The 57,671-nt window shown below is 41.2% G+C and carries 57 protein-coding genes, 1 tRNA gene, 2 pseudogenes and 1 riboswitch (1 of these 61 running past the window's edge); of the genes and pseudogenes, 29 read left to right on the top strand and 31 right to left on the bottom strand.

Going from position 1 to position 57,671, the window contains the following annotated elements; translation table 11 throughout:
- The first annotated feature begins 111 nt into the window (after positions 1–111).
- The 7 genes and pseudogenes from CFY87_RS10525 (at position 112) to rplT (ending at position 3,753) form a co-directional block, all read left to right on the top strand.
- Entirely contained in the window at positions 112–693 is a 582-nt protein-coding gene (locus CFY87_RS10525; protein WP_094947575.1) for a LemA family protein, read from the top strand.
- A gap of 13 nt (positions 694–706) precedes the next feature.
- Positions 707–1,153, top strand: coding sequence for a TPM domain-containing protein (locus CFY87_RS10530; protein WP_094947578.1), 447 nt, complete (start codon positions 707–709; stop codon positions 1,151–1,153).
- Positions 1,146–1,922, top strand: coding sequence for a TPM domain-containing protein (locus CFY87_RS10535; protein WP_094947581.1), 777 nt, complete (start codon positions 1,146–1,148; stop codon positions 1,920–1,922). Before CFY87_RS10530 ends, CFY87_RS10535 begins: the two co-directional genes overlap by 8 nt.
- Positions 1,923–2,010: 88 nt before the next feature.
- Positions 2,011–2,339 (top strand): annotated as a pseudogene (gene grxD, locus CFY87_RS10540) (Grx4 family monothiol glutaredoxin).
- A gap of 196 nt (positions 2,340–2,535) precedes the next feature.
- Positions 2,536–3,033, top strand: a complete 498-nt coding sequence (infC, locus tag CFY87_RS10545; protein ID WP_425320780.1) for a translation initiation factor IF-3 — start codon at positions 2,536–2,538, stop codon at positions 3,031–3,033.
- Positions 3,034–3,144: 111 nt separating this feature from the next.
- Positions 3,145–3,342, top strand: a complete 198-nt coding sequence (gene rpmI, locus CFY87_RS10550; RefSeq protein WP_005596065.1) for a 50S ribosomal protein L35 — start codon at positions 3,145–3,147, stop codon at positions 3,340–3,342.
- Between the two features lie 57 nt (positions 3,343–3,399).
- The gene (gene rplT, locus CFY87_RS10555; RefSeq protein ID WP_094947587.1) at positions 3,400–3,753 is read left to right on the top strand and encodes a 50S ribosomal protein L20; all 354 of its coding nucleotides are present in this window, start codon (positions 3,400–3,402) and stop codon (positions 3,751–3,753) included.
- A 53-nt stretch (positions 3,754–3,806) separates the two neighbouring features.
- Here rplT and ppnN read toward each other — a convergent pair whose 3' ends face one another.
- From ppnN to CFY87_RS12365, 4 genes are read right to left on the bottom strand one after another with little or no spacing between them, the layout of a single operon-like run.
- Positions 3,807–5,171, bottom strand: coding sequence for a nucleotide 5'-monophosphate nucleosidase PpnN (gene ppnN, locus CFY87_RS10560; protein ID WP_094947590.1), 1,365 nt, complete (start codon positions 5,169–5,171; stop codon positions 3,807–3,809).
- A 9-nt stretch (positions 5,172–5,180) separates the two neighbouring features.
- Complete coding sequence (gene queF / locus CFY87_RS10565; protein WP_094947593.1) at positions 5,181–6,020, bottom strand: NADPH-dependent 7-cyano-7-deazaguanine reductase QueF; 840 nt, start codon at positions 6,018–6,020, stop codon at positions 5,181–5,183.
- 9 nt (positions 6,021–6,029) lie between these two features.
- Positions 6,030–6,383, bottom strand: a complete 354-nt coding sequence (locus CFY87_RS12360) for a LysR substrate-binding domain-containing protein (protein WP_236757420.1) — start codon at positions 6,381–6,383, stop codon at positions 6,030–6,032.
- Between the two features lie 40 nt (positions 6,384–6,423).
- Entirely contained in the window at positions 6,424–6,924 is a 501-nt protein-coding gene (locus tag CFY87_RS12365) for a LysR family transcriptional regulator (RefSeq protein ID WP_236757421.1), read from the bottom strand.
- A gap of 265 nt (positions 6,925–7,189) precedes the next feature.
- On the opposite strand from CFY87_RS12365, the gene cuyB reads away from it, so the two are divergent.
- Positions 7,190–7,882 carry a cysteate racemase gene (gene cuyB / locus CFY87_RS10575; RefSeq protein ID WP_094947596.1) on the top strand — a complete coding sequence of 231 codons (693 nt, stop codon included), beginning with the start codon at positions 7,190–7,192 and terminating at the stop codon, positions 7,880–7,882.
- Positions 7,883–7,910: 28 nt separating this feature from the next.
- Positions 7,911–9,212: an anaerobic C4-dicarboxylate transporter gene (locus tag CFY87_RS10580; protein WP_094947598.1), complete on the top strand. Its 1,302-nt coding sequence runs from the start codon at positions 7,911–7,913 to the stop codon at positions 9,210–9,212.
- 49 nt (positions 9,213–9,261) lie between these two features.
- On the opposite strand, the gene CFY87_RS10585 is transcribed toward CFY87_RS10580, so the two are convergent.
- Positions 9,262–10,041, bottom strand: coding sequence for a Zn-ribbon-containing protein (locus CFY87_RS10585; protein ID WP_094947600.1), 780 nt, complete (start codon positions 10,039–10,041; stop codon positions 9,262–9,264).
- Between the two features lie 101 nt (positions 10,042–10,142).
- Here CFY87_RS10585 and CFY87_RS10590 point away from each other — a divergent pair, with 101 nt between their 5' ends.
- The 3 genes from CFY87_RS10590 to nrdB all read left to right on the top strand — a co-directional run bounded on the left by CFY87_RS10590 (position 10,143) and on the right by nrdB (position 12,408).
- Entirely contained in the window at positions 10,143–10,457 is a 315-nt protein-coding gene (locus tag CFY87_RS10590; protein WP_094947603.1) for a YqcC family protein, read from the top strand.
- On the top strand, positions 10,457–11,191 hold the full coding sequence (truC, locus tag CFY87_RS10595; protein ID WP_094947606.1) for a tRNA pseudouridine(65) synthase TruC: 735 nt from the start codon (positions 10,457–10,459) through the stop codon (positions 11,189–11,191). The genes CFY87_RS10590 and truC overlap by 1 nt, the downstream gene beginning before the upstream one ends.
- A gap of 86 nt (positions 11,192–11,277) precedes the next feature.
- Entirely contained in the window at positions 11,278–12,408 is a 1,131-nt protein-coding gene (nrdB, locus tag CFY87_RS10600; RefSeq protein WP_094947609.1) for a class Ia ribonucleoside-diphosphate reductase subunit beta, read from the top strand.
- Between the two features lie 65 nt (positions 12,409–12,473).
- Here nrdB and yccS read toward each other — a convergent pair whose 3' ends face one another.
- The 4 genes from yccS to CFY87_RS10620 all read right to left on the bottom strand — a co-directional run bounded on the left by yccS (position 12,474) and on the right by CFY87_RS10620 (position 16,296).
- Positions 12,474–14,645: a YccS family putative transporter gene (gene yccS / locus CFY87_RS10605; RefSeq protein WP_094947611.1), complete on the bottom strand. Its 2,172-nt coding sequence runs from the start codon at positions 14,643–14,645 to the stop codon at positions 12,474–12,476.
- A 1-nt stretch (position 14,646) separates the two neighbouring features.
- Positions 14,647–15,093, bottom strand: a complete 447-nt coding sequence (locus CFY87_RS10610; protein WP_094947614.1) for a YccF domain-containing protein — start codon at positions 15,091–15,093, stop codon at positions 14,647–14,649.
- 8 nt (positions 15,094–15,101) lie between these two features.
- Positions 15,102–15,560, bottom strand: a complete 459-nt coding sequence (mgsA, locus tag CFY87_RS10615) for a methylglyoxal synthase (protein ID WP_094947621.1) — start codon at positions 15,558–15,560, stop codon at positions 15,102–15,104.
- A 76-nt stretch (positions 15,561–15,636) separates the two neighbouring features.
- Positions 15,637–16,296: a curli polymerization inhibitor CsgI-related protein gene (locus CFY87_RS10620; RefSeq protein WP_094947624.1), complete on the bottom strand. Its 660-nt coding sequence runs from the start codon at positions 16,294–16,296 to the stop codon at positions 15,637–15,639.
- 168 nt (positions 16,297–16,464) lie between these two features.
- On the opposite strand from CFY87_RS10620, the gene CFY87_RS10625 reads away from it, so the two are divergent.
- Positions 16,465–16,737, top strand: a complete 273-nt coding sequence (locus CFY87_RS10625) for an acylphosphatase (protein ID WP_094947733.1) — start codon at positions 16,465–16,467, stop codon at positions 16,735–16,737.
- Positions 16,738–16,759: 22 nt separating this feature from the next.
- Here CFY87_RS10625 and CFY87_RS10630 read toward each other — a convergent pair whose 3' ends face one another.
- From CFY87_RS10630 to prmB, 4 genes are all read right to left on the bottom strand, one after another.
- Positions 16,760–17,089, bottom strand: a complete 330-nt coding sequence (locus CFY87_RS10630; RefSeq protein ID WP_094947628.1) for a TusE/DsrC/DsvC family sulfur relay protein — start codon at positions 17,087–17,089, stop codon at positions 16,760–16,762.
- A gap of 63 nt (positions 17,090–17,152) precedes the next feature.
- On the bottom strand, positions 17,153–17,815 hold the full coding sequence (locus CFY87_RS10635; protein WP_094947631.1) for a Bax inhibitor-1 family protein: 663 nt from the start codon (positions 17,813–17,815) through the stop codon (positions 17,153–17,155).
- 325 nt (positions 17,816–18,140) lie between these two features.
- Positions 18,141–18,230 (bottom strand) — tRNA-Ser (locus tag CFY87_RS10640).
- A gap of 189 nt (positions 18,231–18,419) precedes the next feature.
- Entirely contained in the window at positions 18,420–19,400 is a 981-nt protein-coding gene (gene prmB, locus CFY87_RS10645; protein WP_094947634.1) for a 50S ribosomal protein L3 N(5)-glutamine methyltransferase, read from the bottom strand.
- Between the two features lie 140 nt (positions 19,401–19,540).
- On the opposite strand from prmB, the gene smrB reads away from it, so the two are divergent.
- From smrB to dapD, 5 genes are all read left to right on the top strand, one after another.
- Positions 19,541–20,047 carry an endonuclease SmrB gene (gene smrB, locus CFY87_RS10650; RefSeq protein ID WP_094947637.1) on the top strand — a complete coding sequence of 169 codons (507 nt, stop codon included), beginning with the start codon at positions 19,541–19,543 and terminating at the stop codon, positions 20,045–20,047.
- A gap of 115 nt (positions 20,048–20,162) precedes the next feature.
- Entirely contained in the window at positions 20,163–20,789 is a 627-nt protein-coding gene (locus tag CFY87_RS10655) for an L-threonylcarbamoyladenylate synthase (RefSeq protein ID WP_094947640.1), read from the top strand.
- Positions 20,790–20,834: 45 nt separating this feature from the next.
- Positions 20,835–21,812 carry a 23S rRNA pseudouridine(2605) synthase RluB gene (gene rluB / locus CFY87_RS10660; protein WP_094947643.1) on the top strand — a complete coding sequence of 326 codons (978 nt, stop codon included), beginning with the start codon at positions 20,835–20,837 and terminating at the stop codon, positions 21,810–21,812.
- A gap of 61 nt (positions 21,813–21,873) precedes the next feature.
- A complete protein-coding gene (cysB, locus tag CFY87_RS10665) occupies positions 21,874–22,845 on the top strand; it encodes an HTH-type transcriptional regulator CysB (RefSeq protein WP_094947735.1) in 972 nt (323 codons plus the stop codon).
- 190 nt (positions 22,846–23,035) lie between these two features.
- Positions 23,036–23,863: a 2,3,4,5-tetrahydropyridine-2,6-dicarboxylate N-succinyltransferase gene (gene dapD / locus CFY87_RS10670; RefSeq protein ID WP_094947645.1), complete on the top strand. Its 828-nt coding sequence runs from the start codon at positions 23,036–23,038 to the stop codon at positions 23,861–23,863.
- A gap of 112 nt (positions 23,864–23,975) precedes the next feature.
- On the opposite strand, the gene CFY87_RS10675 is transcribed toward dapD, so the two are convergent.
- The 5 genes from CFY87_RS10675 to xthA form a co-directional block, all read right to left on the bottom strand.
- Positions 23,976–24,299, bottom strand: coding sequence for an HI1450 family dsDNA-mimic protein (locus tag CFY87_RS10675; RefSeq protein ID WP_094947647.1), 324 nt, complete (start codon positions 24,297–24,299; stop codon positions 23,976–23,978).
- 201 nt (positions 24,300–24,500) lie between these two features.
- The gene (ppc, locus tag CFY87_RS10680) at positions 24,501–27,140 is read right to left on the bottom strand and encodes a phosphoenolpyruvate carboxylase (RefSeq protein WP_094947650.1); all 2,640 of its coding nucleotides are present in this window, start codon (positions 27,138–27,140) and stop codon (positions 24,501–24,503) included.
- Positions 27,141–27,420: 280 nt separating this feature from the next.
- Positions 27,421–28,425, bottom strand: a complete 1,005-nt coding sequence (gene purR / locus CFY87_RS10685) for an HTH-type transcriptional repressor PurR (protein ID WP_094947653.1) — start codon at positions 28,423–28,425, stop codon at positions 27,421–27,423.
- A gap of 170 nt (positions 28,426–28,595) precedes the next feature.
- Positions 28,596–29,375, bottom strand: coding sequence for a TIGR01619 family protein (locus tag CFY87_RS10690; RefSeq protein WP_094947656.1), 780 nt, complete (start codon positions 29,373–29,375; stop codon positions 28,596–28,598).
- A gap of 9 nt (positions 29,376–29,384) precedes the next feature.
- Positions 29,385–30,188 carry an exodeoxyribonuclease III gene (xthA, locus tag CFY87_RS10695; protein ID WP_094947659.1) on the bottom strand — a complete coding sequence of 268 codons (804 nt, stop codon included), beginning with the start codon at positions 30,186–30,188 and terminating at the stop codon, positions 29,385–29,387.
- 275 nt (positions 30,189–30,463) lie between these two features.
- On the opposite strand from xthA, the gene CFY87_RS10700 reads away from it, so the two are divergent.
- Both CFY87_RS10700 and torA read left to right on the top strand, forming a co-directional pair.
- Positions 30,464–31,576 (top strand): NapC/NirT family cytochrome c, encoded by a 1,113-nt coding sequence (locus tag CFY87_RS10700; protein ID WP_094947662.1) that lies wholly within the window; start codon positions 30,464–30,466, stop codon positions 31,574–31,576.
- A gap of 6 nt (positions 31,577–31,582) precedes the next feature.
- Positions 31,583–31,753, top strand: a riboswitch (molybdenum cofactor riboswitch).
- A 19-nt stretch (positions 31,754–31,772) separates the two neighbouring features.
- Positions 31,773–34,262 carry a trimethylamine-N-oxide reductase TorA gene (torA, locus tag CFY87_RS10705; protein ID WP_094947665.1) on the top strand — a complete coding sequence of 830 codons (2,490 nt, stop codon included), beginning with the start codon at positions 31,773–31,775 and terminating at the stop codon, positions 34,260–34,262.
- Between the two features lie 59 nt (positions 34,263–34,321).
- On the opposite strand, the gene CFY87_RS10710 is transcribed toward torA, so the two are convergent.
- A complete protein-coding gene (locus tag CFY87_RS10710; RefSeq protein ID WP_094947668.1) occupies positions 34,322–34,603 on the bottom strand; it encodes a YcgL domain-containing protein in 282 nt (93 codons plus the stop codon).
- A 91-nt stretch (positions 34,604–34,694) separates the two neighbouring features.
- On the opposite strand from CFY87_RS10710, the gene minC reads away from it, so the two are divergent.
- The gene (minC, locus tag CFY87_RS10715) at positions 34,695–35,366 is read left to right on the top strand and encodes a septum site-determining protein MinC (RefSeq protein ID WP_094947671.1); all 672 of its coding nucleotides are present in this window, start codon (positions 34,695–34,697) and stop codon (positions 35,364–35,366) included.
- A gap of 76 nt (positions 35,367–35,442) precedes the next feature.
- Here the strand turns inward: minC and CFY87_RS10720 are convergent, their stop codons facing one another.
- Complete coding sequence (locus CFY87_RS10720; RefSeq protein WP_094947674.1) at positions 35,443–36,633, bottom strand: amino acid aminotransferase; 1,191 nt, start codon at positions 36,631–36,633, stop codon at positions 35,443–35,445.
- Between the two features lie 131 nt (positions 36,634–36,764).
- Complete coding sequence (purK, locus tag CFY87_RS10725; protein ID WP_094947677.1) at positions 36,765–37,853, bottom strand: 5-(carboxyamino)imidazole ribonucleotide synthase; 1,089 nt, start codon at positions 37,851–37,853, stop codon at positions 36,765–36,767.
- Positions 37,854–38,276: 423 nt separating this feature from the next.
- On the opposite strand from purK, the gene CFY87_RS11740 reads away from it, so the two are divergent.
- From CFY87_RS11740 to CFY87_RS12745, 6 genes are all read left to right on the top strand, one after another.
- Positions 38,277–38,444 (top strand): ESPR domain-containing protein, encoded by a 168-nt coding sequence (locus tag CFY87_RS11740; protein WP_158216595.1) that lies wholly within the window; start codon positions 38,277–38,279, stop codon positions 38,442–38,444.
- A gap of 92 nt (positions 38,445–38,536) precedes the next feature.
- The gene (locus CFY87_RS10735) at positions 38,537–44,449 is read left to right on the top strand and encodes a YadA-like family protein (RefSeq protein WP_094947683.1); all 5,913 of its coding nucleotides are present in this window, start codon (positions 38,537–38,539) and stop codon (positions 44,447–44,449) included.
- Between the two features lie 352 nt (positions 44,450–44,801).
- Positions 44,802–45,020, top strand: coding sequence for a hypothetical protein (locus CFY87_RS11745; protein ID WP_158216628.1), 219 nt, complete (start codon positions 44,802–44,804; stop codon positions 45,018–45,020).
- 162 nt (positions 45,021–45,182) lie between these two features.
- Positions 45,183–45,461, top strand: a complete 279-nt coding sequence (locus CFY87_RS10745) for a hypothetical protein (protein WP_094947689.1) — start codon at positions 45,183–45,185, stop codon at positions 45,459–45,461.
- 56 nt (positions 45,462–45,517) lie between these two features.
- Positions 45,518–45,688: a POTRA domain-containing protein gene (locus CFY87_RS12370; RefSeq protein WP_236757422.1), complete on the top strand. Its 171-nt coding sequence runs from the start codon at positions 45,518–45,520 to the stop codon at positions 45,686–45,688.
- A 193-nt stretch (positions 45,689–45,881) separates the two neighbouring features.
- Complete coding sequence (locus CFY87_RS12745; protein WP_158216629.1) at positions 45,882–46,025, top strand: hypothetical protein; 144 nt, start codon at positions 45,882–45,884, stop codon at positions 46,023–46,025.
- 140 nt (positions 46,026–46,165) lie between these two features.
- On the opposite strand, the pseudogene CFY87_RS10760 reads toward CFY87_RS12745, so the two are convergent.
- The 9 genes and pseudogenes from CFY87_RS10760 to CFY87_RS10800 form a co-directional block, all read right to left on the bottom strand.
- Positions 46,166–46,472, bottom strand: a pseudogene (locus CFY87_RS10760) (transposase); the annotation flags it as partial.
- A gap of 132 nt (positions 46,473–46,604) precedes the next feature.
- The gene (can, locus tag CFY87_RS10765; protein WP_094947696.1) at positions 46,605–47,270 is read right to left on the bottom strand and encodes a carbonate dehydratase; all 666 of its coding nucleotides are present in this window, start codon (positions 47,268–47,270) and stop codon (positions 46,605–46,607) included.
- A 138-nt stretch (positions 47,271–47,408) separates the two neighbouring features.
- Positions 47,409–48,227, bottom strand: a complete 819-nt coding sequence (trpA, locus tag CFY87_RS10770; RefSeq protein WP_094947699.1) for a tryptophan synthase subunit alpha — start codon at positions 48,225–48,227, stop codon at positions 47,409–47,411.
- Positions 48,227–49,423: a tryptophan synthase subunit beta gene (gene trpB, locus CFY87_RS10775; protein ID WP_094947702.1), complete on the bottom strand. Its 1,197-nt coding sequence runs from the start codon at positions 49,421–49,423 to the stop codon at positions 48,227–48,229. Before trpB ends, trpA begins: the two co-directional genes overlap by 1 nt.
- Before the next feature lie 190 nt (positions 49,424–49,613).
- The gene (gene trpCF, locus CFY87_RS10780) at positions 49,614–51,023 is read right to left on the bottom strand and encodes a bifunctional indole-3-glycerol-phosphate synthase TrpC/phosphoribosylanthranilate isomerase TrpF (protein ID WP_094947705.1); all 1,410 of its coding nucleotides are present in this window, start codon (positions 51,021–51,023) and stop codon (positions 49,614–49,616) included.
- A gap of 9 nt (positions 51,024–51,032) precedes the next feature.
- Positions 51,033–52,034 carry an anthranilate phosphoribosyltransferase gene (gene trpD, locus CFY87_RS10785; protein ID WP_094947708.1) on the bottom strand — a complete coding sequence of 334 codons (1,002 nt, stop codon included), beginning with the start codon at positions 52,032–52,034 and terminating at the stop codon, positions 51,033–51,035.
- 46 nt (positions 52,035–52,080) lie between these two features.
- Positions 52,081–52,668, bottom strand: a complete 588-nt coding sequence (locus CFY87_RS10790; RefSeq protein WP_094947711.1) for an aminodeoxychorismate/anthranilate synthase component II — start codon at positions 52,666–52,668, stop codon at positions 52,081–52,083.
- Entirely contained in the window at positions 52,643–54,226 is a 1,584-nt protein-coding gene (gene trpE / locus CFY87_RS10795) for an anthranilate synthase component I (RefSeq protein WP_094947715.1), read from the bottom strand. The genes CFY87_RS10790 and trpE overlap by 26 nt, the downstream gene beginning before the upstream one ends.
- A 171-nt stretch (positions 54,227–54,397) precedes the next feature.
- Positions 54,398–54,988, bottom strand: coding sequence for an FMN-dependent NADH-azoreductase (locus tag CFY87_RS10800; protein WP_094947718.1), 591 nt, complete (start codon positions 54,986–54,988; stop codon positions 54,398–54,400).
- A 255-nt stretch (positions 54,989–55,243) separates the two neighbouring features.
- Here CFY87_RS10800 and sohB point away from each other — a divergent pair, with 255 nt between their 5' ends.
- Positions 55,244–56,302, top strand: coding sequence for a protease SohB (sohB, locus tag CFY87_RS10805; protein WP_094947721.1), 1,059 nt, complete (start codon positions 55,244–55,246; stop codon positions 56,300–56,302).
- 253 nt (positions 56,303–56,555) lie between these two features.
- Positions 56,556–57,365, top strand: a complete 810-nt coding sequence (locus tag CFY87_RS10810) for an OmpA family protein (protein WP_094947724.1) — start codon at positions 56,556–56,558, stop codon at positions 57,363–57,365.
- Between the two features lie 149 nt (positions 57,366–57,514).
- On the opposite strand, the gene CFY87_RS10815 is transcribed toward CFY87_RS10810, so the two are convergent.
- Positions 57,515–57,671 carry the 3' portion of a DUF5718 family protein gene (locus CFY87_RS10815; protein WP_094947730.1) on the bottom strand. Its footprint extends 680 nt past the window's final position, so the window shows 157 of its 837 coding nt (coding positions 681–837); its start codon lies off the right edge, out of view; its stop codon occupies positions 57,515–57,517.

Here is a 57,671-nt window from a genome sequence, read left to right on the forward strand (position 1 = left end):
CAAATAATTAAATTTGTTTATCTCACTATGTGATAATATAAAAAGACCTAGGCATTCGTGCTTGGGTCTTTTGTCTATTTGAATATCACTTTTTTGAATAAGGAACTCAAAATGAAAAAATGGTTAGTTGTTATTATTATCGCTGTGATCGCCGGATTTACGCTGATGACCGGCTACAATGGCTTGGTGAAAGCGGAAGAAGAGATTGATTCGGTATGGGCGAATGTAGAATCCAGTTATCAACGTCGTGCAGATCTTATTCCAAATTTAGTGAATACGGTCAAAGGTCAAGCGAATTTTGAAAAAGAGACATTGACACAAGTGATTGAAGCGCGCTCCAAAGCGACGCAAACAAAAATCGATCCGGCAAATATGACGGAAACCCAATTGGTTGAATTCCAACAAAATCAAAATTCCGTTGGTTCCGCCTTATCTCGTTTATTGGTCACAGTGGAAAAATATCCGGAATTAAAAGCACACGAAGGTTTCATAAATCTTCAAGCACAACTTGAAGGCACAGAAAACCGTATCAATGTTGCGCGCAATAAGTTTAATGATGCCGCTCGTATTTATAATCAAAAAGTGCGTACTTTCCCAACCAAATTGGCAGCTCTGATTTTTGGTTTTAAAGATAAACCTTATTTCAAATCTGCAGCCGGTGCAGAGAATGCGCCTGTGGTGAATTTTAACTAAAGTGCGATCAAATATGCCTTTATTTTCACGAATTCCATTTAATAAAGCACAAATTGAGGTGGCAATCAGTCGCCTTGAGCAACAAACGTCAGCGGAATTACGCGTTTATATTGAACGCCATCTCTCACATGAGGAGAAATATTCTTCCCTCAATCGCGCGTTGCAGGTTTTTAACGAACTAAAAATGGATACCACTAAAGCGCGTAATGGCGTATTGATTTATATTGCATTCAAAGATCATCAGTGCGCCATTATTGGCGATCAAGGTATTCACCGGTACGTCGGCGAAGGTTTTTGGCGTGAGCAATGTGATTTGATGATGGCCTATTTCAAACGAGCTGATTATACCGCCGGTATTGTTGAGGTTATTGAGCAAATTGGTGAGGAGTTAACGAAATATTTCCCAATTCAAGCGGATGACATGAACGAATTGGAAAATGAGGTGATTATCAATGACTAAAATATTAAAGAGTGCGGTCATTTTTTTCGCACTTTTTTTCAGTTCGCTCCTGATGGCGGTTTCTTTTCCCGCTTCGCCAACGCCGTTTCAGTATGTTAATGATTATACTCGTACATTAACCGGCAATGAAAAGCAGCAATTAGAAAATAAATTAATTGCCTATTCAAAAGAAACCAGCTCGCAGATTGCGGTTGTGTTGATTCCTTCTACGGAAGAATATGACATTTCGCAATATGCCTTTGAACTCGGGGATAAATGGGGGATTGGGCGCAAGCAGTTAAATAATGGTGTGTTGATGCTGGTAGCGGTCAATGATCGAAAAATTTTTATTGCTACCGGTCAAGGGCTGGAAGGCGAATTGCCGGATGCTTTTTTATCGCAAATTATTCGTCAAGTAATCACGCCACAATTTAAACAAAATCACTATGCACAAGGTATTAGCCACGGATTAGATTACATTATTGCTGCCAGCAAAGGCGAATTTGATCCTTACCAACAGGAAGAAAATGACTGGGGAAGTTATATTCCTTTTGTCATGGTTTGCTTGTTTGTATTTTTTGTAATTTTCGGTGAACTGAGTTGGCGTAAAAAACCTTATATTAGCCCGAGCAATCGCCATCAAATGGAAAATTTAATTCGTCAATCCAGCTTATCTCGTCGTGGCCGCAGTGGCTTTGGGGGATTCGGTGGCGGATTTGGTGACGGAGCTGGCGGTAGTGGCTTTGGTGGCGGTGGCTTTGGTGGCGGTGGCGCCGGCGGAAGTTGGTAATAGTTGATATTTAAAGTAGGTTATTTATCGTTTCTTTTGGTTATGATACAATGCACCTATTTTGTTATTCAAACAGTTAAGGATGATTATGGAAACTTTAGATAAAATTAAAAACAAATTAGTGAAAATCCGATTCTTCTTTATATGAAAGGTTCGCCGAAATTTCCTTCTTGCGGATTTTCAGCACGGGCAGTAGAAGCACTTATCAACTGCAATGTACCTTTTGGTTATGTGGATATTTTGCAATATCCGGATATTCGTGCGGAGTTGCCGAGGTATGCGAATTGGCCGACATTCCCACAATTATGGGTAGAGGGTGAATTAGTTGGAGGCTGCGACATTGTGCTTGAAATGTTTCAGCAAGGTGAATTGCAAACCTTACTATCTGAAGTGGCTGCAAGACATCCGCAAAACTAAATTCGGCGACACAAGTAAGCGCAAATCCTACTTGCAACCGAATTGAAAATCCTATAGAATTCGTGCGTTGTGCTGTAAAATGGCGCGAAAAAAATTATGGTCTTCTGCTAATGCAGTTTGATTGTCTGAAAAGTAATAAGAGGAATAAATTATTAAAACCGTAAAAAAAGCACCGGCTGTAAATCGCCCGAATCGTATCAATGATGAAATTCGAGTGAAAGAAATTCGTTTGATTGACCAAGAGGGTAAACAGGCGGGCATTGTAAGTATTCAGGAAGCTTTAGAAAAAGCGGAATCACTGGAATTAGATCTTGTTGAAATTAGCCCTAATGCCGAGCCACCGGTGTGTCGTATCATGAATTACGGTAAATTCCTCTATGAAAAAGGAAAAGCGGCAAAAGAGCAGAAGAAAAAGCAGAAAGTTGTACAAGTGAAGGAAATTAAATTCCGTCCGGGTACAGACGAGGGCGACTATCAGGTAAAACTACGCAGCCTGATTCGCTTTTTAGAAGATGGGGATAAAGCCAAAATTACCGTTCGTTTCCGCGGACGCGAAATGGCTCACCAAGATATCGGTTTGGACGTGTTGGAGCGTGTTAAAAATGATCTTGCCGAGATTTCTGTTGTGGAATCCGCTCCGGGTAAACTGGAAGGTCGACAAGCTGTTATGGTACTTGCCCCTAAAAAGAAATAATTAGTGCATTTCAAGTAACAAAAGTGCGGTGAGAATAGTTGTATTTTTGACCGCACTTTTATTCGCCTAATTATTGGTTATTAACTTAAACAATGCGGAGTTTATAAAACAATGCCTAAAATTAAAACAGTACGTGGTGCTGCGAAGCGTTTCAAGAAAACCGCTTCCGGCGGTTTCAAACGTAAACAATCTCACTTACGTCATATTTTAACTAAGAAAACCACTAAACGTAAACGTCATCTACGTCATAAATCTATGGTTGCGAAAGCTGACCAAGTTTTAGTTGTAGCGTGCTTGCCATATGCATAAGCACAGCGTACGTTAAGTTAATTTTTAGTTCATTAAATAGACATAGGAGATTAGATAATGGCTCGTGTAAAACGTGGTGTTATTGCAAGAGCACGCCATAAGAAAGTTCTTAAGGCTGCTAAAGGTTATTATGGTGCGCGTTCACGTGTTTATCGCGTTGCGTTCCAAGCTGTAATTAAAGCTGGTCAATATGCTTACCGTGACCGTCGTCAACGTAAACGTCAATTCCGTCAATTATGGATTGCTCGTATTAACGCAGCGGCTCGTCAAAACGGTTTGTCTTACAGCAAATTCATCAATGGCTTGAAAAAAGCTTCTGTTGAAATCGATCGTAAGATTTTAGCTGATATTGCAGTATTCGACAAAGTTGCTTTTGCTGCTTTAGTTGAAAAAGCAAAATCTGTACTTTAATTTTTTAAAGTTTAGATAAATTAGGACACCGCTTGGTGTCCTTTTTTAGCTTCTTATTTTAAGATTTCATAGCAAGGTTCATAGGCATCGCCACCCGGCAATTTCATCCGGTGTTGCTCGATAAAGTCTTGCAGTACACGATCGACTTTTTCCATTAATTCCGGATCGCCTTGTAATTGGAATTTACCCAATTCTTCTATTTCATCTTGGGTTTCAGGTTTGATATTTCCCGCGACAATACCGGAGAAAACCCGACGTAAATTCGCCGCGAGAGACACTTTTGATTGATTTAAATGCAAATCCAATTCCGTCATATTTTGATGGGTTGGGATAAATGGTATTTGAAATTCCGGATCGATTTTTAATGACCAGTTAAACCCGTAAGAATTCCCTTTTTCATAGCGTGTTTCGCGAATGACTTGCATTGCTGATTTCACGCGGCGCGCCACTTTAACCGGATTATCAATGATAATCTCATATAACGCTTGCGCTTCTTCGCCCAAGGTTTCACCGATAAACCGATCAATAGTTGCAAAATAATCAGCACTTTCTTTTGGACCGGTCAAAATAAGAGGTAACGTTTGTGCTTTATTTTGCGGGTTAAGTTTGATTCCTAAAATATAAAGTAATTCTTCAAATGTTCCCGGTCCACCCGGGAAAATCACGATAGCATGTCCCATGCGCACAAAGGCTTCCAACCGTTTTTCAATATCCGGCATGATGATAAGCTCATTCACAATCGGGTTTGGCGGTTCGGAGGCAATAATAGAGGGTTCGGTAATTCCGATAAAGCGGCTATTTTTATAACGTTGATTGGCATGACCGACAGCGGCGCCTTTCATTGGCGCTTCCATGACGCCGGGGCCGCAGCCGGTAATAATATTGAGTTCACGCAAGCCTAATTCTAGCCCGACTGCACGACAATATTGGTATTCAATTTGGTTGATGGAATGCCCGCCCCAGCACACTACAAGATTTGGATGTTCGCCTACAATCAGCGCTTTGGCATTACGTAAAATCGCAAATACTTGGTTGGTGATATGTTTGCTGTCTTGAATATCGCAGGGATTAATACGCTGGTTGAGTACGTTGACAAATAAAATATCACGCAACACAGCAAACAAATGATATTGAATGTTAGCAATCATTCTATCATCCACAAACGCAGTTTGTGGCGGATTGTGTAGCTCTAATGCTACGCCACGTTCTCGCGCAAGCAAATTAATATCAAAATCAGGATATTGATTTAACAATGCGCGACTATCATCCGTTACCGCGCCGGAATTGAGTACCGCTAAAGAACAATTGCGATATAACGTATATAATTTCGACCGCGCTTTTTTCGCCAATTGTTCCACTTCCAAATGCGAAAGTTGATCCATGCTTCCTTTTGGATTGACATAGTGAATATGACTCATAAAGACTCCTTATTGACGAGCTAAACGTTGATTTAACGGAATTGGCTCAAAATTGGAACGAAACGGATTAATATCCAACCCGCCGCGCCGCGTATAACGCGCATAGACGGTGAGTTTTTCCGGTTTGGCAAATTGCATCAAATCACAAAAAATTCGCTCGACGCATTGTTCGTGAAACTCATTATGCTGTCGATAAGAAATAAGATAGCGCAATAATTTTTCACGATCAATTTGTTTTCCTACGTAATGAATTTGTACACTGCCCCAATCAGGTTGCTGTGTGATAAGGCAATTGGATTTCAATAAATGGCTGACCAGTACTTCATCCACCGGATTTTCGCCGGTACAATGTTGCAATAATTGCGGATTAAATTGGTAATCGACGATTTCAATATTCTGTTCATCAATGCAATCGCCGACAAAAGAGGCGATCGGTGTGCAGTGATAATTCGCTAAAGAATTTAACCGCACTTTGACCTCTCCTTGCGCGCATTGTTGTAAATCTTGCTGCAAAATGTGGCAAACTTCGTCGAATGAGATAAATTTGCTTTGGTTGAAACTATTGAGGTAAAGTTTAAAACTTTTCGATTCAATCAAATTTAGGCTGGCACAATCAATTTCCACATCAGCAATTGCCACTTGCGGCACGCCTTTGGTATTCAGCCACGAAATCTCATAGGCCGTCCAAATATCCGCGCCAATGGTAAAAGGTTGCTGTGCAGTAATACCTAAACTGTCGCGATTTAACGAACGCGGTACGGGTTGCAATAAAGTGCGGTCATAATTTTCCGCATATTTTGTTTGTTTTCCGAGGGGTAATGATTGCAAACTTTGGTCATAATAATGCATGGGCTTTCCTTAATATTTAACTTTTATCGTATCTTTGATGAGATGCCAAAAATATTCGGCATGGTTATTTAAACGTGTATTCATTCTATAAATATAAGCATTAATCGGTATAACTAAGTCATGTTGGTCAAGTATTTTTAATTGACCTCGTTTTATTTCTTCCGAGATAGAATATTCCGGTAACCATGCAATTCCTTGTTTACTCAACGTAATATTTTTTAGTAATTCCGACATAGAAGAAAGAAAAATTGTTTTTGTTTTTAAAATGTTACAATTAGCTAATTTTCGATTAACTAATCTTCCCATATAAGAATTTGGCGTGTAGTTTAACAAAGGAATATTTTCCATTTTTAAATTAAACACAGGGTTTCCGAATTCATCTACCGCAGAAACAGGATAAATTTTACGTTTTTAATATTTCAATTGATTGAAATGGTTCTTGCATTAAAAGTTCATCATAAAAAGAAAAAATAAAATCACTTTTCCCTTCTATTAACGTGGTAACAGTTTGATCCACATCAATTGCTTCAACTGCATAGATGAGTTCTCCATGAGAAGAGGATGACTTAATAATATGAGGCAGAATAGATAGCGATAAAGAATGTGCTGCAGCTACTTTTATATTAGGTAATCCGTGGCTTTGTCTAAGCAATTCATCTAAGTTTGCTTGTAGCTGTTGTAATAGATTTCTTGTTTGAGCATGAAATAATCGTCCTTCTTCCGTTAGCTGCAATGGTATAATCGAACGGTTAAATAATTTTACCCCTAAACTTTCTTCTAATGCCGATATTCTTCGACTAAAGGCGGATTGAGATAGGTTTCTTATTTCAGCAGCTTGTGAAAAATTTCTACATTCTTCTAATGTAATAAAATCTTCCAGCCATTTTGTTTCTATATTTTTCATTGTTTCCTTTTTATGCAAATTTTGCATACCATTTTCATAAATCGTATTATTAAAAATAATTACAACTTTATAGTTAATTGATTTTATTATTAATTTTAAATTAGTCGTGGAGGCAAGGCACACAGGGGATAGGAAAAAAAAAAAAAAACAAGAGCATTTTTTATCTATTTCTGTTTTTTCATAGCCTCACTATTTATTGCATTTCATTTTTTTCATATCCATTGATAAAACCTTTATGTGTCTGACAAGTATGGAGAAATTATTTATGAAAAATGTTATTGGTATTTTAGGGGGAATGGGCCCTGCAGCAACTGCTGATATGTTTCAAAAATTTATTCAATTGACTCCTGCCAAAAAGGATCAAGATCATATTCCCTTACTTATTTCATCAATTCCGGATATTCCCGATCGTAGCGCTTCAATTTTAAGTAATGGAGAAAATCCAAAACCGTTCATGGAAAAATATGTGAAAGGGTTACAGGTGGCGGGGGCAACGTGCATCATTATTGCTTGTAATACTGCACATTATTGGTTTTCAGATTTAAAGAAACGAACCAATATTGAGATGCTCAGTATGATTGATGCGGTCGTTGACGCTGTACTTAATACAAGAATGCAACGGATAGGCTTACTTGCAACTGATGCAACATTAGCGACTAACCTTTATAAAAATAAATTAGAAGAACATGGATTGACATTTATTAGACCGACAATACAGGGACAAAAAAAAGTTATGGAAAGTATTTATTCTTTAAAAGGAGGGAATTTAAAACTTGCCACAGAATTGATGTTAGCACAACGGGATGAATTAATTAAACAAGGGGCAGAATTAATTATTTTAGGATGCACTGAAGTGCCGATAGTTTTAGCTGATGAACTAAAGAACAATCCTAATTTATATATTGATTCAACACAAGTTTTAGTGCAGGCAGCGATTGATTGGTACAACACTCATTAGGTTTTCATTTTGAAATAGGAGGCATATTATGATTTGGGTGGAAAGTTTGATTGTTCTGATATGTATTTTTTTAGGTATTCGAACAGGCGGTATAGGCATTGGATTATTTGGCGGAGTAGGACTCTTTTTTCTTACATTAGTATTGGGATTGCCGGTCGGTAGTATTCCCATTGATGTAATATTAATTATTATGACAGTCGTATTAGCTGCAGCTACTTTGCAGGCAAGCGGAGGAATGGCATTATTAATTCAATATGCTGCAAAATTAATGCGTAAAAATCCTAAATATATTAATTTTATTGCGCCTGCTGTTACGTGGTTAATGACGATTGTAACAGGTACTGGGTTTGTTGTATTTTCTACATTACCTATTATTGCGGAGGTTGCAAGAGAATCAGGAGTTCGTCCATCCAGAGCGCTTGCCGGTTCTGTCGTAGCATCACAATTTGCGGTTGCGGGTTCTCCTATTAGTGCTGCAATGGCTGCAATGTTAGCGACAATGGAAGGAAATGGTGTGACATTTCTACAGGTAATGGCAGTTTGTTTACCTGCTTCTTTTGTAGCTTCAATGATTGCTGCATTTGTATCTTCAAAACAAGGTTGTGAATTGCAAGATGACAAAGTTTACCTTCAACGCTTGCAAGATGGATTAGTTTCAAAAGAGGCGACCAAAATGGCAGAAATTTCTCCTTCTGCTAAGTATTCAGTATTATTCTTCTTACTATCCGTTTTGGTTATTGTATTACTTGCCGCATTTCCGGATCTACGACCTATATATCAAGATGGAAAAACAATAAGTACAAGAAATATTATTATAGTATGCATGCTTAGTGCATCTTGCTTAATGATGTTGTGCGGTAAAATTACACCGGATTCTATTACCACAAGTTCCATATTTCGTTCAGGAATGACATCAATTGCAATTATTCTTGGTATCGTTACCTTGGGAACAACTTTTGTTGACGCGCATTTAGTTGGTATTAAAGCGGTTGCGGGGGATATATTGACCCAATATCCAATGCTATTGGCTGCGGTATTGTTTTTTACTTGTGCATTATTATATTCACAAGGATCAACTGCGCCACTGATTATTCCATTAGCGGTTGGTTTAGCTGTTCCTCATTGGGCAATTTTAGCATCATTTATTGCTGTAACGGGAATCTTTCTTTTGCCAACATACCCAACATCACTTGCCGCGATGGAAATTGATACGACGGGTTCAACCAGAGCTGGGAAATATTTAGTGGATCATCCCTTTATGTTACCGGCAACCTTAGGCATTATTAGCGCGTTGATTTTTGGGTTCGTGTGGGCGCCAATGATTGTATAATTTATTACTTTATTAAGTCATTTTCTCATTAGAGGAAATGACTTAATTCTTATAACCAATTCCAAGATAAATTCGATATGAGGCGACAATGATCGCATTTAAAATAAAACAGATCAAATAGCGGCTCTGTGAGTTTCCATTCCTGTTGGCAATTTGGGCAGTGGCGTTGTTGTTCTGTGGTTAAACTTTCGCCGCCAACGCGGTAAAGATAGTAATAGGTCGGTATGCCGGTGTGGTGTTCGATATCTTGTGCTAAATAACGTCCGTGTTTGGTGAGGGTGCTATCGATAGCGGAAATTTGTTGTAAGGCGTGCTGTTCAAGTGCTGATCCGTTCATTTGCAATTGATCACAGGCTTGCCAATTTTCTTGCCATTTGATCACATCCATACTTAAATGCGGTGCTTTTTTTAGGGATTGATATAACGGAATTGGCGCAAAATCGTCGCCGCTGTGTAACGGAGAGCAAGAATGCAAATGGGTGGTATAAAGTAATTGCCATCGGGGAGTTTTCTGACAAGTGGAGTCGGAATTGAGATCGTCGGCAACCACTTGAAAATTATCGAAAAAAATCCCCGCACTTTTTGCTTTTTCCAAAGCGCGATCAACTTCTATATTATTTAATTCCGGTAATAAACTGTGTTGTTGCGGACAAATGACGCGAGCGGCAAAACCGAGTTGTTTTTCTTGTTCTGCAAGATAAAGCGGAATTTCTCTGCCGATAATTTGTCCGTTATAGCGCCATTGATCGATAATTTGATTGATCAGATAGCGTCCTTGTTCAAGCGCGCAATCGGTATGATAGCGAAAAAATACGTCGATAATATACATAGGATACTATTTGCTGTTAATCATAGAGTGGATAAACATAGCCAAATTTCATAAAATATACAAATAGTTTATGGGGAATGTCCGATAATTTAGGAATTTTTATGAAAGAGCAAACAAAATTGCATTTAGCGGCGTTGCAAAAGGTGATGCAAGAATTGGAATTATGGCAAACCATGCCGCCGGTAGAGTCAGCATTTTTAAGTAACGAGCCTTTTTCTATGGATACCATGAGCGCAAGTGAATGGTTACAATGGGTGTTTATTCCTCGAATGTATGCTTTATTGGAAAGCGATTTACCGTTGCCGGCGAAGATTGCCATTGTGCCTTATATTGAAGAAGCACTGAAAGAATTGGACGATTTACCGCGCCTTTTGCAGCCGCTCAGTGAAATTGAAAAAATTTGTCAGCAGCAATAATGTTACTGGATATTCTTTATCAAGACGAGCATCTTGTGGCGGTCAATAAGCCGGCGGGTATGTTGGTGCATCGCAGTTGGCTGGATTCAGGCGAGAGGCAATTTGTCATGCAAACTTTGCGCGATCAGTTGGGGCAGTTGGTTTATCCCATTCACCGTCTGGATCGCCCGACTTCCGGTGTATTGTTGTTTGCCTTGAATAGCGAATGTGCGAATTTGCTTTGTCGGCAATTTGAGCAAAAATCGGTAGAAAAATCTTATTTGGCGGTGGTGCGCGGCTATGTTCATGGTGCGGCGCAGATTGATTATCCGCTGAAAATTCAATTGGATAAAATTGCTGATAAATTTTCTCGTCAAGACAAAGCGCCTCAAGAAGCGCTGACCGATTATGTCGGATTGGATACCGCAGAAATGCCTTATGCGGTAGGACGTTATCAAACTAGTCGTTATTCCTTGATCAGATTAATTCCCCGGACAGGACGTAAACACCAATTGCGTCGCCATATGAAGCATATTTTTCATCCGATTTTAGGCGATACACAATATGGCGATTTGCATCAAAATCGCGCCTTAACCGAGCATATTGGCGTCAATCGCTTGATGTTGCATTGTGAAAAATTGACTATTTTTCATCCGGTTACGCTGCAACGCCTTGAAATTGTTGCGCCACTTGACCAACAATGGCAGCAATTATTAGCACGTTTTGGCTGGTCAATAAAATCCATCCAAAATTGACCGCCCTTTTAGGGAAAGAAAAACGATTTAGCATTTCGTTGAACTTAAGGTAGAATAAGGCACAAATCTCTTTATTGTGAGGATATATGGCATATACTACGTTTTCTCAAGCTAAAAATGATCAATTAAAAGAACCCATGTTCTTTGGACAAAATGTGAACGTCGCTCGTTATGATCAACAAAAATACGAAACCTTTGAAAAATTAATCGAAAAACAATTATCTTTTTTCTGGCGTCCGGAAGAAGTGGACGTGTCGCAAGATCGCATTGATTATCAGGCTTTGCCGGAACATGAAAAACATATTTTTATCAGTAATTTAAAATATCAAACGTTGTTGGATTCCATCCAAGGTCGCAGCCCAAATGTGGCGTTATTACCTCTGGTTTCTATTCCGGAATTGGAAACTTGGATTGAAACTTGGACATTTTCTGAAACGATCCATTCGCGTTCTTATACTCATATTATCCGCAATATTGTTAACGATCCTTCTGTAGTATTTGATGATATTGTGACCAATAAAGAAATCATTAAACGGGCGCGCGATATTTCTGCTTATTATGATGATTTAATTCGCGACAGCCAGTTATACGGATTGTATGGCGAAGGCACTTATACGGTGGATGGCAAAGAATGCGTGGTGACCTTACGTCATTTAAAAAAACAATTGTATTTATGTTTGATGAGCGTCAATGCGTTAGAAGCAATTCGTTTCTATGTGTCTTTTGCGTGTTCTTTTGCGTTTGCCGAGCGCCGATTAATGGAAGGGAATGCTAAAATCATCAAATTTATTGCCCGTGATGAATCTTTACATTTAACCGGTACACAGCATATTTTGAACATTATGGCTGCCGGACAAGATGATCCGGAAATGGCGGAAATTGCGGAAGAATGTAAACAAGAAGCCTATGAGTTATTTGTCGCGGCGGCTGAACAAGAAAAAGAATGGGCAGATTATTTGTTTAAAGACGGTTCTATGATTGGTTTAAATCGCGATATTTTGGTGCAATATGTTGAATATATTACCAATATTCGGATGCAAGCGGTGGGATTACCGTTACCGTTCCAGACGCGTTCCAATCCGATTCCGTGGATTAATGCTTGGCTTGTGTCTGATAATGTACAGGTGGCACCGCAAGAAGTGGAAGTCAGTTCCTATTTGGTGGGGCAAATTGATTCGAAAGTGGATACCAATGATTTCGGCGATTTTGATTTGTAATTTCGGAATACAATGGGAAAAGTGCGGTCATTTTAACCGCACTTTTTTTGTGCTATTTTTCTTTTTTATACTTCATTGGCAGTAAGTGAGGTTATCTTCGGATGGTGATAAAATATACTATGAAGTTGTGGCAGAATTTGGTAAATCAAGTTGAGTTGTTGCACCGGAATACTGAATTCGGTTTGTGTGCAATTGATCACTTGATCATCACTTAACTGCTTGAGCGATAGTTCTATGTTGAGCAGGAGCTTGTTAAATATCTTCGGTGTGAGACTGTCGATATGTTCCAGCACATAAATCATTTTTTTCGCAATAGGATAGAATTCCGCCAGAAAACTGATGGTTTGTGTGGTGCGTTTGAGGTTTTTGCGGTAGGCACCAAGGGCTGAAATATAACTAAGCAGAGAATAGTTAATTTTTAACAGCTCAAATCCTTCCTGTAAATGGGCTTTGTATTTTTGTGGTTCACTGCTCATGTCGGCAAGTGTTGTACTCAGTGTGGCGGCGCAGTCGTGGGCGTTGCGACGGGCAATGCGATATTTCAAGAGATCGCCTTTGCCGAATTGCAATTGACTGATGACGTAAAGCAAATATTTCGCATCACTTTTTATTGCTTGGCGGATTACTTTATCCAATTGTAAATAACGCCAATCCGGCCATAAATAAGAGACGGCAAACCAGGCGATCAAGGCGCCGATAAGAGTATCCAGTAGGCGCGAGAAAGTTGCGGTGTGAATATCAAATCCCATTACGTTAAAACTGATTAAAACTTGTAATGTGATGAAAAAGGTGGAGTAACTGTAATTGTTACTGCGGAAAAAGAAAAATAGGGTACTGGTGACTACAATTAATCCCAGTTGCAACGCTAAAGTCGGTTGAATATAAGGCAGTAGGGAACCGATAATGACGCCGAGTATGGTGCCAATAATGCGCTGTTTTAAGCGTTTTTTGGTGGCGGAATAGTTGGGCTGACAGACAAAAATGGCAGTTAATAATATCCAATAGCCACGATCCAATTGGAAATACTCAACAATAATACAGCTGATAAATACCACAATGGAAAGTCGTATTGCATGGCGGAACAATTGGGAATTGAAATTGAGGTGGCTATGAATAGCCAGCCAAATATTTTTTAAACCGGTAATTTGTTCATTATGAATTTTGGCTTTTTCCGAATTTTCTTCTTGTACCGATTGTGCTTGTTCCAGATGGCGCAATTGCCAATCTACACCTTGTAAATTATCAATTAAAGTTTTCAATGCAAATAAACGCTTGTCATTGGCATCTGAATAATTTTTGGCATGAATTTCAAGGGATTGATTGATACCGAGAATGGCTTTTTCTAAGCGTACATTGTAATTATAAGTTTTATTTTGGCGTAAACTTTGCGCCACATCACGACAGGCTTGCGCTTGCAGCTCAAGTAAGCGCTGAATACGGAAAATCAGATCGCTGTTTTTAAGCTGTTGCGCTAATTCAAAGTAATTGAAATAGCTGGAATTTACGCGCTCGTGAATATCTTGTGCCGAAAAGTAAAATTTAAGCATTTTGGTGGTTCGGGCATGGCGATTTTGCCCCCGAATTCGATAAAACAAGGCAGTTCGACAAGCATTAAAGGCGTCGATTAACGTACTGTTTTTCATGGCAAGGATGACTTGCTTGTTTGCTAGTTGCTCAATATCGTCAGGATCGAAAAATGCGGCTTTAGCTTCCAGATATTCAGCAAGCGCGACAAAGGATTTTGCCATATTTTCCTGTACCGGACGGTTAGGGAAAAACAAATAAACGATAACGGTAATACTGCTGTAGAGCAAGGTTCCGCATAGAATGAGAAGCGGATTGAGATACCATAGGGTGTCGGGGAGATAGGTTAAGGTGGTATAGACCGCGACCACTAGCGTACCGAATGAAATGGTTCTATAACGCAGTCCTACTGCACCGACGAGGGTAAATACAAAGGTTATCACTGTCATTAACAGGGTAAATTCCAGCCCTTTGCCTAAGGTTAATTGGACGCAAAGGGAGGAAATAGAAAAGGCGATTAGGGTATAAAAAATATTTTTTAAACGCCCGGTAAGACGATTATCAAGATCTACCAAGCCGCCGGCAATGATACCTAACACTAATGGCATACTCTGTTGCGAGATGCCTAATACCCAAACTGTTATTGCGGCAAGGTTTACCGCGATAAAAATAGGAATTGCCGCAATAACTTTCGCATTGAACCAATTATTCATATTAATGATCGTAAAATTGTTGTTGTGCCGCTCGTTGACGAGCTAGTTGAGCTAATTCTTTGGAGACGACACGTTGTCCAACCGGAAATAAGGAAATACCGGCGAGTTTAAAATTGGCTAAACCGACGGGAATGCCGATAATGGTGATACATTGCGAAATACCGGCGATAATATGGAAAATGCACAACCACCAACCGAATAAAATAAACCAAACCACGTTAAATACGCTACCTAATGTATTTAATGTAGCGCTTTTCGGTTCAAGATATTTCACATGAATAATATCATTGCCAAAAGGCACAAATGACATTTTGGTGATTTCCCAGCAGCTTCGGCTGTAAGGCAGAGTGACGATCAGGACGGCGCTGACGATTGTCGCTAAAAACCAACCTAGCGTAGTGGCAAATCCGCCGAGAATAAAATTTAAAATGTTTAAAATCAGAGCCATAGGTGGTCCTATTTAATCCGAGCTTGTAAATAACCTTGATAATCAGGAATGCGAATATCAATAGATTGATTAAAATGAGGCGAGCTAATGAGAAAATCTGCTGTTGCCATATTCATTGCTACCGGAATATTCCAAACCGTAGCAATTCGCATTAAGGCTTTCACATCAGGATCATGAGGTACCGCATTCATTGGATCCCAGAAGAAAATCAGCAAATCAATTTTATTTTCCGCGATTAATCCGCCTAATTGCTGATCACCACCCATTGGACCGCTTAATAGATTGGCAATTTTCAGCTGCGTTTCTTGCCGGATTAGATTACCGGTGGTTCCGGTAGCGTATAACGTATGTTGGCTTAGTAAAGTGCGGTTGTTTCTACACCAATTTATGAGATCTTGTTTGCAGTGATCATGTGCGACAAGAGCAATGCTTTTATGCGGGGATAGAGTTCTGGTGATGGTTTGCATAATTCCTCCTCAAATAAAAAAGTGAGCAATTTAAGCTCACTTTTTATTATAGCAAAACGAAACCGGCAATCATCAATTATTTCAATTTTTTAGCCCAGTCTAAGAAACGCGCTTGAGTTTCTTTATCCGCTTGTTGGAACCAATATTGCAATTGTTGTTCAGCCACATTTTCACCTTGTACGATGACTTTTCCTTTATTTGCTTTGGTTGCGAAACCGGCTACCGCAGCAGGAACCGCAGTCGTCGCTAATGAAGAAACCGAGGCGGCTGCGCCGGAGGTATTATAATCAGATAAGGTGTTTACAAGATTAACACCCGGCAAAAAACCTTCCTGTGCCAAGGTATCTTGTTTGGTCGCAATTTCACGACCGGAAACGGTTTTTACTGAAATTGTTGGATTTTTTTTGAAATTTTTTGCGTCACGCTCGTCTTCAATACGCGGTGCAGAAATCACCACATCTTCTTGGGAACCTTGGAAAGAGATAATAATTGGAGCAGATTCGAATAATTCGCGGTCGGAGCCTGCACGGATAATTTCACTCACTCTCACTACAACTTGGTGCATTTGTGAATCGTTTACATTGAAAGAATTGGTTGATTTTAAAAGAGAAGTTGCCGGTTTTTTTCCATCAATCGCTAAAAATTCAATATTAGTTGAACTGGTTACAACACCTGCAAAGCTGGCTGTACTCATTAATAGGGCGGTAGTCGCCAATGCAGCAGAACGGAATTTCATAATTGCTCCTTTATCTAGATACAATCTTTACAAATAATTAAATGGGTTTATTCTCAAAGGAATGATTGCTATCCTATTCCAATTCAAAGAGAATGAAAATAGAAAAGTGCATTTTCTTTAAAAAATTTTTTAAATTTAGCAATAAATTGAAGGATAATGTGGGTGATGATGTTAAAAAAACATTTTTTGATCTATGGTCGGGTACAGGGCGTCGGTTTTCGTTATTTTACGTGGAAACAAGCCAATGAATTAGCGTTATGTGGCATGGTTCGAAATCGACAAGACGGTAGCGTCGAAGTGATTGCCATGGGAGAGGATTCACAAATAGATGCCTTATATCATTGGCTACAGCAGGGACCAAAAACCGCCGATGTCAAACAGGTCATTATGCAAGATTATGTTGGACAAGCGGTTTTTGATGATTTTTCTGTGCAACGCTAAAGATTGATGAAGATTAAGCGGCTTAAAGGCATTTTGCCGGTTTCGGTAGTCCCGCGAGTTTGGTGGCTTGTTTTGCCGGACCTTCAGGAAAAAGACGTTGCAGATAACGACTATTGCCTTTTTCCGCTCCTAATTTTTCTGCCAGCGATTTTACTAACATCCGAATGGCGGGAGAGGTGTGGTATTCTTGGTAGAACTGGCGCACGAAATAAATCACTTCCCAATGCGCCTCGGTTAGCACAATATTTTCTTGCTGCGCAATAGCTTTTGCCACATCTTCATTCCACAGCGACATATCTGCCAAATAACCGGTTGCGTCGGTTTCAAGCGTTATATTATTAACGATTAACATAAAAAACAATACCCTCCGATCAAAAACACCCCAAAACGGGGTGTTTCATTGAGACTGCATAAATTAGTCGTTGTTATTTAAAATACCTAATAAATTCAATAGGCTGATAAATAAATTGTAGAGTGAAACGTATAAACTTACGGTTGCACGAATATAGTTTGTTTCTCCGCCATGAACGATATTGCTGGTTTCATATAAAATCCCCATAGTAGAAAATATGATAAATAATGCGCTGATCGCCACATAAAGCGCCGGTGTATTAAAGAAGAAACTTGCCACCATGCCGACAAGTAGAACCACAAAAAGTGCAAACATCATGCCGGATAAGAAAGACATATCTTTTTTCGTGGTTAACACATAAGCCGAGCAAGCGAAAAAGACCGCAGCGGTACCGGCAAGCGCGAGCACCACTAAATCACCTAATCCGGCTCCCACGTAATGACTTAAAATTGGACCGAGAGAATAACCCAAAAATCCGGTTAATGCGAAGGTGGATAAAATCCCCCAACCGCTATTTGCTAACGCATTATTTAAAAATAACAACCCGTAAAATCCGACTAGTAACACGACAAAATGCAAGCGAGGTAAATTTAAACTCATGGCGGCAAACGCAACGATCGCCGAAAAAGTTAAGGTTAATGCCAGTAAAAAGTATGTATTACGCAACACTTTATTGGTTGCCAAAACCGACTCTCTGCCTGCATCAACAATAATACGAGATTCCATAAAAGCTCCTGTGTAAGTTTAACAAAAAACAGATTATAAAGTAGCGGTTAGATGGGTAAAAGTCAATGTATTATCTACAAATTTTATACTTCAATATGCGGCCATTTTTCGTTATGCCACACAAATTACGCTGTATATTTTCTTAAATTACAACAGATTGTTTAAGCTATGCAAATCAAGTCAAACTTTGGTCACTCTTAGGGGGTAGGGTGAGATACATCAAAAATGAGCGTTGAAAAATGAAGCATTGAAAGAAATTGTAGAAAACAAAAAAGTTGCAGCTTACTAATTCTTGAGATCGTAAACTTACAACTTCATAGAAAAATGGCGGAGGAAGTGAGATTCGAACTCACGGAGGGCGTAAACCCTCGCCGGTTTTCAAGACCGGTGCCTTCAACCACTCGACCATTCCTCCGTTGTGGATGTAGCGTAATATAATATAGAAAAAAAATGATGTAAATTAAAAAATAGAAGGGGAGCTTTTGAAAGAAGATTATTTATACATCTTGCACAAAATTAAGGCAAAAATAACCGCACTTTGTGGGAAGTTGAGACAAAGTGCGGTGAAAAAATGATGGGTTTTTAGGCTTATTCTATGTTTGTTCTATGCTTGTTCAACGAGGCGTTTAATTTCGGCTTGCGATTGTAGTAATTCCGCTTTGGTGAGTGCAAAAACGCCTAAGCCACCATTTTTTAATTCAACCCAGCGAAACGGAACCGTTGGCAATTGTTCGACGAGGTGCACCATGCTGTTCCCGACTTCGCATACTAACACGCCATTGTCGTTAAGATAATCGGCGGCATATAGTAAAATTTGTTTAGTGGCGTATAATCCGTCGGCACCGGATCCGAGCGCTATTTCCGGTTCGTGATGGAATTCTTCCGGCATCTCTGCTAAGTCTTCCGCATCTACATACGGCGGATTGGTCACGATAAGATCATAATGATCCTGTGGCAATTGGCGAAATAAATCTGATTGTATCGGGATTACGCGATGGGCGAGTTGATATCGCTCAATATTGATTTCCGCCACATTTAACGCATCCACAGATAAATCAACCGCATCCACTTCCGCTTGCGGAAATTGCTCGGCGCAGGCGATAGCGATACAGCCGCTGCCGGTACACATATCTAAAATACGCGTTGGTGATTGGGTTAATAAACCGGCAAATTTTTCTTGAATCAGCGCGCTGATCGGCGAGCGCGGAATGATGACGCGTTCATCTACATAAAATTCCAATCCGCAAAACCAAGCGCTGTTGGTGAGATAGGCAACGGGAATACGTTGATTAATGCGTTGTGTTACCAATTCAATGATGGTTTCTTTTTCTGTTTGAGTGAGACGGGACGGATAAAAGGCTACGGGAAAATCGGGAGGCAGCTGCAGCGCCGAGAAAACCAATTGTTGTGCTTCATCCCAGCCATTATCATAACCATGACCATAATAAATTTCTGCGCGGTTGAACATAGACAATGTCCAGCGTAAATAATCTTGGATGGAATGCAGATCTTGCGTAATTTGTGAGGCAAGTAATTGCGGATCAATAATATCGTTGTCGGGATCGAGGTGAAAATGGGTATTCATAGGCTATCCTTCGTCAAGTAAGCGAAAATTTGTTATGATAATGATATGGCACTATTTTATGTCAAGTCGGTGATCAAAATCGACATTTATATCCGATTATTTTTACAATTCAGAAAAATTTTTATCATCATAAGAAAACTATGTTAAAAGAAGAAGATATTGCTTTGTTTCGTGAAGCGATCAAAGGAACAAAAAAATTGCGGCAAAATGAGTTTGTGCCGCCACGGGGGAAAAATAGACGAAAAAAAGAGGAAATTCGCAGTCTTCGTGAAACAGAAGATACGCTGTTTTTCTTCTCGGACGAATATGAGCCCTTATTGGAAGAAGAAAGTGCGGTCAAATATTTACGTGAAAATGAAGACAGTTATTTGTTGAAACAATTACGCCGCGGCGATTTTTCCCCACAAATTTTTTTAGATTTACATGGCTTAACCAAAGATGAAGCCAAATTGGAGCTGGCGGAATTAATTCTTGCCTGTGAAAAAGCGCATTTATATTGCGCCGGCGTGATGACCGGATATGGCACTTATACTTTAAAACGCCAAATTCCCCGCTGGTTGGTGCAACATCCGCGTGTGCGCGCTTTGCATCAAGCGCCGAAAGCGTGGGGCGGGGAAGCGGCGATTTTAATGCTGTTGGATGTGTAAAAAATGGCATTCACGGACGCTACGCTGTTGAATTTTTCCGAGTATTGCGAGTAAAAGGTTATCGGATTTTGCTTGATTTGTGTATAATTGCATCAAGTGATGGAAGGAAGGGGATATGAGTCAGTTTTTTTATGTTCATCCGGAAAATCCACAAGCGCGTTTGATTAATCAAACAGTGGAAATTTTACGGAAAGGTGGCGTTATCGTTTATCCGACAGATTCAGGATATGCGTTGGGCTGTTTAGTCGGCGATAAGCACGCCATGGATAGAATTGTGCAAATCAGGCAGCTACCGGAAGGGCATAATTTTACGTTGGTATGCAGCGATTTGTCGGAATTATCCACGTATTCTGTGGTGACCAATAGTGCTTATCGGTTGATTAAAAATAATACGCCCGGGCGTTATACGTTTATTTTAACTGCCACCAAAGAATTGCCGCGACGTTTGATGACCTCGAAACGCAAAACCATTGGTCTGCGCGTGCCGGATAATCAGATTGCGTTGGAATTGCTGAAAGCGTTAAATGAACCGTTGTTATCTTGTTCGTTGATGCTGCCCGGCGAAGATCATATCACCCAATCGGATCCGGAGGAAATTCGCGATCGTCTGGAGCGCCAAGTGGATTTGATTATTCATGGCGGTTATTTAGGACAAGACCCAACGACGGTGGTGGATTTGACGGAGGGAACGCCGGTTATTTTACGTGAAGGAAGCGGAGCTACCGCCCCTTTTATCGGATAAATTTAATTACAATGAAAGACGCTTGTGAAAGCGACAAGAGGAAATATGAAAGTAAAGAATACAAACTCTCGCCTAAAAGCACCGCACTTTGAGAAAAAATCCGCGGAAAAAAAGGGAAAAAGTGCGCCTGTGAATAAGGCGAATGTCAACGCTAAAGCAAAAGTAGATGGCGAGAAATTGCAAAAAGTCTTGGCGCGCGCCGGTCAAGGATCGCGACGCGAAATTGAGGCGATGATTGCGGAAAATCGTATCAGCGTGGATGGAAAAGTCGCAACTTTAGGTGATCGGATTGATGTGCATTCCGGTGTAAAAGTGCGTATTGACGGTCATGTTGTCAATTTATTACACGCGCAAAAAGAAGTGTGTCGTGTGTTGATGTATTACAAACCGGAAGGCGAGCTTTGTACTCGTCATGATCCGGAGGGACGGGCGACGGTATTTGATCGTTTGCCGCGCTTAACAGGGTCTCGTTGGATTGCGGTTGGGCGCTTGGATATTAATACTTCCGGTTTATTGTTGTTTACTACCGATGGTGAATTAGCCAATCGTTTGATGCATCCGAGTCGGGAAGTGGAACGCGGATATTCAGTTCGGGTATTCGGGCAAGTGGATGAATCGATGCTTCAGCGTTTGAAAAAAGGGGTTCAATTGGAAGATGGTCCGGCAAGTTTTAAGTCAATTAAAGCGGCGGGTGGGCAAGGGATGAATCAGTGGTTTGATGTAACCTTGATGGAGGGGCGTAATCGTGAAGTCCGTCGTCTGTGGGAATCACAAGGGATTCAAGTCAGCCGTTTAATTCGTATTCGCTATGGTAATATTCATTTGATGAAATCATTGCCTCGCGGGGGGTGGGAAGAAATGAATTTGACCAATGTAAATTATTTGCGTGAATTGGTCGGTCTTCCCCCGGAAACAGAAACGAAACTTGATGTAAATAAACCAAAACGTCGTCCAAAAACGAATCAAATTCGTAAAGCGGTTAAACGTTATGGGGAATTAAGTAAGCGTTATAAGAAATCCTAAGAAAAACTACCGCACTTTTGCACGCCTTGATGCAAAAATGCGGTGATTTATGATCCATATTATGAAAATACAGCAACTGCGTTATATTGTCGAAATTGTTAATCAAAATCTGAACGTTACGGAAGCGGCGAATACCTTGTTTACTTCTCAACCAGGGATCAGTAAACAGGTGCGTTTGTTGGAAGACGAATTGGGCTTGGAAATTTTTGAGCGTAATGGCAAACATATTAAAGCGTTGACGCCAGCCGGGAAAAAAATTGTGTCGATTGCGCGCGAATTATTGGTGAAAACACAAAGTATTCGCGCAGTGGCAAACGAATATACCCAACCTAATCATGGGGTATTGCGTATTGCAACGACCAATACGCAAGCGCGTTATATGCTGCCGCCGGTGGTGGAGCGCTTTTCTAAGCAATATCCTGACGTTAGCTTGCATATTCATCAAGGTTCACCAATGCAAATTTATGATGCATTGCTTTCTGGCGAAGTGGATTTTGCGATTACTACGGAAGCGCAATATTTATTTGATGATGTGGTGTTGTTGCCTTGTTATATGTGGAATCGTTCGGTGATTGTCAAGCCGGAACATCCTTTGGCTAAATGCGAAAAATTGACGGTGGAAGCATTGGGTAAATACCCGTTGGTGACCTATACTTTCGGTTTTACGGGCGTTTCGGATTTGGACTATGCCTTTAATAGTGCCGGTATTTTGCCGAATATTGTGTTTACCGCAACTGATGCCGACGTGATCAAAACCTATGTGCGCTTGGGATTAGGCGTCGGAATTATGGCGTCAATGGCGCACACTCCGGCGGATACAGATTTATTGGCATTGGATGCAAGCCATCTCTTCCGTCCGAGTATGACCCAAATTGCGTTTAAACATAGCATTTTTTTACGTAATTATATGTATGATTTTATTAGCTATTTTTCGCCGCACTTAACGCGTTCCGTGGTTGAAAAAGCAGAGCGTTTGCATGATAATAACGCGGTGAAAAAATTATTTGAAGGCATTGAGTTGGAAACGCACTAAGTGGCGTGGCTGAATGCGAAAATGAATAAAGTGCGGTGATTTTTATCGCATTTTTTATCGCCTTTCCTCTTATGTTTTTTGCTTTTCTTGATAGCGAATGAAATGGTGCTCACAGAAAAAAGATGTCTTTTTAGTGGATTTATGTAAGAATAAGGCTTTATTTTTTAATTTATTCGTTATAGGAAACACTATGTCAAACTTGCAAAATATCATTGAAGCGGCATTTGAGCGTCGCGCCGACATTACGCCAAAAACCGTTGATGCGCAAACGCGTGCGGCAATTGAAGATGTGATTGAAGGATTGGATCAGGGGAAATATCGCGTGGCGGAAAAAATTGATGGTGAATGGGTGACCCATCAATGGTTGAAAAAAGCGGTATTACTTTCTTTCCGCATTAATGATAACGAAATTATTGACGGGGCAGAAACCAAATATTATGACAAAGTACCATTGAAATTTGCCAATTACACCGCTGAACGTTTTCAACAAGAAGGCTTTCGCGTAGTGCCGTCAGCAACTGTGCGTAAAGGCGCGTATATTGCTAAAAACACCGTATTAATGCCATCTTATGTCAATATCGGTGCCTATGTTGGCGAAGGCACCATGGTCGATACTTGGGCAACCGTGGGATCTTGTGCGCAAATTGGTAAAAATGTGCATTTATCCGGTGGGGTGGGTATTGGCGGCGTATTAGAACCGTTACAAGCAAACCCAACCATTATTGGTGACAACTGCTTTATCGGTGCGCGCTCTGAAGTGGTTGAGGGCGTTATCGTGGAAGACGGTTGTGTTATTTCCATGGGCGTCTTTATCGGTCAATCTACCAAAATTTATGATCGCGAAACCGGCGAAGTGTTCTACGGACGTGTTCCGGCGGGATCTGTGGTGGTTTCCGGCAGCCTGCCATCTAAAGATGGTAAATATAGCTTATATTGCGCGGTAATTGTGAAAAAAGTTGATGCGAAAACCTTAGGGAAAGTGGGCATCAACGAATTATTGCGTTCAATCGAAGAATAATTTGCTTTTAGGGCGGTAGTAAAATTGCCTGTCAAATGAAAAGTGCGGTCATTTTTACCGCACTTTTTTTCGCTTTTGAGTTGAATGATTAACCTAGCATTAGGCTATTTAATTATTTTTTCCAAATAATATGGTATTCGCGGTCTTCTTCGCGGTGCGAGATGAGGAGTTTGGCAAAAATATCGTCCATTTCATCTTGTTTATTGACCAAGCCAATCCAAACTTCCGCATAGGCTTCCGGGTCGATTAAAACGCCGATTTCTTGCTCCCAATCGTCGGCAGTTTCCACAAATTCTACCGCGCCACGTTCTTCAAATTGTAAATTAAACAGCAAAATATCTGCCGGATCGAGGTTTTCGCCTGCCATTTCCAAGAAAATATCATAAGCCATATTAATAGCGGAGTCGGGATCGAGTTTTTGTATATTTTGTGTCATAAATTTTCCAAAGCTAAAACAACAAGAGAATTGTATCATAGCATAAAATATTACGTATCATTAGAGAAGAGATGAATGCTAAACCAAAGGGCGTGACTTGTGGAAAATAATAAGAAAATTACCGCACTTTTGCTGATTTTTGTGCTACATAAAAATAAAGCTGGCAAATATTGCCAGCTTGATAGATGAAATCATTCAATTCTAGCCCGTGTTACGCATTCCGGCGGCGATACCTGTGATGGTGATCATCAAGGCTTGCTCAACATCCGGATTTGGATTTTCCGAATTTTCCCGTAAGCGACGCAATAATTCCACTTGCAATAAGTTAAGCGGATCAGTGTAAACGTTGCGTAGCGCAATTGATTCCGCGATCCATGGTAAATCAGACATCAATTGATCTTCATGGGAAAGGGATAACACAGTTTTTATATCAGCGTTAAGCTGTTCGCGCAAGGCTTGTCCGAGATACCATAACTCTTTTTTCACCAAGTGATGATCATAATGTTCCGATAACCAAGCGTCGGTTTTACTAAACACCATCTCCAACATCCCGATTCTGGTGGAGAAGAATGGCCACATTTTACACATTTCGACAATGGTTTCTTGTTGTCCATTTTCGATTGTTTGGCGAATAGCGGCGCCGGCGCCCAGCCATGCCGGTAACATTAAGCGGTTTTGCATCCAAGCGAAGATCCAAGGAATGGCACGCAAACTTTCTACGCCACCATTCGGATTACGTTTTGCCGGGCGGGAGCCGAGTGGCAATTTAGATAACTCTTGTTCCGGTGTAGCAGAGCGGAAATAAGGTACAAAATCTTTATTGTCGCGCACCACACCGCGATAAACCTCGCAAGAACGAGCGGAAAGCTCATCCATCACGGTGCGCCAATCGGCTTTCGGTTCAGGCGGCGGCAATAAATTGGCTTGTAAAATGGCACAGGCGTAAAAATCCAAACTGCCGACAGCGACTTCCGGTAAGCCGAGTTTAAAGCGAATCATTTCCCCTTGTTCCGTTACACGTAAACCGTTTTTCAAAGAACGTGGCGGTTGTGATAATAGCGCAGCGTGTGCCGGTGCGCCACCGCGACCGATAGTACCGCCACGACCATGGAACAGGGTTAATTCAATGCCTAATTTTTCACATAAATTCACCAGCTGTTCTTGCGCGCGATATTGTGCCCAAGAGGCTGCCATCATACCGGCATCTTTGGCACTGTCGGAATAACCGATCATCACCATTTGTTGATTATTGATCACACCACGATACCAACCAATGTTGAATAATTGGGTCATCACTTCTTCGGAAGCATCTAAGTCATCTAAGGTTTCAAATAACGGAACTACCGGTAAATGATAAGGGACGCCGGCTTCTTTCAGCAGTAAATGCACCGCGAGGATATCAGATGCGGTACGCGCCATGGAAATAATATAACAAGAAATCACGCCTTCCGGTTGTTCGGCTATCACGCGACAGGTTTCCAACACTTCTTGGGTCTTTTCTGAGGGGAACCAGTCGCGCGGTAATAATGGGCGGCGTGAGCTAAGTTCGCGAATTAAAAAAGCTTGTTTATCGTTTTCTGTCCATTGCGAATAATCGCCTAAACCGATATAGCGGGTAATTTCCGCGATAGCATCCGTATGGCGGGTACTTTCTTGGCGGATATCTAAACGTGATAGACTTAATCCGAAACAGCGCACGCGGCGCAAACAATCCAGCAAATCCCCATTGGCAATAATACGCATACCGCATTGTTGTAACGATTGGTAGCAGTCGTATAGCGGTTCCCAAAGTTGCTCGTCTTGAGTGAGGATTTCATCTCGCATAATCGTCGGCGTTCTGCCTTCTAATAAACTTCCGTAATAAGCTACGGTTTTGGTTAATTTACTGCGTAAATCTTTGATCACCACGCGGTAAGGTTCAAGATGATCACCATATTTAGCACGGAATTCATCCGTACATTGAATGACGGAAAGTTCATCAACTAAGCCTTGAATATCGGCTAAGAATAATTCTGCGGCTTTCCAACGGTTCATGGCTAATACTTGGCGCGTGGTTTTCGCAGTCACAAACGGATTTCCGTCACGGTCGCCTCCCATCCAAGATGAAAATTTTACCGGCGCTAAATCAACAGGGTGTTGCACGCCAAAGTTTTTTTCCAAATGAAGATTGAGCTGACGACAAAATTCCGGTACCGCTTTCCACAAACTGTTTTCTAATACCGCCATGCCCCATTTAGCTTCGTCCACTGGTGTTGGGCGCTGGGTTCGAATTTCATTGGTGTGCCATGCAAGGGCTATTAATTGCATGAGGCGACGTTTTAATTTGCCGGTTTCGGCTTTAGTTAAATCATCATGTTCTAAGCGGCTTAAACAACGGTTGATTTCTACGTGTTTGTGAACTAAAGAGCGACGAGTGACTTCTGTTGGGTGTGCGGTTAAGACTAATTCAATTAATAAGTTCTCAACGGTTTCAATCACCTTTTCTTTCGCAATATGTTGTGTTTTTAAGTTTTTAAACAAGGCTTCCAAGGAGCGGGAGGACGCTTCGAGGTCAAAATGTCGGCGCGAAATCGTTTGATATTGTTCGGCGATATTGGTCAAGTTCAAGAATTGGCTAAATGCACGTGCAACAGGAATAATTTGATCGTCGGAAATAGTTGCCAGCGTGTCCAGCAATTGTTGACGCGCTTTTTCGTCACCGGATCGTGAGTCACGGGAGAGTACTCGAATATTTTCAATCAGATCCAAAATGTCATTGCCTTGAGCATCACGAATTGTTTCTCCGAGAAAATGCCCAAGCATACTGATGTTATTACGCATAGTAGAATATTGTGAGAGCATAGAAACCTCTTAGTATAAATAGTAAATAAGATGATAGGTTATTTCATGAACATAGATATAACGCAAATTAGCGATAGAGGTCAATGTAATTTTTTAAAAAATTAAAAAATTTAAATTTAGAGAAATAACTTACACTTAAAAAAATCGTTACTAAATTAGTATAAATTTAATTGTTATAGCAATGTAATAGATAAATTTTTATTCATCAAATGACAGGAGGAAAGAATAAAAGCGGACGAATAGCGGCATTATCCGCCCGCAGTAAAAAGCGCGGTTAATTTTAGATTCGTTTTTTCACTGATTTTCGGATGACTAATTCCGGATAAAGCTCAATAACACGGTGTTCACTATTTTTTTTGCTGATACGTTCAAATAATAAACTTAATGCCTGCATTCCTAAACGGGCTTTGGATTGGTGAACGGTGGTTAATGGTGGCGAATAAAAACGCGAGGAATGGATATTGTCATAACCGATAATGGAAATATCTTCCGGTACGCGCAAACCTTTTTCTCCGATAGCGGAAATGGCACCCAACGCCATGACATCATTACAACAGAAAACCGCAGTTGGTAATTTTTCTTGCGCCAAGATTTTATTCATGCACTCATAACCATCCTCCGGCTCGAAAAAGCCCTCCATAATCCAATCGGGATTGATCGTTAAATTAGCCTCTTGCATGGCTTTAACAAAACCGTCATAGCGGTTTTTTGCGGTGGTTTTAAAGAGCTCTCCTGCGATAATTCCAATATCTTTATGCCCATTTTCGATCAAGTATTTCGTTGCTAAATAACCGCCGTCAAAGCTATGATCTTGAATGAGATCGGTGTAAGGATTGTTTGGCCCCCAATCCATTACCACCATGGGGATGCTGGAAAAATCCGCTAATAAATCCAAAGAATCTTGCATATATTCCGCGCACATTACCAAGATGCCATCCACGCGTTTTTTTGCCAACATATCAAGATGGTTGCGAATTTTTTCCGGATTATTTTGCGTATTGCATAAAAACAGCGAATACCCTTGGCGATAACAATGTTCTTCGACTGCATGAATAATTTCAGCAAAATAAGGGGTTTCACTGGTAGTGACGATCATTCCGATAGATTTTGTCGTATTGACTTTTAAGCTGCGCGCTACAGCACTTGGTGAGTAATTTAGGACTTTAATTGCCTGCAACACAACATTTTCCGTTTCAGTTGCAACAAAACGGGTTTTATTGATCACATGAGAGACCGTTGTGGTTGAAACGCCCGCCATTTTTGCTACATCTTTAATTGTTGCCATAATCTCCTCCAAATCGTTTTGACGTCTATTATAATAGAGAAGTAAGCCGGATTAATAGCTTAATGATAAAAATTGTGAGAGGGTGGCAATATTATAAGTTATTGCCTTGACAGGAGAAGGCGTGTGATAAGTATCTAAAAGTGCGGTAATGTTAACCGCACTTTTATAGGTCAGTTTAATTGGGTTTTATCCCACGCCAATTCTTGACTTTCCCAACCGATATATTCACCGGAAAATTGCGAGGAGATTTCCTCAAATTGTTCCACATATTTGAAAATGTCCGTCCCGCTTAAATTCACTTCTTGCTCTAATTTGACGATAAATGCCCTTTCTTCTTCATCCAAGGGAATTGGGATGCCGGTATGTTTTAGGGTTAAAACGGAAATATTGTGTGTGGCGACATATTCAAGGAACAAATACATATTTTCTTCTTCAGGAAAATGAAAGGTATGCTCGATAAAATAAGTCATATCCAAACTGCGACCATTTTGTATCAGCATATCCAAAATTTCTTCTGTCGCATTGATTTTCATTTCCAAGGGAGAGGGCAGGAGAAAATCAAAATAAATATCCCAGTTCGGATCTTGTTGTTCGCTAACGTTTATCACTTGCTCAAAGTCGGCAAGCACCGCTTTTAATGGCGCAGTATCTTGGCAATAAAAATAAAGTGTCGCTTGTTTATCGGAAAGCATATAACCCACATAGACGGACTGCGGTTGCGCGCTTAATAATGTCGAAAGGCGCAACATTTCTTTGAGCAAGGATTGATAATCTTCTGTTTGTGGCAATCCGTTTTCTTCCGCCACATAAGGCAGCGAAAATTGCAAAATGGTGCGGTGGGTCGCTTGCGTTTTCTGATAGCATTGGAACAGCGTTAAGTTTACGGAAAAAATCGCCACTTTTTCTTTGATCATGGAACGATAATTTTGCCAATTTTGTTCTATTTCCATAGTCGCTTCCTATTTAAATTCAGCCCAGATCGGCGCATGATCCGACGGTTTTTCCATGGCGCGAATATCCAAAGCGATCCCTGCAGCCACACAATATTGCGCCAGTTCGCGATTTGCCAAAATATGATCAATGCGCAACCCACGGTTATCGTCAAACCCTTTGGAACGATAATCAAACCACGAAAAGTGATCATTAACCGTCGGATTTAATTGTCTAAAGGTATCGACCAAACCGAATTGATACAAACGCTGGTACCATTCGCGTTCTTCCGGTAAAAACGAGCATTTGCCGGTACGCAACCAACGTTTGCGATTTTCTTCGCCGATACCAATATCCAAATCAGAGGGGCTGATGTTCATATCGCCCATAATCACGATTGGTTGTTGGGCTGGATGATCTTGTTCTAAATAGCGCTGTAAATCCGCATAAAACTTGGCTTTGGCTGGAAATTTTGTCTCATGACTGCGGCTTTCGCCTTGTGGAAAATACCCGTTAATCACGGTTAATGTGCCAAAAGAGGTGGTTAAATCTGCCATAATAATGCGTTTTTGTGCCGCTTGATCGTCGGTTGGAAAACCTTTTCGAATTTGTATTGGCGCCTGTTTTAGCAATAAGGCAACGCCATAATGTCCTTTTTGTCCGTGGTGAAAAACGTGATAACCCAAATGTTCAACCAAATTATGCGGAAAGTCTTCATCAGCAACTTTAATTTCCTGTAATCCCAGTACATCCGGTTGATATTTTTCAATGACTGCTTCCAACTGATGCGGTCTCGCACGTAATCCATTGATATTAAAAGACATTATTTTCATAAATCGAAATCCTGACATTCTATTTTACTAAGTTGTTTTTCATTATACCTTAGATTGACAAAATCTTAATAAAATTGACCGCCCTTCTCGTATAAAATTAAATGATTTTTATTTTTAGTTATGTAAATGTTAAGCCTCAATGTGATAAGGAGCACATAAATTATAAAAATATGCCATATAGGTTGCATATTACTTTGCTTTTTCTATTATCAATTAGAAAAAACATATTGTCTTATTTTAATTTTAGTTTTTTACATTGAGGGAAAGAACGCGTTATGGCAAAGAAAATCTATTTTTTGTCTGCAGTTGGATGCGTCATGATTGGAGTGGTGGGCATATTGGGAGCGCAATATGTGATGAAAGAAACCGGTAGTGGCGAATTTTGCGTTAGTTGCCATTCCATGAGTTATCCGCAAGCAGAATGGGAAGGCAGTGTACATTATTCGAATCGCAAAGGTATTCGCGCCGAATGTGCCGATTGTCATGTACCCCATGAAGGATTGGATTATGTCAAAGCTAAAGTTGTAGCACTGAAAGATATATGGTACGAATGGCAAGGCAAATTGAAAATCCAAGAAGATTTTGAAAAACACCGTGCCGAAATGGCGAAAACCGTTTGGCAACAGATGAAAGAGAGCGATTCGGCTACCTGTAAAACCTGTCATACCATGGACGCCATGGTGTTTTCCGATCAAAGTCAATCGGCTCGGAAAATGCATAAATTAGCGCAAGAAACCCGGCAAACCTGTATTGATTGTCATAAAGGCTTAGTGCATTTCTTGCCGGAAAATGAAGTGGATAATGCCGCGACGACCACAGAATTAATGAAACATGGTGGCGAATTTAGCGAGGCGGATAACCTATTATATGCTTTGGCAATGACGCTGGCGCAATTGCCGGCAGGCGGTGATATTCGTTTAATGCCTTTTGCGGAATTGACTGCATGGAAAGCTGAGGGTGAGGAGATTGTAGCGCAATTACATGGCTGGCAACAAGTTGGCGCAGAAAGCGTAGTGTATAGCCAATTGGGACAACGAATTATGTTGGCATTGCTGGAAGATAATGCGAAAGCGCAAGTGAAGATCGAGAAAACTGTGCATGATGACGTGACCGCGTCTGATTGGAACGAGGTGACGTTGGCGCTGAAAGTCAATAAAAACGCCTTAACTTCTAACTTAGCGGCGTTGAATCAATTTGGGCATAATTTAAATGAAACCCATTGTAGTGGTTGTCATGCGGCAATTGGTGCTGAGCATTATACGGCGAATCAATGGATTGGCGTGGTGAATTCAATGAAAGATCGTACTTCAATGTCAGCGGATGATGTCAGAGCGGTCACTATTTATTTGCAACGTAATGCAAAAGATATGCAAGGTGCGGCACATTAATGCACCGATTTAGCTGACTCCGAGCTTGTGTGCCTAAGTTGTTGTTTGATTTAAAACAGGCAATATGGCAGCAATGCCAGTAAAAGTGCGGTAATTTTTCCCTTGTTTTTACTCAATGGATAAGTTGAGAAATCGGTTATCCACTCATCTTTAGAAAGGTGTCAAGTTTTAACTTTGTAACAAAGCGAGGGTTAAAATGAAAAAACACGAGAAAATTAGCGCAACACGCAGAAATTTTCTAAAAAATTCTTCTTTGGGGATTGCCGGTGCGTCATTGATGGGCGGCACAACGGGCATGGTTGGTTCTTTGGTGGCGCCGAAAGCCAACGCGACGGAAGCCAAAACCGTCTTTACAGCCGCACACTGGGGACCGCTTGGTTTGGTGGTGGAAGATGGTAAAGTCGTGAAATCCGGTCCGGCGATTGAACCGGCGATTGCCAATGAATTACAAACCGTCACGCAAGAATTAGTGCATGGTGAAAGCCGAGTGAAATATCCTATGGTGCGCAAAGGTTATTTAGAAGGTAACAAAGATACGACATTGCGCGGACGAGATGAGTGGGTTCGGGTTTCTTGGGAAAAAGCCTTATCGTTGGTGGATACTGAATTAAAACGTATTCGGGCAGAGCAGGGACCAAGCGGTATTTTTGCGGGATCTTACGGTTGGCGCAGCTCCGGTGTGTTACACGCTTGTCGGGTATTATTACACCGTTATCTCAATGCCACCGGCGGATTTGTCGGTACCAAAGGCGACTATTCTACCGGTGCGGCGCAAGTGATCATGCCTCACGTATTGGGAACCATTGAGGTTTATGAACAACAAACCAGCTGGGAGGTGATTTTAGAAAATTCCGATATTGTGGTACTTTGGTCAGCCAATCCGATAACGACCTTGCGGATCGCTTGGACCTCTACCGATCAGGAAGGCTTGGCATATTTCAAAAAATTAAAAGAAAGTGGCAAACGGATTATTTTTATCGATCCGGTGCGAAGTGAAAGTTGCGAATATTTGGGGGCAGAGTGGTTGCCAATTCATACCGCAACTGACGTGCCTTTGATGTTGGGGATTGCGCATACCTTAGTCGCGACGGATAAACATGATAAAGCCTTTTTACAAAAATACACCACCGGTTATGACAAATTCGAAGAATATTTGTTAGGTAAAATTGACGGTCAAGTCAAAGATGCACAATGGGCGAGCGAAATTTGCGGCTTGCCGGCAGAGGTGATCAAACAATTAGCCGCTGATTTTTCAAGCAAACGGACTATGTTGATGGGCGGTTGGGGGATGCAGCGTCAACGTCATGGCGAACAAGCGCATTGGATGATGGTTACGCTGGCTTCCATGCTTGGACAAATCGGTTTGCCGGGCGGCGGATTTGGTTTTAGTTATCATTATTCCAACGGCGGTGTGCCGAGTGTAACCGGCGGAACATTGAGCGTGATTTCGGCGACCTTAGGCGATAATAGCACCAATACTGGGCAGTCTTGGTTACTCGAATCTTCCAAATATAGCTTCCCTGTAGCGTTAATTTCTGACGCGTTATTAAATCCGGGGAAAACCGTACAATATAATGGCGAAGAATTAACCTATTCTGATATTAAATTTATTTACTGGGCGGGTGGCAATCCATTTGTCCATCATCAAGATACTAACCGTTTGGTGAAAGCATGGCAAAAACCGGATACAGTAGTAGTAAATGAAATTTTCTGGACACCAACTGCGCGTATGGCGGATATTGTATTGCCGGTGACCACCAGTTACGAACGTAACGACCTGACCATGTCCGGCGATTATTCCATGATGAATATCTTTCCGATGAAAAAAGCGGTCGAGCCGCAATTTGAGGCGAAAAGTGATTATGAAATTTTCACTGAATTAGCCAAACTTGCCGGCGTGGAAGAACGTTTTACGGAAAATAAATCGGAGATGGATTGGCTGAAAAGTTTCTACCAAAGCGCTTTCGACAGCGCGCGTAAAAATCGGGTGATCATGCCGAAATTTGAAACGTTCTGGGAGGAAAATAAACCGATTACCTTTAAAGCCAATGAGAAAGCGAAAAAATGGGTACGTTACGAAGCATTCCGCAATGATCCGTTGCTTAATCCATTAGGCACACCATCCGGTAAGATCGAAATTTACTCTGATGTGATCGCTAAAATGAATTATGATGATTGCAAAGGCTATCCGAGCTGGATGGAGCCGGAAGAGTTTGCCGGTAGCGTAACGGAAGAAGCGCCATTGGCATTGGTCACGCCGCACCCGTATTATCGTTTGCACAGCCAACTAAACAATACTTCATTGCGCGAAAAATACGCAGTCAAAGATCGAGAACCGGTGTTGATCCATAAAGAGGATGCCACCGCGCGTGGTATTGCAGATGGCGACATTGTGCGCATTTTCAACAAACGCGGTCAAGTCTTGGCGGGTGCCGTGGTAACAGAGGGGATTATCAAAGGGACTGTCGCTTTGCATGAAGGGGCATGGTACGATCCGTTGGATCTTGGGCAAAGTGAACAACCGTTGTGTAAAAATGGTTGTGCCAATGTGTTAACCATGGATAAAGGTACTTCCAAACTGGCGCAAGGTAACTCCTCGCATACCGGCATTGTACAGGTGGAAAAATATAACGGAGACGCCGTAGCGGTAACCGTATTTGACCACCCGAAATTTATCGAAAGTTAACCGCACTTTTGATGTCCGACAATCAAAATCCCGATCCAAGGATCGGGATTTTTTGATGGTTAAAGCGCGGTGTTTTTTTGTTGCATTTTGTGTAATTCGAGCAAGTTTTCTTCCGCTTTCGGCATTTGTAGGTAAAAACCTTGATTTTGCAAATGGGCGAGAACTTCTTGATTATCCGCTTGGATTAAGGATTTATTGCCTTTTAAATTAAATAACATCACGAAAATCGGCGCGCCGAAAAGAGCTTTGAGTTCGGGCGGGACTTTGTCAAAAATATCCCGTTTTTCCACGTATAAATACATTCCGTCTTTCTTTTTACTTTTATAAATTGCACATAACATGGGGCATTCTCTCTGATGGGTAAAAAATTATTGCTGATTTTACCGCAATTCTTTATTATCAAACCACAACATTTTGTTTAGGGAATTTATTATGGCACAAGATATTATCGAATTACGCACCGGTCAATTTTCTTCGGTATTTCTGATGCTTAACAGCTCAAGTTTAACGGTGATTAAACGGGCATTAGCCAAAAAAGTTAAAAAGTCGCCGTCATTTTTTCAAAATATCGCAGTGATTTTGCAATTTAATCCTATGTTGGAAAAAATCAATTTAAGCGAATTAAATGCCTTATTGGCACAATTTAATATTCATGTGATCGGCGTGACAGATTGGCAAAACGCCTTACAAAAAGAATTAATTCTTACCGCCGGTTTTACGTTATTAGGAAAAAGTGATGAAATTTCGGATATTTTGCCGGAACCTCGCTATTTGCCAACGAGAGTGATTGAACAAAATGTGGATGCTAATCAAGTGATTTATGCCAAAAACAGCGACTTGATTATTCATGGTAACGTAGAAAAAGGCGCGGAAGTGGCAGCGGATGGGAATGTGCATATTTATGGAAAATTACGCGGTCGGGCGATGGCGGGCGTGAATACCAATACAGGATCGATTTACGCGCAACATTTGGATGCGGAATTTGTAGCGGTGAACAGCCGCTTTTTAAATCGGGATAAAATTCCGTTAGAATTTATGCAAAGAGCGGTGCGAATTTTTGCAGAAAAAGAGAAACTTGCCTTTCGTATTTTGGGTGAATATTAAGATCGGAAAAATGAGTAAAAAAATACCGCACTTTTAGGCTTTTATGCGCAAAAGTGCGGTTATTTTTTATATGATTTTATAATACGTTAACGATACTTTCGCACAAGTAACGAATATTATCTTCCGTGATCCCCGCCACGTTGATCCGTCCGGAACGTACTGCGTAAATCGCAAATTCTTCTTTTAAGCGATCTACTTGTTCGGCAGACAGTCCGCTAAATGAGAACATCCCGTTTTGCTCGATAATAAAGCTGAAATCCTGTTTGGCACCGGATTCTTTTAATAATTGAACGAAAAGATGACGCATTTTTTTGATGCGTTCGCGCATCTCGGTCAATTCGTTCTCCCATTCGCTGCGCAATTGTTCGTCGCCTAAGACCAAAGCAACGGTGGACGCCCCGTGGGAGGCTGGATTTGAGTAAAGGGTACGCACGATAGTTTTGACTTGAGTTAATGCAGTCGCGGCAATTTGCTCATTTTCAGCCACTAAAGTAAATGCGCCGACACGTTCGTTGTACAAACCAAAGTTTTTAGAGAAGGAGCTTGCGACGAGTAATTCTTTGTGGTTAGCTGCAAAGGTACGTAATCCAAGAGCATCTTCTTCCAATCCGTTGGCTAAACCTTGATAGGCAAAGTCAAATAGTGGCAACCAACCGTTTTTAACAGACATTTCCGATAATTTTTGCCATTGTTCGGAGGTTGGATCGATACCGGTCGGATTATGGCAGCAACCGTGTAATAACACCACATCACCTTCGCCCGCATTGCTAAGATCGGCAATTAAATTGTCCCAGTCCAAGGCTTTTCGGTCGGCATCATAATAGCGATATTCGCGGATGGTCATGCCGACCGCGTTAAAAATCGCATGGTGATTTGGCCAAGTTGGGCTGCTGATCCACACATTTTGCGCTTTAGTTTGGCGTTTGATAAACTCTGCGGCGATACGTAATGCGCCGGTTCCGCCTAAACTTTGGACGGTTTTAGCGCGACCTTGCGTGACGACATCTGAATTTGCCCCGAATAATAACGCTTTCGTTTTGGCATTAAATTCCGCGACACCATCAATTGACAAATAATTTTTGGTCGTTTCGACGTCAAAAAGACGTTGTTCTGCTTTTTTAACCGCTTGCATAATTGGCGTTGTGCCTTGCGCATCTTTATAGACGCCGATACCTAAATTGATTTTTTTGTCACGTGTTTCCGCTTTAAAGGCTTCGCCTAATCCGAGAATTGGGTCAGCCGGTGCGGCATTGATATTTTCAAACATAGTTATTATCCTTACTTTTGTTGTATCTGTACGTCTCTTTTTATACTCATAAAGCTTTGGGGATGCAACCCTTTATTTAAGTAAACTTCGTATTTTTTATAAGCATTTAAATTTTAAGCCTACAAATTAGCTTATTTTAAATTTTCTAACGCCCATTCCACGCCGGACTGATAATCTTCCGGTAAAAATTGGCGCAATTGTGAAAGGCTTTGTGCCATCACTGTTTTATCCGGATGGGAGAGATTAATGTGTCCGACTTTGCGCCCCGAGCGTACTTCTTTGCCATACCAATGTACTTGACTAAAAGGAATATTGAGCCATTGCGGATGGAGTGGCGTACCGATTAAATTGACCATCAGGCTTGGCGCGCTAATAGAAAGGATTGGCGTTGGCAGATCCAGCAAGGCACGTAAATGCAATTCAAATTGGCTAATGCAGCAACCTAATTGCGTCCAGTGACCGCTGTTGTGTACACGTGGCGCTAATTCATTAATCAACAATTGCTCCCCGACCACAAAACACTCCATTGCCATGACGCCGACATAGTGTAATTGATGCATAATTTTGCTTAACATGGCTTCGGCTTGTTGCTGTAATTGGGCTTGGGCAGGGAGGGCGGGATCCATTAGGCTATAGCGTAAAATCCCAGCTTGCTGTAAATTGCGCGTGACAGGATAGAAACGGGTTTCCCCATTGCGAAATCGGGCGCCAACCAGCGAGATTTCGTAATCAAAAGGAATAAATTTTTCAACGATCACTTCATTGTTCAAATCTTCAGTGATGATATCGGAATTTTCTTGCTTGATAATCCATTGACCGCGCCCGTCGTAGCCGCCTGTGCGACGTTTTACAACGACTTTTTCGCCGATTTGTTGGAAAATTTCTGACCATTGTTGCGGGTTTTGCAATAGGCACCAAGGGGAAGTGGATAATTGTAATTCATCAAGTAAGGCTTTTTGGGATAAACGATCGGCTAATAAACCAAAGACATTTTTATTCACGAAATTAGGATGGGTTTCCAGCAAGGCAGTGAGCGGCGTTTTTTCCCAACGTTCAATTTCAGCAGTAATCAGACTGTTGGCGGATAAATCAATACAGGGGGCATCAAAAGCGAGCGGGTGAACCGCAATATCCAAAGGCGCACCGGCATAACGTAACATACGTCCTAATTGACCATTGCCGAGAATATAAACAGGGGGATATAAAGCATTGGTTTGCATGTTTAATCCTTACGATAAAATAGCTAAAGGGAATTAGAACATCTTTTGTCAAAAAGCAGCGACTAAGATGTCGGCGAAATTATACTAAATTGTAGGCGAAGTGCGGTATTTTTTTACAAGTTTTTTACTTATTTGTCGGGAATAGGGAAATTTTGCGGGAGAAGGTGAGTTTGGTGATATTTTTAGCTGATTTTGAGGAATGAATGGGATATATTATGGCAGTTCGTTTTTTAAGAAAATAAAATGCCTCCGGAGAGGAGATTGAGGAGGCTTGAACTTAATGTAAAACGGATCGAGGCGGAGGGGCATATAAGGTTCAAATTCGTTGGACGGATAACCGTTATTTTAAATGGAGATGGTCAGATAGGGTTTGCTTTGCTGCACTTCTACTTAATTTTATCATTTTTTAAAGAGGATAGTTTTATGAATAAGGTTTTTAAACTCATTTGGAACCATGCAAAACAAGGTTTTGATGTTACTTCCGAATTGACGCGCAGCCAGCGTAAAAACGCAACAACAGATAACCGAGAAAAGCCAGCTAAAGCCTTGTTGGTAGCGGGTTTATCCCTTTCTTTACTCGGGGGGGGGTAACCGCGGCTAAAGCACAAGCTTCTTCTCAACAACTTCTTCAACAACCTAAATCTCAATCTCAATCTTATTTAGTTTGGGGTAGAAATGCTAGCGTGTCATATCCTAATGGAGACCGCCACCACAATAAATACTCATATTATCTTAATCCAATTCTTCTAGGTAAAAAGAATAATGAGGATGATTACTTTGAAGATACTAGTATTGCACCTGTATATAATATATATTCCGGTGGGATTGCGCTAGGCTCAGCAGCCACAGTCTCGGAACATGCCGAAGATGGTATTGCGGTTGGTGTCGGCGCAAAAACCGACGGGCAAATGGGGACTTCTGTTGGTTTCTTTACTCAAGCAATAGGTAGACACTCCAGTGCTTATGGTTTCCAAAGCGTTGCGTATGGCAACCAATCTATTGCTATGGGCGAAAGACCCATCTCAATTGGGAGTAGTTCAATGGCTATTGGGGCATATTCTGTAGCTAACCCGGCATACTATTATGGGTATTTAAAGAAAACTAAAAACGGTAATGGTTTAGAAAATGTAGATAATCCACTTGCAAAAACATCAGTGGAAAATCAGGAAATATATGTTGTAGATAAAGGAGAAACATTGACATGTACGGAAGGTGAATACAAGACTAAAAATGGAAATGATTGTTTGAAGAGCACACCAGCTCTCGCTATTGGTGCAGAAGCAAAAGCCCTTAATGTTAATGCGCTTGCCATAGGTACCCAAGCTGAAGCCACTGGCGTTCGCTCTGTGGCGATACATGGCAATGCCACTGAAGAACGTGCTGTTGCCGTTGGTTTCTTTTCAGAAGCAAATGCACATAATGCCGTTGCCCTTGGGGCGAGGGCGTCCGTTGGCGGTGAAAGTTCCATTGCCGTAGGGGAAAAAACCATTGTTGAAAAAGCGAATTCTACCGCAGTAGGTCAATTAAATGTCGTTCGAGGAGAACGCTCGGGTTCATTTGGTTATTCGGGTAATATTAAAGATAATTTTAAAATATACGAAGAAAGTGAAAGAGATGATAATGGTGTTATTAAACCATATGGTCAAAGAAATTACTCGGCTTTCAATTATGGCGTATTTTCAGATGATGCCTATGCTTTCGGTAATAAAAATAAAATTGATAAAACCGCAAATAAGACGTTTGTTTTAGGGAACAACATTACTGCTACTAATGAAAACAACGTTATTCTCGGTAATGAAAGTGAGGATAAAAAATTCAAAGAAGTGGACGGTGCAAAAAACGGTACCTTCGTCACGGTAGGACCTTTAAAATATAACGGTTTTGCCGGTACACCAAAAGGCGTGGTTTCTGTGGGTAAAAAAGGTGCAGAACGCCAATTAGTAAATGTTGCACCCGGCGAAATCTCCAGCACCTCTACCGACGCAATCAACGGTTCGCAACTTTACGCGACAAATGCCATTTTAGGCAATGTTGCAAACTCAACCGTCAATGCATTGGGTGGTGCAACGCTTGATCTCGATAAAAATGGCACCTTCCGAGTGAGTTATAATTTAACGAGTAGTAACCCAAGTACTAGTGAGGCAACCGGAACAATTTATACTAATGTTGGTTCGGCATTAACTGCCTTAAGTCAAGCAGTCAATCAACCGTTAACTTTCAAAGCAAATCAGCTTGCAGATACTGGCGCTAATGGTTCACAGCAAGAGCTTGGCTCGACTATTTCTATAGTTGGTGCAACTGCCAATGAAGCACAAGGTGTGAATAACGATAAAGCTGTGGCAGGTACCTACTCAGCTAAAAATATCCAAACGGTGGTAACAGATAACCAAATCCAAATCCAAATGGCTGAAAATCCAGAGTTCAGATCAACCAATGTAACTAATGGTACAACTAGCACTGTGATTACCCCAGAAAATATCACCGTAGGCAATAAAACCGGAGGTTCGCCGATCGTGATCGGAGCCAATGCCGAAGGTCATAATCAAATCACTAATTTAACGACTACCATTCAAACACCAGCAACAGCACCTGTAACAAACAAACCAACAGGCGATATGTTGAACAATGCGGCGACAATCGGAGATGTATTGCATGCAGGTTGGAACTTAACAGAAAATGGTCACGCAAAAGATGTGGTTACGCCTTATGACAGCGTAAATTTTGCTAATGGTGTAGGAACTACCGCCGTGGTTGGTACCTCAGATGATGGTACAACCAGTACAGTTCGGATTAACAGTTTTTTAGGGATTACCGACAAAGCGGGTAATCAATTGGTACTGGGCAAAGACGGTAAATACTATAAACCGTCAGAGCTTAAACCGAACGGAGAGCCGAAAGATGGGGCTGCTCCTGTTGAAGCGGAAGATATATTGGTGAATGTTATTAATCCAGCAGCAACTAACGGGACGAAGGGGAATATGGTACAAGTTGGGAATTTGAGTAGTGGTTTAGGCACGAAAAATATTGATACTTACCCAAGTGGTAAAAATAATCCAACAAAACCAAGCCCATTACTTGACCTTTATGCGTTAGCAGATGGTACGAGTAACTATAAAATTCCCGATAGCAATGCAGCAACAGTAGGCGATCTGCGCAATATGGGGTGGATTGTTTCCGCTTCCGGTAACGGTTATCTTAATACGGTGAAAAATGCTAACCAAGTTAACTTTGTCGGCATTGACGGTATCAGTGTAACAGGGGAAGATGTTGGCGATATCCGTACTATTACAGCGAAAGTGAACGTAGATAATATTACCACCGAGATCACATATAAAGCGGATGGTTACGAGAAACTATATCGACAAAAAGATGGTTCATACAACACTAAGCGTGATGGTTCGGGCAAAAAACTAACAGCCGAGGAGTTAAAAGATAAAAATCTTATCAGCCAAATTTCAGCCATTACACCAATGGTCAACGGTGAAACCGTGAACGGTGTACCAAACTTGGTCAATAGTTACACAACAACGTTAAATAACACACCAGAAGGTATTAAGGTAGAGGTCAATACCGGTGAAATCACTCCGCAAGATGATGGCACGGTAACCAGTCCTGTTGCTAATCTTGATGATTTAAAAGCGAAGCAGGAGGCGCTAAAAGCAGCACAACAAGTATTAGCAACAGCGCCAGATAGCGAGAAGCCAAAGGCTCAAGAGAAAGTAAAAGAGGCTGAAGATGCGCTCAACGACACCGGCGTCAATAAAATTGCTACCGCACAAAATGTGGCGGAAGCCATCAATAAATCTGGTTGGAGAACCAAACCAACAAAAGTGGTGGATAAAGACGGTAAGACAGTTGAAAACCCAGCAGAGACTATCGTTAATCCAGGTGATACCGTGAACTATGTTGACGGTAAGGCAACCACTGCAAACGTTGTTGTTACACAAGGTTCAGACGGTAAAGAGACGGTCAATGTGTCTTATGATATCAATGTTGATGGTAAAACGACTAAAATTACTTATGTGACTGGTAGCGGAGAACAACAAAAGGCGGTATATGAAAAAGATGGTAAGTTCTATACACAACCTAATGGTCAAGGTGATGAAATTCAGGCGGCACAAGTCAGAAGCCAAATCACTGCTATTGCACCAACTTTTACCGCTAATGAAAAAGGGGATAAAGCAGGTTCATTGAACTTTGTAGATACTCCGACAACCAGAGTGAACGTCGAGGGTAATAACGTGACGGTGGATGTGAAAACTGGCGATATAACCAATAATGTTAAAGGGGATGTCACAGGTCCTGTAACACCAACCTTAATTGATGCACTTAAAGCAGCACAAAATGCTAAAACAGCCTTGCCAACTGACGCGACACCGGAACAGCTACAAGCCGCTCAAGTCGCAATTGATGAGGCACAAAAAGCTATTGATGATGCCAATAAGCAAATTGCCACTACACAAAACGTAGCAGATTCTATCAATCAATCCGGTTGGAATGTGGTGTCTAAAGCCAATGGTGGTACAGTATCTGGTAACCAAGAAACAAAATTGGTTAACCCAGGTTCAACCGTGGAATTAAAAGCCGGTAAGAATATTGATATTAAACAAGAAGGAATGAACTTCACGTTTGCGACAGTAGCAGATCCGGAATTTAATACGGTAGCAATCGGTAATCCAACCTATCAAGATGCTGATGGAAAGGCTGTTAATAAAGCCGGTGATAAATACTATTATGCCGATGGAACAGAAGTGCCTGCAGATAAAGTAGTCACACCGACAAGTCCAGCGACGAAGTTAGCAGCGGAAACAGCTATCCCAGCAACGAATAATCATGAAACCAATGCACCAACAACAGCATTGAATATGACTTCGGTAGATGGTAAACCAACGCAATTGACAGGTGTCGGTTCCGTGTTGAATACGACGACTGTGGCGACAAATCCGGATGCAAATAGCAGTACTGCACCTGTTGATAGTAAATTGGTAGACTTGGGCAATGCAACAAATCCACTATCTGAACAACAATTGAATTCTGCTGCTACCGTACGCGATATCGCCAACATGGGTTGGGTTATTTCAGCGGAAGATAGTTATAAAGACACGGTGAAAAATGCTAACGAAGTGAAATTCTTAGGAACGGGGTTAGCCACGGTGAGCGGAAAAACGGATGAAGCTGGGGTACGTACTATCACGGTCAATGTAGATGCACAACGCGCAGTGGAATCTGCCCAATTACCGGTGGTTTATACCAATCGTGATGGGGATAAACTGGTAAAAGTGGCTGATAAATTCTATAAAGCCGGTGATGTGACAAATGGCATACCAAATCAAGGTGTCACGCCGGTCAATTCAGGGGATGTGATTGCCGCTATGAATAACGGTGACAACAATACGACAACACCAATGGCATTATCTAACGTACAAAGTCATTTAACCCCGACCACGTCAACCACCCAGTTGATTGATAAAGTGGGCGCTGTCAGTACGGTCGAGGCGCCGACAACATCACAAACTGCGCCGACAGTAGCCGAGGCGGCGAAGATGAACAACAAGGCGGCGACGGTTGGTGATGTGTTAAATGCCGGCTGGAATTTACAGGTTAACGGTGAAGCGAAAGACTTCGTGAAACCTTATGATACGGTGAATTTTGGTGATGGTATTGGCACGAAAGCGGAGGTAGAAAGTGATGGCACAATATCTACCATTAAAGTGAATATTGACGCCGGTTCATTAGAAGCCAACGCGGACGGTTCTGTACGAGGCTCCGCCCCAACGCCGGAGTTAGCAGAAAATTTAGCGAAAGCAGAAGAGGCGCTAGCGGCAGTAGAGGCATTAGGGGATAATGCACCAAAAAATGTGTTGGAGGCAGCAAAAGCCGCGGTTTATGATGCGGAGAAAGCGATTAAGCAGGCTAACGCTAATAAAGTCGCCACAGTAAGCAATGTGGTTGAAGCGGTGAATAACTCCGGTTGGACAGCCACGGTAGGAAAAACGGGAACAGGAGAAGTCGTTAATAAGGGCGGTGATAAACTGGTTAACCCGGGCGATACGGTGAGTATAATTGCCGGCGATAATATGAAAATCACAAAAGACGGTTTGAATTATACGGTTGAAACGAAAAAAGAAGTAACCTTTGATCGCGTGACTGCCAATGTGGTGAATGTGGGGCCTGTGAGTCTGTCCGGTTCGACAGCGGCAAACCCAGATGGCAGCCGCACAAACGAATTAAGCGTGGGTAAACCGGGTGAGGAAACACGGATTACAAACGTGGCGAAGGGGGTTAAACCAACGGATGCGGTGAACGTCGGTCAGTTGAAAGATGAAATTGGCGGCATAAATAATCGTATCAATAAAGCAACTAAAGAACACCGTTCTGGTATTGCAGGCGCCGCAGCAATTGCGGGGTTACCGGAAATTCACTTATCCGGTAAGTCTATGTTAGCCGCTGCTGCAAGTACTTATAAAGGTGAGAATGCGATTGCGATAGGTTATTCTCGTTTGTCTGACAACAGCAAGATCAAACTGAAAATTACCGGTAGTGCAACATCACAAGGTGATGTTATCGGTACGGTTGGTGTTGGTTATGCTTGGTAAAATCTAAGCTAAACACATTAAAACCTCTAAACAGAGATGTTTAGAGGTTTCAGACAAATGACAAACCCCATTATTTTTACAATCAATAAAAAATAGTGGGGTTGTTTTGTATTTGATGGCTTGTAAACCAATATTCTTGCCCTACTAATTTTAGAACGCTCATTCCGAGTATTCGACGATATACCTCAATATATTCCCTTATCCAAGCATCAGCATTGTACCCTCATCTGAACTATGGGAAGAGGAGCTTTATCAAGAATGAGCCGAACAACATCATTCAGAACGGGACGTTGATCAGTTGCTTGAGGGATTTTTTGAATACATAAAAAAACAATATAGCTCGCTTTTCAATTTGGAGGCTTTAGATAAACAAGATTGCGTACTTATTGATAGCTTTCGTTCCTTACCAAGTAAAGCAAGAACGGTTGTCAGTCGATTTATTCAAGAGTTATCAGATAATTACCCCTCCATAGAACAAACCGGATCCTTGCAAGATCACTCGGTAAGAATTTGGATTTCTTATCTACAACAAGGCAGCAGAACGGTTCAATTGTCCTTTAGCTATATTTAGGATGATTTGACATTTCTTCTATGCAAAATTAGAATTCCCTCAATCAAAACAACGTATTCAGAAACATGAAACCTTATTTAATTGTTGCTTGCGCTGCTCTTATTTCCACATCTTCTCTTGCTAATAACCAAAAAAAGACTTTTTCTCGTCTAAATTAAATAGATGCAAATCAACAACAACGCCAAACCCAACAACAATCCGCACAGGAAGAACACCTTAAAAAATCAATCAGATGTTCGTTTTGAAACTTCTCAAGAACCAACCGCACTATTCCCTCAAAATGAAAACCCTTGTTTTAATATTTATAAAATTTCTTTATTAGATTATTCCACTGATAATAATTTTTCTCTCAGTCAATTTTCTTTAGAATTAAATAAATCAGTAAAAGATTTAAAAATAAATTACCTTTATGTATTAGTACAGATGGAATTAATGTTTTAGTTAAAACTATTCAAAATAAATCGTATAACTTCGTATAATGTATGCTATACGAAGTTATGCAAAAAAAAAAAAAAAACCTATCCCCCTGTGTGCCTTCCTCCCACGACTGTACAGATGGAATTAATGTTTTAGTTAAAACTATTCAAAATAAAATAATAGAAAAAGGTTATGTAACGACACGCGTGGTTGTGCCGGAAAAAATCTTACCAATGGTGAACTTAATTTGATGGTGGTGCCGGGAAAGGTGCGCCACATTTTGGTGAATGATAGTAGTCAGTCGCCCAAATTTAACCGTTGGCAAAGTTGGACGGCGTTAACCTTTGACTCGGGAGATTTGCTGAGGATTTTTAACAACTATTACTGATATTGTACTAAGTATAGTAGATTAAAATTGGCGATAAAGTTTACTCAAAAAATGAGTTGATAGGACAAATAAGCTATCAACAAGTTCAAGCACACTACCATAACCTATATGACTTAACAGTTTATGTGGAAATCATTGATAGCTATGGAAAAACACAAACGATTGTATCGAATATAATTTCTTTAGCCGATAGCCATTGATTTGGGAAACGTTTAAATACCTTTGCAATAAATTCACTTGGACGATAGCCATAAATCGTTATTGTGCTGACTTTTTATTCTTCAGGGGCTGAAAATGCGAGCAGAGCTTGCTCTAACGTGTGAATATGCTGTTTGGCGGTCAGATTTTCTCGCGCTTGAGCCTCTGTTGGAGTTTGATAAACCTGCTTTAAATCTGCCGTTACCGCCTTGTAATCTTTCCACGAGACATATTTCAGGCTGTTCCGTAAAATGCACAATGCAAAGCTGAATCTTCGTTTGAGGATAAACTGCATTGATTGCCTCGGGAAAGCCTTTTAAGTCATCCACACAGGCGATAAAAATGTCTTTCAAGCCTCAATTTTGAAGCTCGGTTAAAACATTTGCTCGGAACTTCGTCCCTTCATTGTCAGTTATCCAAAGCCCAAGAAGCTCTTTATGACCGTCAAGAAATACCTGTGTCTGATATATTATCTCAGAAACAGGTATTTACACAATTTGTGGGATAGGCTCTTTTTTTTGTACCGCGTAACGATTTGTTTCTTCGTGCTTTTTTATTTGAGTAAATGCCTATAAACCCACTTAGTTGAGCTCTTCTTCACTTAATTTTAAAAGGCGGGCAATAGCGTTACGATAGGAGATTTCTAAGGTTTCACAACTGGTAGCGATAACGCCCTGATCGATTAAATAACCGTCGTTAACATCATAAACCCAACCGTGCAAAGATAAGGTTTTCCCACTTTTCCAAGCAGAAGTGATGATAGAAGAACGCCCTAAGTTATAAACTTGCTCCGCTACATTAATTTTGGTCAGCATATCGGCACGTTTTTCCGCCGGTACATTGCCTAATAAATGACTGTGTTTATACCAAATATCGCGTAAATGTAATAACCAATTGTTGATTAATCCGAGATCTTGATTTGCCATGGCTGCTTTAATTCCGCCGCAATTGGTATGCCCACAAATGATAATATGCTCAATATTTAATACATCAACCGCATATTGAACCACGGATAAACAGTTTAAATCGGTGTGAATAACTTGGTTTGCCACGTTGCGATGGACAAATAATTCGCCCGGACCGAGATTAGTTAATTTTTCCGCCGGAACACGACTGTCGGAGCAACCGATCCATAAGTAACTTGGGGTTTGGTGATCGGCTAACTCGCGAAAATAATCCGAGTTTTCTTCTTTCATGCGCGTTGCCCAAGTGTAGTTGTTGGCAAAAAGCTGTTCGATTCTTTTCATTACTGCTAAACTCCTGTTTTATCGAAACAGTTAAGTATAACGCAGAATGCAGAAGGGGTAAAAGTAAAACTGCTCCAATCAGTGTGGGGAAATACGCCGACATCAACCAAGGATGAGCGCATTTCCCCAAGAAGATTTTTAGCGAGTCGCCGCTTTCATGGCTTGTACAAATTGCGCTAAATCGGCGAGACAATGAGCGTGATTATCTAAGTTTTTCTCGATAATTTTTACCGTTGCCGATCCGGAAATTGCACCTGCTGCGCCTAAAGCAATGGCTTCTTTGACTTGTTGTGGTGTGGCAATTCCGAAACCTTGTAAAATCGGCGCTGAATGATGGGCTTTTAATTGCTTGATCAAATTATCCAAATTGGCTGAATGTTGTTGATTCTCTGCACTGGTGACACCGGCGCGCGAGACTAAATAGGTATAGCCTTGGGTATGTTTAGCAACGCCTTGTACGGTACGTGCATCCGCATTCGGAGGGCAAATAAAGACCGGCTGAATGTCGTATTTTTGCGCGGCTTGAATATAAGGCTCGGCGGCAAGCAACGGAATATCAGCAATTAATACTGCATCCACGCCCACATCAGCACAGCGTTGATAAAATTTATCCAAGGTTTGTGCATACACCAAATTGGCGCAAAGCAACAAGCTAATTGGAATTTGCGGATATTTTGACCGCACTTTTTGTAGTAATTGGAAACTTTCTTCCGTGCTGCAACCTGCTTGTAAGGCACGATTGTTTGCCGCTTGGATCACCGCTCCATCAAGTAGCGGATCGGAAAACGGAAAGCCTAATTCTAAGGCATCGGCGCCATTTTCTACCAAGGTACAAATAATTTCAAAAGAGCGATCAAAGCTCGGATCGCCAAGGGTGACGAATGGAACGAACCCGCCTTGTTTTTTTGTGGCAAGTTGTGTAAATAAATCAGCAAAACGTGTGGTTTGATAAGACATTAGATTTTCCCCTTTGCAGTTAATAGTTTATCTACGGTGAAAATATCTTTATCTCCCCGACCGGATAAATTGACGACGAGTAACTGTTCTTTATCCGGATTTTGTTTAATTAATTTCAAGGCGTGCGCCAACGCGTGCGAACTTTCCAGTGCGGGAATAATGCCTTCATGTTGTGCTAAGGATTGGAAGGCATCCAGCGCTTCATCATCAGTGATGCTTTCATATTCGGCACGTCCGATAGAATGTAAATAGGCGTGTTGTGGACCGACGGAAGGGAAGTCCAGTCCGGCGGAAACGCTGTAGGATTCTTCGATTTGACCGTCTTCCGTTTGCATAATCGGCGATTTCATGCCGAAATAAATGCCTACTTTGCCATGACGCAATGGGGCGCCATGTTCTCCGGTTTCAATGCCTTTCCCGGCTGGTTCAATGCCGATTAAGCGTACAGATTTTTCCTCGATAAAATCGGCAAACATCCCGATAGCATTTGATCCACCACCAACTGCCGCGATCACCGCATCCGGCAAGCGTCCCTCTTTTTCCAGAATTTGATGTTTAGTTTCTTCGCCAATCATTTTCTGGAATTCACGCACAATAGTTGGAAACGGGTGTGGACCTGCTGCGGTACCCAGTAAATAGTGGGTATTTTCATAGTTTGCCGACCAATCGCGCATGGCTTCACAACAGGCGTCTTTCAATGAGCAAGATCCTTTTTCCACCGATACGACTTCAGCACCCATTAAGCGCATACGAAACACATTAGGCGATTGGCGCTCAACATCTTTCGCACCCATATAAATTTTACAAGGCATATCCAACATGGCACAAGCTAACGCTGTCGCCACACCATGTTGTCCGGCTCCGGTTTCTGCGATAATACGAGTTTTGCCCATACGTTTGGCAAGTAAAATTTGTCCTAATACTTGGTTGGTTTTATGTGCACCGCCATGTAATAAATCTTCGCGTTTTAAATATAATTTCGTTTTAGTGCCTGTGGTCAAATTGCGACACAAGGTTAATGCTGTCGGGCGCCCGGCGTAGTTTTTTAATAAATCTTGAAATTCTTGCCGGAATTGCGGATCTTGTTGTGCTTCTACGAACGCTTTTTCCAATTCTTGCAAGACCGGAACCAGAATTTCCGGAACGTACATACCGCCAAACTCTCCAAAATAAGGGTTTAAAATCGTCTCTGACATAAGTTTTCTCCATTGTATTTTTATTGATGCCATACTACTACACTAGTACATAATTGTGTAGTGTTTTTTTATAACTTTTTAGGATTTTCATGTTCAGCTTAAAATGGTAAAAAAAGGCGAAAACCCTTTCGCCTTAAGTGTTTTTAGAATGAAGTTGAAAAGAAAAAATAGTCGCTCAACTTTTCATTATTTATTTATCTAAAATGTGCTGAAAAGCCTGCGCCAGCTTAGCGTTATCTTTGATCCCCGTCGCACTTTCTACACCGGAATTCAAATCCACTCCCAGACATTGTTGCTCAAGGGCTAACTCAATATTTTGCGGATTAATGCCGCCGGCTAACATGATGTTATCTTTGTATTGTGCCGGAATTTTCGACCAATCAAAAGTCGCGCCGGTACCGCCTTGTTGATTACCGATTTTGCTGTCCAGCACATAGCGATCCACTGCCGAAATCGGCTGAAAATCCACCGCACTTTGCGAGATATCAATAGATATAGCTTTCCAAATTTGGCAATGTGGTGGCAGATCTTGACGAAGTGCGGTTATAAATTCGGTAGTTTCTGTGCCATGTAATTGCACAGCAAATAGCGCTAATTGTTTGGCAAGGTTGATGATCAGATCCTTATCTTGATTTTGAAACACACCGACAAAACGCAGTGGGGCTTGGGTGACCAATTCTTGCGCTTGGCGTAAGGACAAACAACGCGGCGATTTTTCAGCAAAAATCAATCCGCCATAAAGCACGCCTTGTGCATAAACCGCTTGTACATCTTGCGGACGGGTTAAACCGCATACTTTGTTTTCACCGAAAATTACGGATCGTACTGCGTTGTTTAAATCCGTGCTGCCCATTAAGCTGCTGCCGATCAAAAATCCGTTAACATCGGATTTCAGTTGTTGCACTTGGTTGTGGGTATAAATGCCGGATTCGCTGATAATGATACGATCAGCGGGAATTTGGCGGGCAAGAGGCGGCGTTCTGCCGAGATCAACCGATAAATCGTGCAGATCGCGATTGTTAATGCCGATCACTTTAGCGCCCAGTGCAATGGCACGCTCCAATTCTTGCTGATTTGATGTTTCGGTTAATACTCCCATACCAAGTTTATGAGCAAGGGTGGAGAGCGTACGATAAGTGTCGTCGTCCACCACAGATAACATCAGCAAAATGGCATCCGCTTGATAATAACGTGCCAAATAGACTTGATATTCGCTGATCATAAAATCTTTGCATAAAACCGGTTGATGAACGATATCGCGTACTTGTTGTATGAAAGAAAAATCGCCTTGGAAATATTTTTCGTCGGTCAATACGGAAATCGCGCAGGCGTAATGACGATATACATTAGCAATTTCTGCCAAATTGAATTCTTGACGAATTAAGCCCTTTGATGGAGAGGCTTTTTTACATTCTAAAATAAATGTCGGACGCTGATGAGTGCCTTGTGCCAAGGCTTCATAAAAAGTGCGGTCGGATTTTGTAATCTTTTGTTGAAATTGTTCAAGCGGAAATGCCGTCTGTTTTTGTTTTATCCATTCGATTTTATCCAATACAATTTGTTGCAAAATTGTCGGTTTGTTGTTTAAGTTAATATTCATAATGATGTTCTAATACTGTGTAAATTTTTGTAATAAATCAAATGCGTTGCCGGAATGAAGCACGTCCAAGGCGCGTTCTGAATTTTCTTTTAAGTTATCATGACCGAATAATTTTAGCAGCATAGCGGTATTCATGGCGATCGCTTGATTATGTGCCTCTTTGCCTTTGCCTTGCAAAAGTGCGGTCAAAATTTTGGCATTTTCTGCCGGTTCACCACCGCGCAAACTTTCCAATGGGTGTTCTTTAAAACCGAAGTCTTGTGGCGTGAGGCGATAATATTCGATATCTTTACCGCGAATTTCCGCCACTTCGGTACTGCCATGAACGGCAATTTCATCCAAACCGGAGCCATGTACCACAATGGTATGTTCATGATTTAATTGCGTAATAGTTTCCGCGTAGGTTTTTAATAATGGGATGGAGTAAACACCGAGAAATTGACGTTTTGCATGCGCAGGGTTGATTAACGGACCTAAGATATTAAAAATGGTGCGTGTTTTAAGAGCTTGTCGCACGGGTACCGCATGTTTAAATCCCAGGTGGTAATGTGGCGCAAACAGAAAACAGAAATTGACTTCATCTAAGGCTTTGCGCGCTTGGGCAGGAGCCATGGTGATGTTGATTCCTAAACCGGTTAATAAATCGCTGGCGCCGGTTTTGCTGGAAACACTGCGGTTACCATGTTTTGCTACTTTGATCCCGCAAGCTGCTCCGACAAGGGCGGAGGCGGTAGAAATATTAATCGTATTGGCGCCGTCGCCGCCGGTTCCAACAATATCGGCAAAGGCGTAATCCGGCGTTGGGAAAGGTTGTGCCGCTTCTAATAAAGCGGAGACTGCGCCGCTAATTTCTTCCGGTGTTTCACCGCGCATTTTTAGCGCAATTAATACGCCGGACAGTTGCTCGTTGGATAATTTTCCTTGAATAATATCGCCAAATAAGACCGCACTTTCTGCGCGGGTAAGTGGTTGTCTGTCAAAAAGGCGATTGATGATGTGTTCAGTTTGCATATGTTATCCTTAAATTGTTGTTAATTTGTTAAAATTCCGAGTGAAATTATGCTTGTTTTTCTAATAACCAATCAATACTTTGCGCCAATAATTGCGATCCTTGCACGGTGAGAATGCTTTCGGGGTGAAATTGGAAACTGCAAATCGGCAACATGCGGTGGCGAATTGCCATAATAATATTGTTGTATTGCGCGTTGATGATAAATTCCGGTGGTAAATCCACCCCCATTAACGAGTGATAGCGCGCTACGGGCAGTGGATTGGCTAAATTGGCAAACATGGCTTGCTCATCATGTTGAATATTGGAGAGTTTTCCGTGTAATACTTCGCCGGCGTGTACCACTTTACCGCCAAAGGCTTCGATAATGGCTTGGTGACCCAAACAAATACCTAAAATGGCGATTTTACCTTTTAAACGCCGGATGAGCGGCAATAAATTACCCGCTTGAGCCGGCGTTCCCGGCCCTGGCGAAAGAGCTAATAAGGTATTGGGTTGTGCTAACGCGGCGTGTTCCAATATTTCCAAATTGCAGTCATTACGGTAAATCTGTACTTGATGCCCGAGGGTGCGAAATTGATCGACTAAGTTGTAAGTAAACGAGTCAAAATTATCTAAAAATAAAATTGTTGCCATGATGTACTCCTTGCGACTGAGGTTGGCGGTTGGTTTGGATAATGGCGTTGATGACCGCGCTGGCTTTGTGGCGAGTTTCATCTGCTTCCATTTGCGGGTCGGAGTCCAAGACTTCGCCGCAGCCGGCTTGAATATACGCTATGCCATTTTGCACAAAAGCGGAGCGGATTACGATACAAGTATCAAAATTTCCGTCGGACCCTAAATAGCCGACCGCACCGCCATAGCTGTGGCGTTTTTGTTGCTCAAATTGATAAATTAATTGCATGGCTTTAATTTTTGGCGCGCCGGTTAAGGTTCCCATGTTCATACAGGCTTGGTAGGCATGTAACGCGTCCAGTTCAGGGCGCAAGGTGCCGACGACGCGGGAAACGAGGTGCATAATGTGAGAGTAGCGATCAATTTGCATTAATTCTTTTACTTGGCGGGTACCGCTTTGGCAGACACGAGCGACATCATTACGTGCTAAATCCACAAGCATCAAATGTTCGGCCAATTCTTTTTTATCCAAACGCAATTCAAGCTCAAGACGAGCATCCAAATCGGGATCAATATTGCCTTGTTTGTCAAAACCGCGTGGGCGAGAGCCGGCAATCGGGTAAATTTCTAATTGTCGGTTTGCGGCAGAGTATTTCAATGCACTTTCTGGCGACGCACCGAATAAGGTGAATTCCTCATCTTGCATAAAGAACATATAAGGGCTCGGATTGTTGTGTTTTAGTTGACGATAGGTTGCCAAGGTATTTGGACAAGCCAAGAAAAAACGTCGGGATGGGACAATTTGGAAAACATCACCAAGGTTAATATGGTGCTTTAAGGCGCGAATAATGTCTTTGAATTTATCGTCTTCAAGGTTTGTACCGACTTCGGTGGAGGCGGCTTTAATCTGTAAGTGCGGTTCAATTTTTTGTAATTTTTCGCCAATTTTGACCGCACTTTGGGTTAATTCGGCTTGTGTGCTTGCGTTAAAACAGAAAGTTTGCAGTGTGGATAGTTGGGCTTGGTGATCGATAATCAATAAGTTTTCCGCCAAATAAAACACATAATCAGGGCAGTTTAAACCGTCTTGTTTTAATTCAATATTTTCCATTGGGATAAAATTGGTCACTAAATCATAGGCAAATAATCCACCGAGGAAAACGGGCGTACTGCTGTGTCGGTATAATGAGGTGATGCAGCGTAATCCGTCAAAAATGGTTGCCGCTTGTAATTTTCTGTCTTCATCAAGATGTTGTTGTGGAGCAGAGAATTCAACCATGAGTTGATTTTCTGTACGTTTAGTTAATTGGCTAATAGCACTCAATTGTTCTTGAATAAGTGGTAATATGGCGGTGCCATTGGCAGTTAAAGCATCAAAGGTAACTGTTTGCGCCAAGCAAGAGATTTTGAGTGCCGCATTGATGAGCAATAAACTTTTTAAGCTGTTTTTGCTGTGGATCTCCGCTGATTCCAATAACAATGTATTTTTTTGCGCTTGGCAAATGGTCGCAAAAATGGCGGTTGGGTCATTGTGATACGGGACGGATTGCGTTTCTGTTCGGATAAAAGGGGACGACATAGTAAAATCCTTGTATAAAAATCATATCGTACTATTAAACTAGTGCAAGATGATTTTGTCAAGTGATATATCGGCTGTTTTGGTGAAATTTTCGTTGAAAAAAGAGAAGAAAAAAGGACACCTACTTGTGTCCTTGGAGTGATTTCTTCAACAAAAGGAGAAAAATATAAACTAAATGGTTTTTGCTAATTCGTTAAGTTGATCTTTCGCTTTCGCTTGTGCTTTTTCAATGGCTTCCGCACCAAGACCGATACCTTCTGCGTAAACGAATTGAACATCAGTAATACCAATGAAACCTAAGAACGTTTTTAAATAACCGGTAATTAAATCAGTTGTTTGACCTTGGTGCATACCGCCGAATGAAGCGATAACGATCGCTTTCGTATTTTTTATTAAGCCTTCCGGACCATTGGCGCTATATTGGAAAGTGAGGCGTGGACGTGCGATAAAATCAATATAGCTTTTTAATTGAGTAGGAATGCCGAAGTTATACATTGGTGCATTGATAACAACGGTATCCGCATTTTTTAATTCAGCCACTAATTCGTCAGATAAGGCTAAAAGCGCTTTGTCTTGTTCTGTGCTTGGTTGACCGCGTAGTGCATTGGTGGCAACACCGTCGAAATGTGGAAGCGGGTTAGCGGCAAGATCGCGTACTACAACATTCGCGCCTTGTAATTTAGATACTAGATAGTCTGAAAGTTGGTTGCTTTGTGAGTTTCCTGCAAGAATACTGGATTTTAATACTAATATATTACTCATTTTATATTTCCTTACTAAAGTTAACAGGTTTTGCTTGAAAGTGCGGTTATTATAAATTTCATTTGATGAGAAATAAACCGCCGAATTGTAAAATGAGTTTTTTACTGATTATTAATAAAATGAAGTACTGCTTTTGAGGTAGGTTATTATTGACTGAAAATATGAGGATGAATATATTAAGTGCATTGCACTTTTAGCCGGATCGTTTATGATAGCTGCGATTAGTTTTTATTTATTATAGGATAGGAAAAGATAATGTGGTCTGATTTGTTAGTAGGATACGGATTGTTTATTTTGAAAATTTTAACTCTGATTTCGGTTGTTGTGGCGGTTATATTGACGACTATTAGTCTTAAGCGTCGTAATCCGGCACAGAGCGGTGAATTAGTTATCAAGGATTTATCGCAGGAATATGAAAATAATCGCAAAAAATTAGCCGATTTTTATTTATCGGAAGAGGAAATAAAGCAGCAAGAAAAAGCACGGAAAAAAGAAGAAAAGTACAAAGCAAAAACGGAAAAGACGAAACGGAAAAAAGGCGAAAATGTTGGCTCCGAGCGTAAACCGCATCTTTATGTGTTGGATTTTAAAGGTGATATTTCAGCGTCAGAGACGACCGCACTTCGCGAAGAAATCAGTGCGATTATTGCAGTGGCAAAACCGGAAGATGAAGTATTGTTGCGTTTGGAAAGTCCCGGTGGTGTGGTGCATGGTTACGGTTTGGCGGCATCGCAATTGGATCGCTTAAAAACGCATCAAATTAAATTGACGATAGCAGTGGATAAAGTTGCCGCGAGCGGAGGCTATATGATGGCGTGTGTGGCAGATAAAATTATTGCCGCCCCTTTTGCTATTATTGGTTCCGTTGGGGTTGTCGCGCAAATTCCGAATGTACATCGTTTGTTGAAAAAGCATGATATTGATGTGGATGTGATGACGGCGGGGGAATATAAACGCACGATGACGGTGTTGGGTGAAAATACGGAAAAAGGAAAGGAAAAATTCCGACAAGAGTTGGAGGAAACCCATCAATTATTTAAACAATTTGTGGTGCAAAATCGGCCGCACTTGGATATTGAAAAAATTGCTACCGGCGAACATTGGTTTGGGCAACAGGCGTTAGCGTTAAATTTGGTGGATAAGTTGCAAACTAGTGATGATGTTATTTTGGACGCAATCAAGGATAAATTAGTGCTTTCGGTAAAATATATGACAAAAAAATCGTTATTACAAAAATTGGGAAAACAAGCGGAAGAAAGTGCGGATAATGTATTGTTGACTTGGCTAAAAAGAAATCAACGAATTTTATTGTAATTTATTTTTACATAGCGGCTTTTATTATGTAAAGTTATGCAATTTCTTGGGGAAAAGATTTACTTTTATCAGGTTTCCAATTACTATATTTCCCCTGTGGTATTGTGAACTAAGTCTTGGCTATTTTATGTTTATGGTCTTAGGCACAACAATTCACGGTGAACTAATTGAGCGAAATTTTAAGCGTCTAAGGTTTCGCAGTGGTTTTTGAATAAGTATCAAAGTGATTAACTCAAACAAAACAGGTAAACAAATGAAATTATCGCATCTTCTATTATCTGCTATGGCAGCAACGACACTTGCTGCCTGTGGAAACTTAAGTAAAGTTACAGACGAAGGAACATCAGACAATTTGGTCTGGCCAAAAATCGACGAATCACAATATAACCATGATGGTAGCCAATTTGGTTCATGGCCAAACTGGGATAACGTGCGTATGGTTGAACGTGGTATGAATAAAGATCAAATTTATTATTTATTGGGTCGTCCGCATTTTTCTGAAGGTTTATATGGCGTGCGCGAATGGGATTACGCTTTTAATTACCGTGAAGATGGTGTACATAAAATTTGCCAATATAAAATCTTATTTGATAAAAACATGAATGCACAAAATTTTTATTGGTATCCAAACGGTTGTAATGGTTACTCGACTTTCAATATAAATGCCGATTTTTTATTTGATTTCGATAAAGATACTTTAACGGTTGAAGGTGCGGATGTGGTTGATAATGTGGCAAATCAACTAAAAACTTCTGGTGCGAAATCGGTTAAAGTTGCAGGTTATACCGACCGTTTAGGTTCAGTAGAATATAACTTGGATCTTTCTCAACGTCGTGCAGAACGCGTAAAAGCACGTTTATTACAACAGGGTGTTGAGGCTGATATTTTAACTATCGGTTATGGTAAAGCGCACCAAGTAAAAGCTTGTGATAGCGAAAGTGGTCAAGCATTACGTGATTGTTTACATCCAAATCGTCGTGTGGAAATCAGCGCGTCAGGTACTGTATTAAACGTCGAAAACAAAGCGGGAAAAACAGGACCTGCCCCACTTTATCAAAAATAAGATAACGAAATAAAATAAAAGCCAAATTCATAGAGTGATCTGATCCCAAAAAGTGAGACTGTTATTCAAAGGACGGTTTTCGATATTGTATCGGACTCAGTCCTTTTAGTGGGAAGGATCAAGAGTTTGGCTTTTTTGTTTGGCTAAAATTAAATGACTTTTTGCACTAGCGCTGAAATATTCGGGGCAAAAATTTCCCGGTTTGCCATTTCCACAATTTGCTCTGCATTATATTGAGAACCATTATATACCACGACGATACTGGTATCACCCGGCTGCAAAAAGTGCGTCTCGCCAAATTCCGTA

This window comes from Actinobacillus seminis (assembly GCF_002263215.1).
GTDB classification, from domain to species: Bacteria; Pseudomonadota; Gammaproteobacteria; order Enterobacterales; family Pasteurellaceae; genus Actinobacillus_B; species Actinobacillus_B seminis.

Excerpts from the sequence above, each read along its gene's own strand:
- CFY87_RS10535 (WP_094947581.1), top strand. The coding sequence starts at position 1,146 with ATGACTAAAATATTAAAGAGTGCGGTCATTTTTTTCGCACTTTTTTTC.
- truC (WP_094947606.1), top strand. The coding sequence starts at position 10,457 with ATGTTACTGGATATTCTTTATCAAGACGAGCATCTTGTGGCGGTCAAT.
- CFY87_RS10620 (WP_094947624.1), bottom strand. The coding sequence starts at position 16,296 with ATGAAATTCCGTTCTGCTGCATTGGCGACTACCGCCCTATTAATGAGT.
- queF (WP_094947593.1), bottom strand. The coding sequence starts at position 6,020 with ATGCATTATTATGACCAAAGTTTGCAATCATTACCCCTCGGAAAACAA.
- ppc (WP_094947650.1), bottom strand. The coding sequence starts at position 27,140 with ATGCTCTCACAATATTCTACTATGCGTAATAACATCAGTATGCTTGGG.
- CFY87_RS10720 (WP_094947674.1), bottom strand. The coding sequence starts at position 36,633 with ATGTTTGAAAATATCAATGCCGCACCGGCTGACCCAATTCTCGGATTA.
- trpE (WP_094947715.1), bottom strand. The coding sequence starts at position 54,226 with ATGTCGTCCCCTTTTATCCGAACAGAAACGCAATCCGTCCCGTATCAC.
- CFY87_RS12370 (WP_236757422.1), top strand. The coding sequence starts at position 45,518 with ATGCAAAAAAAAAAAAAAAACCTATCCCCCTGTGTGCCTTCCTCCCAC.
- CFY87_RS10790 (WP_094947711.1), bottom strand. The coding sequence starts at position 52,668 with ATGGCAACAATTTTATTTTTAGATAATTTTGACTCGTTTACTTACAAC.
- rplT (WP_094947587.1), top strand. The coding sequence starts at position 3,400 with ATGGCTCGTGTAAAACGTGGTGTTATTGCAAGAGCACGCCATAAGAAA.
- CFY87_RS10530 (WP_094947578.1), top strand. The coding sequence starts at position 707 with ATGCCTTTATTTTCACGAATTCCATTTAATAAAGCACAAATTGAGGTG.
- xthA (WP_094947659.1), bottom strand. The coding sequence starts at position 30,188 with ATGAAAATAATGTCTTTTAATATCAATGGATTACGTGCGAGACCGCAT.
- dapD (WP_094947645.1), top strand. The coding sequence starts at position 23,036 with ATGTCAAACTTGCAAAATATCATTGAAGCGGCATTTGAGCGTCGCGCC.
- trpD (WP_094947708.1), bottom strand. The coding sequence starts at position 52,034 with ATGCAAACTGAACACATCATCAATCGCCTTTTTGACAGACAACCACTT.
- CFY87_RS10655 (WP_094947640.1), top strand. The coding sequence starts at position 20,163 with ATGAGTCAGTTTTTTTATGTTCATCCGGAAAATCCACAAGCGCGTTTG.
- trpCF (WP_094947705.1), bottom strand. The coding sequence starts at position 51,023 with ATGAATATTAACTTAAACAACAAACCGACAATTTTGCAACAAATTGTA.
- cuyB (WP_094947596.1), top strand. The coding sequence starts at position 7,190 with ATGAAAAATGTTATTGGTATTTTAGGGGGAATGGGCCCTGCAGCAACT.
- can (WP_094947696.1), bottom strand. The coding sequence starts at position 47,270 with ATGAAAAGAATCGAACAGCTTTTTGCCAACAACTACACTTGGGCAACG.
- CFY87_RS10675 (WP_094947647.1), bottom strand. The coding sequence starts at position 24,299 with ATGACACAAAATATACAAAAACTCGATCCCGACTCCGCTATTAATATG.
- CFY87_RS11740 (WP_158216595.1), top strand. The coding sequence starts at position 38,277 with ATGAATAAGGTTTTTAAACTCATTTGGAACCATGCAAAACAAGGTTTT.
- purK (WP_094947677.1), bottom strand. The coding sequence starts at position 37,853 with ATGCAAACCAATGCTTTATATCCCCCTGTTTATATTCTCGGCAATGGT.
- CFY87_RS12365 (WP_236757421.1), bottom strand. The coding sequence starts at position 6,924 with ATGAAAAATATAGAAACAAAATGGCTGGAAGATTTTATTACATTAGAA.
- CFY87_RS10625 (WP_094947733.1), top strand. The coding sequence starts at position 16,465 with ATGTTAAAAAAACATTTTTTGATCTATGGTCGGGTACAGGGCGTCGGT.
- CFY87_RS10800 (WP_094947718.1), bottom strand. The coding sequence starts at position 54,988 with ATGAGTAATATATTAGTATTAAAATCCAGTATTCTTGCAGGAAACTCA.
- purR (WP_094947653.1), bottom strand. The coding sequence starts at position 28,425 with ATGGCAACAATTAAAGATGTAGCAAAAATGGCGGGCGTTTCAACCACA.
- torA (WP_094947665.1), top strand. The coding sequence starts at position 31,773 with ATGAAAAAACACGAGAAAATTAGCGCAACACGCAGAAATTTTCTAAAA.
- CFY87_RS10525 (WP_094947575.1), top strand. The coding sequence starts at position 112 with ATGAAAAAATGGTTAGTTGTTATTATTATCGCTGTGATCGCCGGATTT.
- nrdB (WP_094947609.1), top strand. The coding sequence starts at position 11,278 with ATGGCATATACTACGTTTTCTCAAGCTAAAAATGATCAATTAAAAGAA.
- CFY87_RS10580 (WP_094947598.1), top strand. The coding sequence starts at position 7,911 with ATGATTTGGGTGGAAAGTTTGATTGTTCTGATATGTATTTTTTTAGGT.
- CFY87_RS10610 (WP_094947614.1), bottom strand. The coding sequence starts at position 15,093 with ATGGCTCTGATTTTAAACATTTTAAATTTTATTCTCGGCGGATTTGCC.
- cysB (WP_094947735.1), top strand. The coding sequence starts at position 21,874 with ATGAAAATACAGCAACTGCGTTATATTGTCGAAATTGTTAATCAAAAT.
- CFY87_RS10700 (WP_094947662.1), top strand. The coding sequence starts at position 30,464 with ATGGCAAAGAAAATCTATTTTTTGTCTGCAGTTGGATGCGTCATGATT.
- yccS (WP_094947611.1), bottom strand. The coding sequence starts at position 14,645 with ATGAATAATTGGTTCAATGCGAAAGTTATTGCGGCAATTCCTATTTTT.
- rpmI (WP_005596065.1), top strand. The coding sequence starts at position 3,145 with ATGCCTAAAATTAAAACAGTACGTGGTGCTGCGAAGCGTTTCAAGAAA.
- mgsA (WP_094947621.1), bottom strand. The coding sequence starts at position 15,560 with ATGCAAACCATCACCAGAACTCTATCCCCGCATAAAAGCATTGCTCTT.
- CFY87_RS10585 (WP_094947600.1), bottom strand. The coding sequence starts at position 10,041 with ATGTATATTATCGACGTATTTTTTCGCTATCATACCGATTGCGCGCTT.
- ppnN (WP_094947590.1), bottom strand. The coding sequence starts at position 5,171 with ATGAGTCATATTCACTATGTCAATCCAAAAGGAAGCATGGATCAACTT.
- CFY87_RS10745 (WP_094947689.1), top strand. The coding sequence starts at position 45,183 with ATGCAAATCAACAACAACGCCAAACCCAACAACAATCCGCACAGGAAG.
- CFY87_RS10690 (WP_094947656.1), bottom strand. The coding sequence starts at position 29,375 with ATGGAAATAGAACAAAATTGGCAAAATTATCGTTCCATGATCAAAGAA.
- CFY87_RS10810 (WP_094947724.1), top strand. The coding sequence starts at position 56,556 with ATGAAATTATCGCATCTTCTATTATCTGCTATGGCAGCAACGACACTT.
- CFY87_RS10590 (WP_094947603.1), top strand. The coding sequence starts at position 10,143 with ATGAAAGAGCAAACAAAATTGCATTTAGCGGCGTTGCAAAAGGTGATG.
- smrB (WP_094947637.1), top strand. The coding sequence starts at position 19,541 with ATGTTAAAAGAAGAAGATATTGCTTTGTTTCGTGAAGCGATCAAAGGA.
- trpB (WP_094947702.1), bottom strand. The coding sequence starts at position 49,423 with ATGTCAGAGACGATTTTAAACCCTTATTTTGGAGAGTTTGGCGGTATG.
- rluB (WP_094947643.1), top strand. The coding sequence starts at position 20,835 with ATGAAAGTAAAGAATACAAACTCTCGCCTAAAAGCACCGCACTTTGAG.
- CFY87_RS10635 (WP_094947631.1), bottom strand. The coding sequence starts at position 17,815 with ATGGAATCTCGTATTATTGTTGATGCAGGCAGAGAGTCGGTTTTGGCA.
- minC (WP_094947671.1), top strand. The coding sequence starts at position 34,695 with ATGGCACAAGATATTATCGAATTACGCACCGGTCAATTTTCTTCGGTA.
- sohB (WP_094947721.1), top strand. The coding sequence starts at position 55,244 with ATGTGGTCTGATTTGTTAGTAGGATACGGATTGTTTATTTTGAAAATT.
- CFY87_RS10710 (WP_094947668.1), bottom strand. The coding sequence starts at position 34,603 with ATGTTATGTGCAATTTATAAAAGTAAAAAGAAAGACGGAATGTATTTA.
- prmB (WP_094947634.1), bottom strand. The coding sequence starts at position 19,400 with ATGAATACCCATTTTCACCTCGATCCCGACAACGATATTATTGATCCG.
- CFY87_RS10630 (WP_094947628.1), bottom strand. The coding sequence starts at position 17,089 with ATGTTAATCGTTAATAATATAACGCTTGAAACCGACGCAACCGGTTAT.
- trpA (WP_094947699.1), bottom strand. The coding sequence starts at position 48,227 with ATGTCTTATCAAACCACACGTTTTGCTGATTTATTTACACAACTTGCC.